The 57671-nt window shown below is 38.6% G+C and carries 60 protein-coding genes, 1 tRNA gene, 1 pseudogene and 1 riboswitch (2 of these 63 running past the window's edge); of the genes and pseudogenes, 8 read left to right on the top strand and 54 right to left on the bottom strand.

Annotated features, from left to right (window positions below; all coding sequences use genetic code 11):
- The 19 genes from QJV27_RS10185 to QJV27_RS10095 form a co-directional block, all read right to left on the bottom strand.
- Positions 1–1726 carry the 5' portion of an FUSC family protein gene (locus tag QJV27_RS10185; protein WP_281448816.1) on the bottom strand. Its footprint begins 434 nt before the window's first position, so 1726 of the gene's 2160 nt are visible here — the first part of the coding sequence; the start codon lies at positions 1724–1726; the stop codon falls past the left edge of the window.
- Positions 1727–1866: 140 nt separating this feature from the next.
- The gene (locus QJV27_RS10180; protein WP_281448815.1) at positions 1867–4008 is read right to left on the bottom strand and encodes an FUSC family protein; all 2142 of its coding nucleotides are present in this window, start codon (positions 4006–4008) and stop codon (positions 1867–1869) included.
- Between the two features lie 118 nt (positions 4009–4126).
- Positions 4127–6286, bottom strand: a complete 2160-nt coding sequence (locus tag QJV27_RS10175) for an FUSC family protein (protein ID WP_281448814.1) — start codon at positions 6284–6286, stop codon at positions 4127–4129.
- A gap of 21 nt (positions 6287–6307) precedes the next feature.
- Positions 6308–7888 (bottom strand): apolipoprotein N-acyltransferase, encoded by a 1581-nt coding sequence (lnt, locus tag QJV27_RS10170; protein WP_281448813.1) that lies wholly within the window; start codon positions 7886–7888, stop codon positions 6308–6310.
- Between the two features lie 58 nt (positions 7889–7946).
- Positions 7947–8792, bottom strand: a complete 846-nt coding sequence (locus QJV27_RS10165; protein WP_281448812.1) for a GNAT family N-acetyltransferase — start codon at positions 8790–8792, stop codon at positions 7947–7949.
- Positions 8793–8813: 21 nt separating this feature from the next.
- The gene (locus QJV27_RS10160; RefSeq protein ID WP_281448811.1) at positions 8814–9254 is read right to left on the bottom strand and encodes a Fur family transcriptional regulator; all 441 of its coding nucleotides are present in this window, start codon (positions 9252–9254) and stop codon (positions 8814–8816) included.
- A 211-nt stretch (positions 9255–9465) separates the two neighbouring features.
- The gene (locus QJV27_RS10155; protein WP_281448810.1) at positions 9466–9921 is read right to left on the bottom strand and encodes a GNAT family N-acetyltransferase; all 456 of its coding nucleotides are present in this window, start codon (positions 9919–9921) and stop codon (positions 9466–9468) included.
- A 30-nt stretch (positions 9922–9951) separates the two neighbouring features.
- On the bottom strand, positions 9952–10650 hold the full coding sequence (tsaB, locus tag QJV27_RS10150) for a tRNA (adenosine(37)-N6)-threonylcarbamoyltransferase complex dimerization subunit type 1 TsaB (RefSeq protein ID WP_281448809.1): 699 nt from the start codon (positions 10648–10650) through the stop codon (positions 9952–9954).
- Complete coding sequence (locus QJV27_RS10145; RefSeq protein WP_281448808.1) at positions 10650–11237, bottom strand: malonic semialdehyde reductase; 588 nt, start codon at positions 11235–11237, stop codon at positions 10650–10652. The genes tsaB and QJV27_RS10145 overlap by 1 nt, the downstream gene beginning before the upstream one ends.
- 17 nt (positions 11238–11254) lie before the next feature.
- Positions 11255–11821 (bottom strand): NifU family protein, encoded by a 567-nt coding sequence (locus QJV27_RS10140; RefSeq protein ID WP_281448807.1) that lies wholly within the window; start codon positions 11819–11821, stop codon positions 11255–11257.
- Between the two features lie 236 nt (positions 11822–12057).
- On the bottom strand, positions 12058–13287 hold the full coding sequence (locus QJV27_RS10135) for a tetratricopeptide repeat protein (protein ID WP_281448806.1): 1230 nt from the start codon (positions 13285–13287) through the stop codon (positions 12058–12060).
- 22 nt (positions 13288–13309) lie between these two features.
- Positions 13310–13744, bottom strand: a complete 435-nt coding sequence (locus QJV27_RS10130; protein WP_281448805.1) for an ExbD/TolR family protein — start codon at positions 13742–13744, stop codon at positions 13310–13312.
- A gap of 18 nt (positions 13745–13762) precedes the next feature.
- Positions 13763–14218: an ExbD/TolR family protein gene (locus QJV27_RS10125; protein WP_281448804.1), complete on the bottom strand. Its 456-nt coding sequence runs from the start codon at positions 14216–14218 to the stop codon at positions 13763–13765.
- Positions 14215–15153 (bottom strand): MotA/TolQ/ExbB proton channel family protein, encoded by a 939-nt coding sequence (locus QJV27_RS10120; protein ID WP_281448803.1) that lies wholly within the window; start codon positions 15151–15153, stop codon positions 14215–14217. Before QJV27_RS10120 ends, QJV27_RS10125 begins: the two co-directional genes overlap by 4 nt.
- A 106-nt stretch (positions 15154–15259) precedes the next feature.
- Positions 15260–15685 carry an energy transducer TonB gene (locus QJV27_RS10115; RefSeq protein WP_281448802.1) on the bottom strand — a complete coding sequence of 142 codons (426 nt, stop codon included), beginning with the start codon at positions 15683–15685 and terminating at the stop codon, positions 15260–15262.
- Positions 15686–15728: 43 nt separating this feature from the next.
- Complete coding sequence (locus QJV27_RS10110; RefSeq protein ID WP_281448801.1) at positions 15729–16445, bottom strand: energy transducer TonB; 717 nt, start codon at positions 16443–16445, stop codon at positions 15729–15731.
- Positions 16446–16482: 37 nt separating this feature from the next.
- A protein-coding gene (prfB, locus tag QJV27_RS10105; RefSeq protein WP_281448800.1) for a peptide chain release factor 2 occupies positions 16483–17614 on the bottom strand; the annotation gives its coding sequence in 2 pieces (ribosomal slippage) (positions 16483–17544 and positions 17546–17614; 1131 coding nt in all).
- A gap of 71 nt (positions 17615–17685) precedes the next feature.
- Positions 17686–20214: a penicillin-binding protein 1A gene (locus tag QJV27_RS10100; protein ID WP_281448799.1), complete on the bottom strand. Its 2529-nt coding sequence runs from the start codon at positions 20212–20214 to the stop codon at positions 17686–17688.
- 115 nt (positions 20215–20329) lie between these two features.
- Positions 20330–21244 carry an aldo/keto reductase gene (locus QJV27_RS10095; protein WP_281448798.1) on the bottom strand — a complete coding sequence of 305 codons (915 nt, stop codon included), beginning with the start codon at positions 21242–21244 and terminating at the stop codon, positions 20330–20332.
- 257 nt (positions 21245–21501) lie between these two features.
- On the opposite strand from QJV27_RS10095, the gene rdgB reads away from it, so the two are divergent.
- The gene (rdgB, locus tag QJV27_RS10090; RefSeq protein WP_281448797.1) at positions 21502–22110 is read left to right on the top strand and encodes an RdgB/HAM1 family non-canonical purine NTP pyrophosphatase; all 609 of its coding nucleotides are present in this window, start codon (positions 21502–21504) and stop codon (positions 22108–22110) included.
- 11 nt (positions 22111–22121) lie between these two features.
- Here rdgB and QJV27_RS10085 read toward each other — a convergent pair whose 3' ends face one another.
- A complete protein-coding gene (locus QJV27_RS10085; RefSeq protein WP_281448796.1) occupies positions 22122–24725 on the bottom strand; it encodes an MMPL family transporter in 2604 nt (867 codons plus the stop codon).
- A 305-nt stretch (positions 24726–25030) separates the two neighbouring features.
- Between QJV27_RS10085 and QJV27_RS11155 the strand changes: the two are divergent.
- Both QJV27_RS11155 and QJV27_RS10080 read left to right on the top strand, forming a co-directional pair.
- Positions 25031–25526: pseudogene (locus tag QJV27_RS11155) on the top strand (aminoglycoside 6-adenylyltransferase).
- Positions 25499–25843, top strand: coding sequence for an aminoglycoside 6-adenylyltransferase (locus QJV27_RS10080; RefSeq protein ID WP_281449010.1), 345 nt, complete (start codon positions 25499–25501; stop codon positions 25841–25843). Before QJV27_RS11155 ends, QJV27_RS10080 begins: the two are co-directional and overlap by 28 nt.
- A 207-nt stretch (positions 25844–26050) precedes the next feature.
- Here the strand turns inward: QJV27_RS10080 and ribH are convergent, their stop codons facing one another.
- From ribH to ribD, 4 genes are read right to left on the bottom strand one after another with little or no spacing between them, the layout of a single operon-like run.
- Positions 26051–26530 (bottom strand): 6,7-dimethyl-8-ribityllumazine synthase, encoded by a 480-nt coding sequence (gene ribH / locus QJV27_RS10075; RefSeq protein ID WP_281448795.1) that lies wholly within the window; start codon positions 26528–26530, stop codon positions 26051–26053.
- A 2-nt stretch (positions 26531–26532) separates the two neighbouring features.
- Positions 26533–27822 carry a GTP cyclohydrolase II gene (gene ribA, locus QJV27_RS10070; RefSeq protein ID WP_281448794.1) on the bottom strand — a complete coding sequence of 430 codons (1290 nt, stop codon included), beginning with the start codon at positions 27820–27822 and terminating at the stop codon, positions 26533–26535.
- Complete coding sequence (locus tag QJV27_RS10065) at positions 27804–28424, bottom strand: riboflavin synthase (protein WP_281448793.1); 621 nt, start codon at positions 28422–28424, stop codon at positions 27804–27806. The genes ribA and QJV27_RS10065 overlap by 19 nt, the downstream gene beginning before the upstream one ends.
- Positions 28406–29509 carry a bifunctional diaminohydroxyphosphoribosylaminopyrimidine deaminase/5-amino-6-(5-phosphoribosylamino)uracil reductase RibD gene (gene ribD, locus QJV27_RS10060; protein ID WP_281448792.1) on the bottom strand — a complete coding sequence of 368 codons (1104 nt, stop codon included), beginning with the start codon at positions 29507–29509 and terminating at the stop codon, positions 28406–28408. The genes QJV27_RS10065 and ribD overlap by 19 nt, the downstream gene beginning before the upstream one ends.
- 80 nt (positions 29510–29589) lie before the next feature.
- Positions 29590–29751, bottom strand: a riboswitch (FMN riboswitch).
- Positions 29752–29968: 217 nt separating this feature from the next.
- On the opposite strand from ribD, the gene QJV27_RS10055 reads away from it, so the two are divergent.
- Together QJV27_RS10055 and QJV27_RS10050 are read left to right on the top strand one after the other, a co-directional pair.
- A tRNA-Thr gene (locus tag QJV27_RS10055) sits at positions 29969–30043 on the top strand.
- 496 nt (positions 30044–30539) lie between these two features.
- Positions 30540–30896, top strand: coding sequence for a helix-turn-helix domain-containing protein (locus QJV27_RS10050; protein WP_281448791.1), 357 nt, complete (start codon positions 30540–30542; stop codon positions 30894–30896).
- Here QJV27_RS10050 and QJV27_RS10045 read toward each other — a convergent pair whose 3' ends face one another.
- From QJV27_RS10045 to QJV27_RS09980, 14 genes are all read right to left on the bottom strand, one after another.
- Positions 30897–31055: a hypothetical protein gene (locus tag QJV27_RS10045; protein ID WP_281448790.1), complete on the bottom strand. Its 159-nt coding sequence runs from the start codon at positions 31053–31055 to the stop codon at positions 30897–30899.
- Positions 31042–31455, bottom strand: a complete 414-nt coding sequence (locus QJV27_RS10040) for a hypothetical protein (protein ID WP_281448789.1) — start codon at positions 31453–31455, stop codon at positions 31042–31044. Before QJV27_RS10040 ends, QJV27_RS10045 begins: the two co-directional genes overlap by 14 nt.
- Positions 31436–31687 carry a hypothetical protein gene (locus QJV27_RS10035; protein ID WP_281448788.1) on the bottom strand — a complete coding sequence of 84 codons (252 nt, stop codon included), beginning with the start codon at positions 31685–31687 and terminating at the stop codon, positions 31436–31438. The genes QJV27_RS10040 and QJV27_RS10035 overlap by 20 nt, the downstream gene beginning before the upstream one ends.
- A 75-nt stretch (positions 31688–31762) precedes the next feature.
- Entirely contained in the window at positions 31763–35008 is a 3246-nt protein-coding gene (locus tag QJV27_RS10030; RefSeq protein WP_281448787.1) for a phage fiber-tail adaptor protein, read from the bottom strand.
- 50 nt (positions 35009–35058) lie between these two features.
- Entirely contained in the window at positions 35059–35520 is a 462-nt protein-coding gene (locus QJV27_RS10025; RefSeq protein ID WP_281448556.1) for a hypothetical protein, read from the bottom strand.
- Positions 35521–36006 carry a phage fiber-tail adaptor protein gene (locus QJV27_RS10020; protein ID WP_281448786.1) on the bottom strand — a complete coding sequence of 162 codons (486 nt, stop codon included), beginning with the start codon at positions 36004–36006 and terminating at the stop codon, positions 35521–35523.
- 4 nt (positions 36007–36010) lie between these two features.
- On the bottom strand, positions 36011–37375 hold the full coding sequence (locus QJV27_RS10015) for a hypothetical protein (RefSeq protein WP_281448785.1): 1365 nt from the start codon (positions 37373–37375) through the stop codon (positions 36011–36013).
- 11 nt (positions 37376–37386) lie between these two features.
- A complete protein-coding gene (locus QJV27_RS10010) occupies positions 37387–38064 on the bottom strand; it encodes a DUF2612 domain-containing protein (protein WP_281448784.1) in 678 nt (225 codons plus the stop codon).
- On the bottom strand, positions 38057–39316 hold the full coding sequence (locus tag QJV27_RS10005; RefSeq protein ID WP_281448783.1) for a baseplate J/gp47 family protein: 1260 nt from the start codon (positions 39314–39316) through the stop codon (positions 38057–38059). Before QJV27_RS10005 ends, QJV27_RS10010 begins: the two co-directional genes overlap by 8 nt.
- The gene (locus QJV27_RS10000; protein ID WP_281448782.1) at positions 39303–39650 is read right to left on the bottom strand and encodes a hypothetical protein; all 348 of its coding nucleotides are present in this window, start codon (positions 39648–39650) and stop codon (positions 39303–39305) included. Before QJV27_RS10000 ends, QJV27_RS10005 begins: the two co-directional genes overlap by 14 nt.
- A gap of 68 nt (positions 39651–39718) precedes the next feature.
- The gene (locus QJV27_RS09995) at positions 39719–40330 is read right to left on the bottom strand and encodes a Gp138 family membrane-puncturing spike protein (RefSeq protein WP_281448781.1); all 612 of its coding nucleotides are present in this window, start codon (positions 40328–40330) and stop codon (positions 39719–39721) included.
- The gene (locus QJV27_RS09990; protein ID WP_281448780.1) at positions 40327–41397 is read right to left on the bottom strand and encodes a baseplate hub protein; all 1071 of its coding nucleotides are present in this window, start codon (positions 41395–41397) and stop codon (positions 40327–40329) included. Before QJV27_RS09990 ends, QJV27_RS09995 begins: the two co-directional genes overlap by 4 nt.
- A gap of 2 nt (positions 41398–41399) precedes the next feature.
- On the bottom strand, positions 41400–41717 hold the full coding sequence (locus QJV27_RS09985; protein ID WP_281448779.1) for a phage baseplate plug family protein: 318 nt from the start codon (positions 41715–41717) through the stop codon (positions 41400–41402).
- A gap of 16 nt (positions 41718–41733) precedes the next feature.
- The gene (locus QJV27_RS09980) at positions 41734–42387 is read right to left on the bottom strand and encodes a phage baseplate protein (RefSeq protein ID WP_281448778.1); all 654 of its coding nucleotides are present in this window, start codon (positions 42385–42387) and stop codon (positions 41734–41736) included.
- 349 nt (positions 42388–42736) lie between these two features.
- Here QJV27_RS09980 and QJV27_RS09975 point away from each other — a divergent pair, with 349 nt between their 5' ends.
- Entirely contained in the window at positions 42737–43207 is a 471-nt protein-coding gene (locus QJV27_RS09975; RefSeq protein WP_281448777.1) for a hypothetical protein, read from the top strand.
- A 146-nt stretch (positions 43208–43353) separates the two neighbouring features.
- Here the strand turns inward: QJV27_RS09975 and QJV27_RS09970 are convergent, their stop codons facing one another.
- The gene (locus tag QJV27_RS09970; RefSeq protein ID WP_281448776.1) at positions 43354–43497 is read right to left on the bottom strand and encodes a hypothetical protein; all 144 of its coding nucleotides are present in this window, start codon (positions 43495–43497) and stop codon (positions 43354–43356) included.
- Between the two features lie 137 nt (positions 43498–43634).
- Between QJV27_RS09970 and QJV27_RS09965 the strand changes: the two genes are divergently transcribed.
- Positions 43635–44105, top strand: a complete 471-nt coding sequence (locus tag QJV27_RS09965; protein WP_281448775.1) for a hypothetical protein — start codon at positions 43635–43637, stop codon at positions 44103–44105.
- On the opposite strand, the gene QJV27_RS09960 is transcribed toward QJV27_RS09965, so the two are convergent.
- Positions 44102–44395 carry a hypothetical protein gene (locus tag QJV27_RS09960; RefSeq protein WP_281448774.1) on the bottom strand — a complete coding sequence of 98 codons (294 nt, stop codon included), beginning with the start codon at positions 44393–44395 and terminating at the stop codon, positions 44102–44104. The two genes, QJV27_RS09965 and QJV27_RS09960, sit on opposite strands and share 4 nt — an antisense overlap.
- Before the next feature lie 137 nt (positions 44396–44532).
- Here QJV27_RS09960 and QJV27_RS09955 point away from each other — a divergent pair, with 137 nt between their 5' ends.
- Positions 44533–45003 carry a hypothetical protein gene (locus tag QJV27_RS09955; protein ID WP_281448773.1) on the top strand — a complete coding sequence of 157 codons (471 nt, stop codon included), beginning with the start codon at positions 44533–44535 and terminating at the stop codon, positions 45001–45003.
- Here the strand turns inward: QJV27_RS09955 and QJV27_RS09950 are convergent.
- The 14 genes from QJV27_RS09950 to QJV27_RS09885 form a co-directional block, all read right to left on the bottom strand.
- Entirely contained in the window at positions 45000–46934 is a 1935-nt protein-coding gene (locus QJV27_RS09950; RefSeq protein ID WP_281448772.1) for a hypothetical protein, read from the bottom strand. The genes QJV27_RS09955 and QJV27_RS09950 overlap by 4 nt on opposite strands.
- A 147-nt stretch (positions 46935–47081) precedes the next feature.
- Positions 47082–47672, bottom strand: coding sequence for a hypothetical protein (locus QJV27_RS09945; RefSeq protein WP_281448771.1), 591 nt, complete (start codon positions 47670–47672; stop codon positions 47082–47084).
- An 87-nt stretch (positions 47673–47759) separates the two neighbouring features.
- Positions 47760–48278 (bottom strand): phage tail fiber protein, encoded by a 519-nt coding sequence (locus QJV27_RS09940; protein ID WP_281448770.1) that lies wholly within the window; start codon positions 48276–48278, stop codon positions 47760–47762.
- Position 48279: 1 nt separating this feature from the next.
- Positions 48280–49815, bottom strand: a complete 1536-nt coding sequence (locus QJV27_RS09935; protein WP_281448769.1) for a DUF3383 family protein — start codon at positions 49813–49815, stop codon at positions 48280–48282.
- 387 nt (positions 49816–50202) lie between these two features.
- Positions 50203–50535, bottom strand: a complete 333-nt coding sequence (locus tag QJV27_RS09930; protein WP_281448768.1) for a hypothetical protein — start codon at positions 50533–50535, stop codon at positions 50203–50205.
- A 134-nt stretch (positions 50536–50669) separates the two neighbouring features.
- On the bottom strand, positions 50670–51440 hold the full coding sequence (locus tag QJV27_RS09925) for a LysM peptidoglycan-binding domain-containing protein (RefSeq protein WP_281448767.1): 771 nt from the start codon (positions 51438–51440) through the stop codon (positions 50670–50672).
- Positions 51441–51603: 163 nt separating this feature from the next.
- Entirely contained in the window at positions 51604–52017 is a 414-nt protein-coding gene (locus tag QJV27_RS09920; protein ID WP_281448766.1) for a hypothetical protein, read from the bottom strand.
- A 77-nt stretch (positions 52018–52094) separates the two neighbouring features.
- Entirely contained in the window at positions 52095–52682 is a 588-nt protein-coding gene (locus tag QJV27_RS09915; protein WP_281448765.1) for a hypothetical protein, read from the bottom strand.
- 12 nt (positions 52683–52694) lie between these two features.
- Positions 52695–53141, bottom strand: coding sequence for a DUF4054 domain-containing protein (locus QJV27_RS09910; RefSeq protein WP_281448764.1), 447 nt, complete (start codon positions 53139–53141; stop codon positions 52695–52697).
- The gene (locus QJV27_RS09905; protein WP_281448763.1) at positions 53141–53497 is read right to left on the bottom strand and encodes a hypothetical protein; all 357 of its coding nucleotides are present in this window, start codon (positions 53495–53497) and stop codon (positions 53141–53143) included. The genes QJV27_RS09910 and QJV27_RS09905 overlap by 1 nt, the downstream gene beginning before the upstream one ends.
- A gap of 2 nt (positions 53498–53499) precedes the next feature.
- Positions 53500–54543 carry a major capsid family protein gene (locus tag QJV27_RS09900; RefSeq protein ID WP_281448762.1) on the bottom strand — a complete coding sequence of 348 codons (1044 nt, stop codon included), beginning with the start codon at positions 54541–54543 and terminating at the stop codon, positions 53500–53502.
- Between the two features lie 15 nt (positions 54544–54558).
- The gene (locus QJV27_RS09895) at positions 54559–55032 is read right to left on the bottom strand and encodes a structural cement protein Gp24 (RefSeq protein WP_281448761.1); all 474 of its coding nucleotides are present in this window, start codon (positions 55030–55032) and stop codon (positions 54559–54561) included.
- A 2-nt stretch (positions 55033–55034) separates the two neighbouring features.
- Positions 55035–56279, bottom strand: a complete 1245-nt coding sequence (locus tag QJV27_RS09890) for a DUF2213 domain-containing protein (protein WP_281448760.1) — start codon at positions 56277–56279, stop codon at positions 55035–55037.
- A 146-nt stretch (positions 56280–56425) separates the two neighbouring features.
- Positions 56426–57671, bottom strand: partial view of a DUF1073 domain-containing protein gene (locus QJV27_RS09885; RefSeq protein WP_281448759.1) — the 3' portion only. The gene runs 152 nt beyond the window's last position; only the last 1246 of its 1398 coding nucleotides appear in the window; its start codon lies beyond the right edge, outside the window — the gene reads right to left on this strand; it ends in the stop codon at positions 56426–56428.

The following is a 57671-nucleotide window of genomic DNA, read 5'->3' as shown; positions in this document are numbered from 1 at the left end:
TCCTTCCTAGTGGAAGGGTTGTGGAATTAGCCAAACGATGCAATCCGTTTAATAATTTTTGACGCATTTGTCTGCGTAATCGACGCGTATGGTACGGAAACACGATACTATATGTAAATAATGCGACCAATCCACTCATAAATAAAGCCATAGAATCATTTAAAAAAGTTACTTCATCAACTCGCCCTTGATTACTAAATCCTAATAAATAACAAAAGAAGAACATATACCCAGACGCAATTGGGGCATATTTTGGCACACACATTGCCAAGGCCCCAATAGATAAAGGAAAAAATAAAATAAAACACAACATTTCAATAGATGTAATCAACGGCATTACTAAAAAGTTGAAAAATGCACTCGTGATTATTGCAATGCATATCCCCTTAAACCATCCCCTACAGGCAAGGCTAATGTTATCAAACACGCAAAATCGCGAGCATCCCATACACAAAAATGATAAAAACACAGGGGCATTATGCCATCCTGTAATTTCCCAGACTAAGCACCCCATAGTAATAGCAACAAATGCCCGAATACTGTTACGTGCCGCCCGTTTAAAATCAAGTGAAGTTTCCATATGAAACTTAAAGCCATCACGCAAATTTTGATTTTCACTTTTGTCTAATTGTTGCAATGTTGCCTCAAGCTCTGCCAAAACTTCACGTAAAGTTTGATATAATATTCGATCATTCAATGCTCTTTGTGCATATTCAGATGAAATTTGTTTTACCGTGTTACGATCTGTATAAAAACTATCAGCAATGCGTTGACGACATTCCCAGCGCAACTCATTTAAAGCCTGCAAACAAGGGGTAATCTCTTTTCCTGCTTGCAAATGTTTTAAAATTTCATCTAAACAATGAATTGTTGTTGGCAGAATATAAGTAAAATTCAAAGTTTCTTTTTGATTTTTTTGAATATGAATTGAAAGCCCCATCGCTTTGACCATTAAAGAAGAAATCAAAGATAAGGTTGCCCTAGCATGGTCGCCCCTACGACCAATACTACGCATTTCCAACTCTCTAAATTCAATTGTGTTATTAAAGGCAATCACAGAGGATAATACCTGATCAGAACCAGATATAGCCCAGTTATTTCCATTTAATATTTTAACCAACGAGTCAATGGCCTTCTCAATAGCTATTTTTAACTCCTGATTTAATTTTTCATAGGCATTATTTTGTAGATTTAAATCGAACAATCGCGCTGTAAAATTTTCGGCCAATATACCCAAAATAAAATAGCTACCACGCGACATAACCATCATAAAAGTTTCATTTTGATCCCGTACAGTTGCAAACAAAACAATGGCACAACTGAACCCTGCCATAGACCAACCAAAAGAAACGAAATTTCGGCTGCAACTGGCAAACCAACAACATATTGATACCCAAATTGCAACTGATAATTCAAATAAAAGAGGTTGTTGAGGGAAACTAGCAACAATACATAAAACAGCAATCATACCAATAATATTGCCAAAAATAACCCAATATGCTTTGGATAAAATCTCGCCTCGTGATGAATTTTGTGCAACTACCCAAACTGCCATAATTGCCCAACGGGGACTGTCCATCTCCATCCATAAAGCAATCGTTAAGGCAATATAAGAAGCTATCAAATTCCGCAAAACGAAGATAATTGTTGCTTTAGGAGGAGCATAAATCCAACGTAGTGATGGCAGCGTCGTAAACCTAAATGATAGGAGCTTTATAAAATGCACTAAACAAACCTTATCAACAGCATTATTGGCATTTTTAAAAGTATTCTTTTCCCATTCTATACACAAAAAATCAAATTTTAACCTTCATTTCCCGAATGAAAATGATTTTCCTTATCATAAATGCAACACCCAAAGATTGGTTATTTTGCAAGTAAATGTCGATTTTTAATTCTTAAAAAAGAAGCATTTTTGTCTAAAGCATAAGCAATAATAATCAAAGATGAAATTGCTGCACTTATCTCAATACGAACAGCCAGATTCTTTTCATATAACTCGCGTTGACGGAATTTAGCTATGGCTCTATGCGCAATCATAACGGTTCGAGCATGAGGGGCATATTTTGCACGGCGACCATCAAAAACTGAAATTCTACGTAAAACGACACGTAAAACATCATTAATATCTTTGCTCATAATATCGAAATCGACCATTGAACGTAAGCGAATAATGTGTATTCCAATCAACATTACAGCCATGCTGCCGTGACGATACGTTTGAATTAAAGTTGTATTTCTATCTTCATTCAATTGACGCATTAAAACAACAAGTGATTCAGAAACAAAACTGATCCATTCCCGTGCAAGAGGTAAAGTTGCAGTTTCAGCTAAATGATGCATGCCTTGCAATAATTTTTCCCGCATCTGACGGCGTAATCTGCGGGCACGGTACGGGAAAAACAGTCGATACGATGCCAAAGCAAAGACCCCACTCATTAAAACGGCCAGCGAATTGTTAAAATATGATAGCTCATCCACCCTGCCATCATTTGAAAACCCCAGGATATAACAAAAGAAAAAAGCATAAGTTGATGCTATAGGAGCGTATTTTGGCACGCACATCGCAAGCCCCCCAACAGCCAAGGGAACAATAAGTATAACAAATAAAATTTCAAAATTGCTGATAGTGGGCAGGATTAAAAAATTGAAAAAACCACCGACTAAAATTGCTAGACATGCCCCTTTAAACCATCCCATACAAGCCAAAGTTGCATTTTCGAATATACAAAACCGCGCACAGCCCATACATAAAAATGCCAAGAATAATGGACCACGATCCCATCCCGTCACTTCCCAAGCAATACAGCCTACGCTAATAGCAACAAAAGCACGGATGGCATTACGCCACGCCCTTTTAAAATCGAAAGCATGTTTGGTATCGAATTTAAAATGATCATGCAGGGTAATATCTCGACTTTTTTCCAACTCTCGCAAAGCAACTTCCAATTCCGCCAGAATTTCTCGCAAGCTTTGATATAGAATCCGGTCATTTAGCAATTTAGTAGCAAATTCTTCATTTGAGAATTGTTTTTCCCCAAGTGTTTTATAAAAACTATCTGCAATGCGCTGACGGCACTCCCATCTTAATGAATTCAATGCCTTTAACGTATATTCTAACGGTTCACCAGATCGTAGTGCCAGCAATAATTCTGTTAAATAAATTTTGGTTAAAGGAATAATGTGATGAAAATTTAAATTCTGATTTTGAATTTGCTTCATCAAGATTGAAAACCCACTAGCTTTGACCAATAATCCAGATACAGAAGCCAATACTGCTCGGGCATGATCACCACGGTGCCCTGTTCCTTTTAACTCTCTTTCTCGAAATTCGATATTATTATTCAGATTAATAATAGAAGATAATAACCGATCAGACTGTGCAACCGCCCAATCATTACCATCCAACATCTTTGTTACTGATTTAATGCTCTCTTCAACAGCAGTCTGTAAATCATCATTTAATTTTTTATGGGCATGATGATGTAAATTTAAATCAAATATTCGTGCTGTAAAATTTTCGGCTAATATTCCCAGAATAAAATAACTACCTCGTGACATAGCCATCATAAAGGTTTCATTAGGATCATTCACAGATGAAAATAAAATAATGGCACAGCTATATCCAGCCATAACCATACCCAACGCACGAAAATTACGAGTGCAACTACTAACCCAACAACAAAAGGCCACCCAAAACGCTATTGATAATTCGAATAAGAAAGGTTGTTGTGGGAAAGCTGCGACAATACACAGAGAAACAATAACCCCTGTAATATTTCCAAAAATAATCCAATATGCTTTGGATAGAACCTCACCCCGTGAAGTATTCTGAGCAACAATCCAAACGGCCATCATGGCCCACCGTGGGCTATCCAATTCCATCCATAATGCAACTAATAAAGCAATATAAGAGGCAAGAATGGTACGAAAAGCAAAAATAATGGCTACTTTCTGCGGAGCATACAACCATCGTAGCGACTCTAACGTGGATCTACCAACAACCATTACTGTGCCTAAGCATATTTACATTTTTTTGTATTATAAAATAACAATCAAAAATACAAAAAGGAATGAGTCTATAAAATATATGAAATGAATCCACTCCATATCTAATCTATTTGACTCAATCTCGCTTATATAGACGATACGAAGGATTTAAGAAAGCAACATTTTTCTCTAGCGCATAGAAAATTAATATTAAGCACGCAATTGCAGCTGTAATTTCTAACCGTTTTGCAAGATTTTTCTCTTTTTTTTCTCTTTCTCTTAAGCGTCTTACCGCGCTTTTAGCAATCAAAGCAGTTCTACCATATCGTCCCCCACGAAAATGACTAATCCTGCGCATTACAACTCGTAATTCCATTTTTACATCTTTGGATAATACATCATGTTTAATCATTTCCCTCAATTCCATGATATTTAATCCAATAGACATAACAGCTAATGCACCATGATTATATTTTTGGATCAAAATACTTTCTGTCGAAGGGTCAAATTGTCGCATCAACGAGACAAACCAATCCATTGTTGATGCTAGCCATCTTCTTGGATTGGGAAGTGGCAGAACCTCTGGCAACACATGAATGCTACGTACCATTCTTACCCGAATTTGATGTCTTACCTTTTGAGGAGAATAAGGTGCTAAAAAACGAAACGCAAAAACAGCCAATCCAACACCACACAAGATAGATAAAGCACTATTTAAAAAAGTAATCTCATCCATTTTAGCTTGGTTGCCTAAAATAAGCATAAAGGGAAAGAAAATATTAAAACACATTCCTACCCCACGCGTTGGTAAATTGTAAATGGCAAGTCCGCCAATAAATAACGGAATGAAAAGAGCCAAATAGATCATTTCAATTGTATTCGCTACAGCCATTAAAGTTACATCTAATAACGCACTGATTAAAATACCAATTAAAACACCCTTCAAAAACCCAAGACTCATTTTATATCCATTTTCAAATAGACAAAGCCGTCCACAGGCAACGCATAATAATCCTATTGCATTAGGAAACTGATCCCATGCCGTTATTTCCCATAATAGACATCCGCCTAATACCGCAAGAAATACCCTTAACCCATTTCCAGCCGCCAGTTTAAAATTATATAAGGGGGGCAATGTAAACGTAAAATTATCTTTCTTTGGGGGATTTTGAGCAAACTGATACTGCTTTAAAATAACCTCTATTTCGCCCAACAATTCGCTAAGCGAACGATACAAAATACGCGCATCTAACGAGCTTTTAGGAATTACATCGTCGGAAAGGATAGTAGAAGTGTCCTGATAAATACAGTCTGCAATTAACTGTCTGCAGTCCCAACGTAATTGATTCAAAGCATTGAGATGGTGTTGAAAATCATAATCTTTGCTTAAAGAATGAACTAAATTCTCCAAATAAGTCTGACTCTTAAAACAAATGTTCTGAAATGCCTCTTCTTGAGGAAAATGACTCATATAGACCGTTAAATTAATTAAACGCGTCAATACGATGCTAATCGAAGATAAAGTTGCATGGACGTGATCGGTAACATGGTTGTCATATACTAGCTCGGCTTTTCTAAATTCAATACTATTTTGAAATGCAGCAACAGCAGAAAAAACTTGTTGCACTCGAAATGTGGCTTGATGATCGCCTTTTAAGACCTCAGTGACAACCGATAAACATCCAGAAATTGCTTTTAATAAATTGTCATGTAAAGCAAATCGGGCCTTATTATGCATATTAATTGCAAATAGACGTTCAACGAAACTTTGGCATAATACCCCAAGAATAATATAGCTTCCCCTGGCAACAGCGGTCATGAAGACATTATTAGGATCACTTATAGAAGATAATCCAATCAGCGCACAGGTATAGCCAGCTAGAACAAAACCATACGAACTAGAATTTCGAATCAAACTTGCAATCCAGCAGCATCCGCCCATCCATATTGCCATTGTTATGCCAAATAATATGGGCTCTTGGGGAAAAGCTGCAACAATTATCATTGCAATGATTACACCGACAAGGGTACCTACAACACGCCATTTAGATTTTGATATCGTTTCGCCAGGGGAAGTCTGTGATACAATCCAAACTGTCATCAACGCCCATTTGGGACTATCCAATTCCATCCACAAAGCGATTGTCAAAGCAAGGTAAGAGGCGATAATTGTCCGCAGTGAGAAAAAAATTGCCTCTTTCGAAGGAGCAAAACACCACGAATACGATTTCAAATTACTAAAAGGTAAAAAATTCGCTGTTTTTAACCATTCCAGCTTTAAACGATCTTTACCCACACATACACCTTCATCCCAAAATCAATTCAAAACATACTTAGAATCAATATTATGTCTCTTTTTCCGATGTAATATTCCTATAAGTATAAACAGACATGACAATCCAAAGGGAATCCATCGTCCCCCAACGGCAAACAACGTCACTGGTAAAGCACCAGGCAAAGCAACGGCTTTAGCCGCCCTGACATCCCATCCAATCCGTGCCATTTCTCTTCCGTAAGGATCAAAAACTGCAGAAATACCCGTATTCGCAACACGCACAATAGGTATCCCCTCTTCAACCGCGCGTAACCTGACCGCAGCTAGATGTTGACGGGGACCAGCAGAATCTCCATACCATGCATCGTTTGTTAAATTCAACAACCATTTTGGTTTATCATGAATGTCAATGACCTGACCCGAAAAAATAACTTCATAACAGATTAACGGACCAAATGCGCTGATCCCCGGTAAATGGAGTGTATCTACGCCTTTCCCTGGTGTTAATGTTGATCCTGGAACGATATGAAAAGGAATATACCATGGCTGGGATTCACCAAATGGCACTAATTTGGCTTTATTATAAGAAGCAATAATCGCCCCATTATCAGGATCTAGCACCACCGAACTATTATATAAATGTTGTTTTTCATCATAGGTTATTGCCCCTATTATTCCAAATGCTGCCCCTTTTCCACTTTGCATTATCATTGATCTGGCAATAACTTCTATTTCTACATTGCCAGGAAAAGCACTTTCTGGCCAAGCAAACAAAATCGGACGACTAGGAATGATCTGTTCTCTTTGTAAAACTAAGGCATCATGAACACCCTGGCGCGTTAAGGCAAGGTAATTATCAAAAATACAACGGGAATCTGTATTATTGATTTTATCATCTTCAGCGATATTTCCCTGAATTAAGGCAACAATTGGTGTATCCTTCTGAGCAGGAGGTGCAGGGGCCAACCTTAAATAACCTATAAATAACCAACACCCTATGCCACCTAATAAGAGGATCATTCCCTTCCGCCCATATAAAGGCAATAACACTAATAAAACTGTTAAGAACGTTAATCCATCGACACCAATAAATGCGGCCAGTTGAATAAAATAATCACCAACTCTTCCAGGAAATTCCCAACAACTGCCCAATGGATTCCAAGGGAACCCTGTCAAAACAGGATTCCACCATGTTGGCGGTAACAAAATAGCTCTGGACATGTCGCAAATTGTCCATATCCCTGCAAAAACAAATAATCTAAACCACTTCAGCGGGGATATCGAATAATATATTAAAGTTGCCAATCCAGTCCAAAAAGCCAATAAAACTGCGCATAACGGCGAAACAATAGGAACCAGCCACCAAAAATCCTGGGCTCTGATTAAAATTGCATTAACTAACCAAACTAAACCAACTGTATGTAAACCAAATCCAAACCAGTATCCTTGTGCAAAAGCTGCTTTCCAACTAGTTACCGCTTGAAGTCTTAATAAAAGTATAGGAAATGTAAAAAATAATATCGGTATAAAATAAGTTGGAGGAAAAGCCAAAGCTGACATCCCCCCAACAAAAACTAAAGATAATAACCCTTTAAAACCACGAAGGCTAACGATGTTATTCATTAAACGCTTTATATACATGCCCAGATCTTCATCAACAATAGATGAAGACTGTTCTATGTTATTCTAGGGCATCACGCAAGCGACGTTCATAATGACGATAATATTTATCGGCAAATAACTCCGTTTTTACAATAACAGCAACATCTGTTGTATTAAATTGCTCATCAATTACTGCACCATCACCAACATACCCACCCAAACGCAGGTAACCTTTGATCAATGGCGGTAAACGAATCAGAGCACGACGATGATCCAAATGATGAGGGTCTAAACGTTGCATCTCAACATAACGTTCAGGCAATGCTGGCACTCTTAGTGCGGGTGGAGCGAGATGAGTATGATATAAATAAGTCAACCCTTCAGCATGATCATCTAGATTTGTTCCAGGCAAACTGGCACATCCAAATAAAATATCAATGTGGTGAATAAATATATAAAAAGCAATTCCTTCCCACAGTAACTGCATTGCTGCACGTCCACGATAAGCAGGTGCAACACAAGAACGCCCAACCTCTAGTAATTTACCAGGATATTCTTGCAAGATCGATAGATCATATTCACCGTTACTGTAGAATTTACCAATGCTTTCTGCTTTATCTTGAGGCAGCAATCGATAAGTTCCAACAACACGCTCCATTACATCGGTTTTATTATGATCAATTACCAATAAATAATCTGCATATTCATCGAAATCGTCATAATCCCTTTTGGTACGGATTGCTTGCTCACTTGGTTTGGCACCCATTTCTTCATAAAATACACGATACCGTAATGCTCGGGCTGCATCTTTTTCAGCTGCTGATTCAGCAAGTCGCACCCCTAAATTACCTGAACGAAGTTCTACAAATTCGTCTCGTCTTAAATCAAGTGTTAACAATGAACTCGTAGATCGTTTTGCTACCACAACTTTTCCCCTTTAGTTAGCTTAGCTTTTATTAGACTTAGTGCGGCGAGCAAATAATTCCAAACGATGTTGCAACAGATCAAAACCAAGCTTTTTGGCCATAGCTTGAACCAATTTTACATGTTCTGGATCTTCAAATTCAATCACTTTACCAGTATCCACATCAATTAAATGATAATGTGTGCCTTGTTCTGTGACCTCGTAACGCGCTCGACCACCACCAAAATCATGCTTTTCTAAAATACCCTTTTCCTCTAACAGACGTACAGTGCGGTATACCGTTGCAACAGAAATATTATCATCCAAGCGTGATGCCCTTCGATATAATTCCTCAACATCAGGATGATCGTGTGATTGAGACAAAACGCGTGCAATTACACGTCTTTGTCCAGTCATTTTTAATCCCTTTTCAATACATAATCGTTCGATGTGGGATAATGTATCCGTTTTTTCGCGTGCCATAGAAACCATTAAAAAATTAGAAAAAAAACCTTTTTTAAATTTGCTCAGAAAATTTCTATAATGCAAATATTATTTTATGTTTTTTCACCTAATATAGATAAATTTAGAAAAGAACACCTTAATTGTTACGATATATTTTTATAACCTAAAGCGTAATATTTCGAAAGCATTATTATATAATTTTTATAAAATTAATTTTTCTTTATATATCTCATAATAAATTATTTTTTTTAGACATTAAAATTGCATTCATTCCATTTTTATAATAATTTAAACGTTTACCGCACTTTATAAACCCACAACTTTCGTAAAGTCGTATGGCCACGGCATTGTTCTCTGCCACTTCTAAGAAAATAGAACTTACGCGCTGCTCTACAATTTCTTGTAAAAAAGCATTAATAATACATCGTCCAATCTTTTGCCCTCTATAAGTAGGGTGCACAACAAATGTGATAATTTCTGCTTGATCAATGACGACCGAATATAATAAAAAACCTCTTATCCTATATTGTTCGTCAAAATCGATACAGATATGATACTGAGACATTTCCAACAAAGTTTTAAATGCTGATGCGCTCCAGCCCTCTGTTGGTGGGAAACCCGCCACGTGTAAATAAGACAGATATTCCTCTAACCCATTGGGCTGGCTAAAAAATTGGATAGTCATCGATTCTATCCCTCTCACTCTTTTTCTTATTTATTGTGGGGCAGCTCTCAGCCCTTTTTGTGGTAACTTAGCCTCGGGTGCATCGACATACAATGGATATAACTCATTTGTAACCTTTTGTTCTTTGTAATATTGCAGGGCTACCTGTGCGATCATAATCGCATTACTTTCTTTTAAATCAGATAAGATTTTAATGTGGCTAGGGACAAATTCTGATAATGATTGCGCCCCCTCACCAATTAAGTATGTTTCTGTCGCTGGGTATTCGATATCTGACAGATTATAAGCAGTAACTTTATTGGATATATTACTCTCAATAAAAATCCGTCCACGACGGGCATGCGTCACATGCCATACGGATTTATTTTTATAATTTTCTGATAAAAAAGGAAAAACAACTTCGCCTCGACGCAGTGCCACCACTGGACAAGCAAGACCAACCTGTATTCCCAATGCAAAAGCAATTGATGCACGCAACCCTGTAAAAGACCCAGGCCCGATAATTATTGCAATAAGATCAATTTCGTTAACACGCAAACTATCCTTATTTATAAACTGCTGAAAAAAAATCGGGAAACGTTCTGGCCCTCCCTTTAAAGTTGTTTTTTCTTCTGCAAAAACTGTATAATTCTCAAATTCTTTACGAACAACAGTAATAAAATTAGGTGCATCCAAGGAAGAAGAAGCCCCATTTATAACCAATATATTTTGATAATTGCGCTTATGCATTATAATGTTAAACAAGCCTCATCATAATCAAGTCTTGGTAATCGTTCAGAACATTCCTTTTGCTTTGTATACCCTAAACAGATCAGGAAATTAGAACGCCATCCTTGTTCCTCAAAAAAAATTGTATCGACCAATGCATTGTCAAAGCCAGACATGGGCAAGACATCCAATCCAAGGGCTCTGGCCGCTAAAATAAGATAACCTCCTTGTAAAGTCGAATTACGAAATGCCGTTTCTTCTGCAAAAGGAATATCCTCTGCATACCAAGAACGCAAATCAACATCAGGATAAAGTCTAGGCAAAGCTTCATAAAATAACGGATCATATGCCACAATTACAATAACAGGGGCACGAATTGCACGATCAATGTTACCCGAGGATAAAGCTGGTCTTAATTTTTCTTTACTAGCTACATGCGTTAAAAATGCAAAACGACCTGGTTGGCAATTTCCAGATGTCGGTGCTAACTTTATGAAATTATATAGTTTTAATAACAAACAAGTATCGACCTCTTGATCACTCCAATCGTTGGGTGTTCTTGCATCTTCGAAAATTTGTTTAAAAACATCCGCGGGTAAAGAATTCATCAAATTCAACTTCGTTATTAATCAACTTTTTCGACAGAGACCAAATCAGGTAAATGGCGCCGTAAAATCGTTTCAACGCCATGTTTCAATGTCAATGCTGAGGATGGACACCCCTGGCAAGCGCCCTGCATTTTCAAATACACACTGCCATCCTTATAGCCATGAAAAATAATATCACCACCGTCCCGTGCAACAGCGGGACGAACTTCATCATCTAAAATATCTTTAATCTTTTGTACGATTTCTTGATCTTCAGACGAAACTTTCATTTCTGTCTGATCAGAATGTAAAGCCTGTAATTTTATAAGCGGTTTATGGGTTAATATAAATTCCATGATCGTAGAAACGACCCCCCCCCTCAATGTTTCCCATTTTGTTGAGGCTTCTTTGGTAACCACTAAAAAATCTTGACCAAAAAAAATTCGCTCTATCCCATCAAGATCAAACAATGCTTGCGCTAGGGGGGATGCTTCCGCTGCGTCCTTATTTGGGAAATCCATTCCTTGATGATCTTTCAAAATGACTCTCCCCAAAATAAATTTTAAAGCATTCTGGTTTGGAGTTTCCTCAGTGTGGACAATCATAAAAAGTTCCTTAAAACAACGCAATCATTGTATAAATACCAAACAATTCAACCGATATTTATATAGAATTAATATTTCTTTTATGCCTTTCGTCATAAATAATCAAATACATACTGATCCTATAATGTGTAAATAGGTCTTTGTGACAATGAAAACAATATTAATTTTCTGAAGCTGTTTTAAATTTTTATAATTTATGTCCACCCCACACCCATCATAGACTTTCCAAATAACTCTTATTTTGCTTGTAACTTGATTAACCATAATTCAGCTAATTCCGCTGGTACATTCTTGCCTGTAATGGTTTTTAAAAGAGAAATCGCTTTTCCTTTATTGCCAGTATTGGCCTCAACCATAGCATATTCTAATAAGGCAATATTACGATCTACCATTGGTTTTGCCAAAGCTTCTTGCATAATTTTTAAACCATCTGTAATTTGCCCGCCTGCATATGCATCATAGCCTAGCTTAAACAAATCATCCCCTAAGGAATTTTTTCTGGCTTTTTCCATCAATTCAGAAGATTTAGCCTTTTTCTCACGAATAATTTTGCCTAAATAATCCTCAAAGCGTAAAGCACGATCAGCACTCTTGCCAGTAAACACGCCTTTGGCCCGTCCTTTAACCACAACTTCTGATGCGACATGGGGCAAGCCAGCTTGTACAGCGAGTTCAGCCATTGAAATATACTGATCTGCAGTAGTTAATAGTCCTGCTTGTAAGCGTATTTGCCAGATTTCCAACTCAACCTGAGGCGACAGCCCTTTTGTTGCTATCAACGCAGACATTACGTGCGACCAATACTCAGGTTTAGAATAATGAATAGCAAGTTGGATATAACTATGTCTTACTCCGTCTTGATCCCCTAGTTTTTGTTGGCAATTTATCATGATTTGCCATTGAGATTCAGCAGGTATGATTCCCTTTTTGACTTCCTGATCAATCTGCTTTTGTTGCGCTTGCATTGCCTCCTGATAATTCTTATTTAAATAATAGGACTGTATCAATAAGGTCGTCATATTAGGATTGTTTCCACCCGCCTTAAAATAATTCTCTATATAATGAATGGCTTGAGAATAATTCTTGGCACGATAGGCTAAACTCGCTTGCGCCATTGTCGCATTTAAACGTTCAGCTGGAGTCAAACGTTTAGACGCTAACAATCGATCATACCCTGCAATAGCATTGTCTGTTTGATTTTGTTTTTCCGCCAGAGCAATTTGCAACCGCACGATAATGTCGTGCTCATAGGCACTGGGATTAGGAATTGCCTGTGCCTCTTTAATCGCGGCTTCAGCCTGTGCATACTTACCCTGCGTCATTAATTGTTTAGCTTTTTTCAACGGCACAGCCATTGCATTGCTCACAACCTCCTTGGCTACACCGGTAAATGGTGCAGACAACACCACTCCTGAACCAAGAATACTGACCACCATCAAATGACGCATGAAAGAAGCATATTTCATTTTATATCCCTAAGCTCTTTTTTTATTGTTTCATAATGCCTATTTTTTTTACACCCAAACGTTGAGCGTCAGCCAAAATAATAGCAACGGCTTTGTAATCTGCCAAACGATTAGGTTTGATAAAAACAGTCGGCTGATCAGACATAGCAGCAATTTCACGAAAACGTCTCTGCCATGCATCTTCGTTAGGCAATGTCACGTTATCAATAGACACAGTATTATCAAAGTCTATCCCAATGGTTACACTGGGTGGTGGTTCTGTTGTAATTGGATCACCCCTTCCCAACGCCAATTGTACGGACTGTGTTTGCAATGGAATTGTAATAATTAACATCACCAACAAAACTAACATTACATCAATCAAAGGGGTCGTATTGATATTAACAATAACCTCTTCTTCCTCAGAGCTTCTTTGTAAAGAAAGCCTACGCATTTGCACGCTTCTTAATTTGCTCATCAAGAATATCCTTTTACGTTAATGGGGTTTTGGGGGTTGGGTAATAAAATCAACACGCGTAATACCTGCTTGTTGACACGCCTCAATGACTTTTCCAACAAACTCGTATTTCGCATTCATGTCCCCCCTAATTTGAATCTGAGACTGGGGTCGACGTGATGAAACTTCGGTTAGCTTGGATTGTAACATAGAAACATCTTGCAATGGTTGCTCGTTCCAAAAAATTTTGCCATCGCCCATAACAACCAAGGCAATATTTCCAGGTTTAACATCGGTTGCATGACTCATTCTTGTTGGTAGATCTACCTTAACCGCATGCGTTGCAACAGGGATCGTAATCAAAAAAATGATTAACAATACCAACATAATATCAACCAATGGGGTTGTATTTATTTCGGAAACCACCTCATTCTCTGCGCCTTCCATTCCCCCATAATCGCCCCCACCACGGGGGCCGCCCAGGTGAATGCTCATCCAATGTTACTTTCTTTATCTACTGATATTTGTGATGCTTTATTTTGTGGATTACCACCAATTAATACGCACTGAACATCGGCTGTAAAATTACGCGCTTGATCCATAATCACTTTGTTTCGACGTACCAAAAAGTTATAACCTAACACTGCTGGAACAGCTGTAGCCAAACCAATAGCAGTCATAATCAAAGCCTCACCAACAGGACCTGCAACTTTATCCAATGTGGCCTGCCCAGCAATACTGATTGCAGATAACGCATGGTGAATTCCCCAAACCGTTCCAAATAGACCAACAAACGGTGCGGTAGAGCCTACGGTTCCTAGTAACGCCAATCCACTTTGCAAACCACCTTGGATATTATCTAATGAGCGGTGCAAACTCATAGACACCCAACTGTATAAATCAATACTTTCTTGTAAAGAACCTTCATGATGCTTAACGGCTTCAATTCCATTCTCTGTAATATAACGATAAGGAGAATTGGTTCCTAAGCTATCAGCACTTTGCTTTAACGTTTTTTGCTGCCAAAAATCCTTGTTTTTCACTTCCTTATGGGCAGCAGAAATACGACCTTGTTGGACTATTTTCATGATAATCACATACCAACTGCCGATAGACATCAACGCCATAATAATCAAAGTAATACGTGATACGATATCACCACCAGTCCACAAAGCTTTTAAACCATAGGGATTTTCCTGAACAGAAACATCAACGGACACTGTTTCAGCAGGGGCAGAAGAGACTGGACTAGATGATGCAGGCTGAGTAGGAGCAGAACTGGTTGGTGCTGCGGGTTGTGCACCTGCTGCTGGTGTCGATACCGCAGGCGCAGGCACCTGTTGTTGTGCAATGGCTGAATAGCCACCCAAGGTTGTTAACCCTAAAACAAACACAGTTGGTGCAACATAGCGAAAAAAAATATTACTCATGCTTAACCATATTCCTTACAAATCAATAAAGCAAAATACCAAGTCATATTTAGGCTTTGTACCAATTTTAAGCGATACGAACCTATTTTTATCCATAGTTTCTTAATCAGTTCGCTAAACTAAAGCGAACTGCATAGCGATGATTATACTCAGTTACAGGGATCCCATTGCGCATAGCAGGGCGAAAACGCGCCTTGCTTACATAAGATAATGCCTCACTATCAAACGATTTTTCCCCACTAGATCGTTCAATTTTACAATCACTTGTCTCACCGCTGATTTTTATCGTACAAGTCAGTATAACCTTCCCTTCTTTACCAGCCGTCCTCATATCCCTAGGGTAAAAGATCCGTACGCCGTTAATAGGTTTACTTCCAGCTTTTTTCTCTGTTTGATTTCCATCTGATGTCCAAAAATGCCTTAAATTGTATTTGAACCAATTTTCGACAGCTTGACCCATCGTTCCCAGTGACGCAATCAAAAAGAAAATAACTGAAAAAAACATAGCTAGAAGATTATACAACTCTGTCAATCATTTCTCCTTTATTCCCAATGATTTATTCTTTAAAAAACATCTAATCACTCAATCTAAACGTTACTGTATAACGATGCCCATACTCTTTAACAGGCACTCCATTACGCGTAGCGGGACGATAACGTGCGCGACGCGCATAGTTTAAAGCTGCCTCTTTGAAAGAACTACCACCATTAACCGAAATAGCTGTACAATTACTTGTTGAACCATTTGTTTCAACATCACAAGATAAAATAACACGTCCCTCTTTACCAATGGCCTCCATATCAGGGGGATATTGAATTTGTGCACCATTAATCGGACGGCTACCTGCACTACGATCGGGTGGGCCACTTCCTGCTGTCGAAGCTCCTTGCCCCTTTGTACCAGCTTGAGCAGAAAGATTTGGTGATGGCTCTTGTGATGGTTCACTATTTGAAGGATGCGTTACTTTAGGCTTCTTAACTTTGGGTTGTTTAACTACTGGAGGGGGCTTGGGTTGCGGTGGTGCCTCAGTATTAATGGGTGGGGGTTCCATCTCAGGTGGAGGGGGCATAATCATTTCAGGTGCAGGCGGTTGCGAGGAAGCTGCAGATGATGATGAAGCCGATGATGCAACATCAACAATTTGCACCTGCATTGGCAATAATTCAGCCGTAGTATCTTTATCAGAACGCATCAAAATCACTAAGACCCATATTACTAAAATATGAAGTAAAATGACTCCAATAAAACCAACTATGTGCTCAACAGGATGACGCTCGTTCAAATTGACCATTAATCAACACTACCTACTTAACCTAAAATTGTTTTCATCAAGATGCTTGTGCACTAGCCTCTGATCTTGTAGCCCCAACACGCAATGCCAAAGCAGCAGCCATAAAATCGTCTAAATCCCCATCCAAAACCGCTTGAGGATTAGTCTTTTCAACCTCTGTACGTAAATCTTTTACTAATTGATAGGGCGCTAATACATACGACCTAATTTGATGCCCCCATCCAATATCGGTCTTACTTGCCTCTGTTTGGGCGGCTTGCTCTTCTCGTTTTTGCAATTCAGCTTCGTACAAACGTGCTTTTAACATTTCCATAGCGGTTGCACGATTACGATGTTGAGAACGATCATTTTGACAGGCCACAATAATACCTGTTGGCACATGAGTAATTCGGATAGCTGATTCCGTTTTATTAATATGCTGCCCCCCCGCACCAGAGGCACGATACGTATCTATTTTCAAATCAGATTCATTAATATCAATTTGAATTGAATCATCAATGACAGGATATACCCAAACGGATGCAAAGGACGTATGACGGCGTTTCGCCGAGTCAAAAGGCGAAATACGTACTAAACGATGAACACCAGCCTCGGTCTTTAACCAACCATAAGCATTAATACCGCTGATCTGTAAAGTTGCGGATTTAATCCCTGCCTGTTCACCCTCTGTACTTTCCATAAAAGATACTTTATATCCCCGTTGTTCAGCCCAACGTGTATACATACGCAGTAACATTTCTGCCCAATCTTGTGCTTCGGTTCCCCCTGCACCTGAATTTACTTCGATATAACAATCATTACGATCAGCTTCACCTGACAATAAACTTTCAATTTCTAACCGCTTAACTTCTTTTTCTAACACTTGCAGATTCGTTAGGGAATCTTGAATAATTGCTTGATCACCTTCTATTTCTGCAAGCTCTATCATTTCAAGATTATCTTTACATTCACGTTCTAACCGCTGAACCATTTCGATCTGATTCGTAAGGTATGTTCGCTCCTGCATGATTTTTTGTGCATTTTCGGTATCATCCCATAAATTTGGGTCTTCAATTTGATTATTTAATTCCGCAAGACGATCTAAAGCAACATCCCAGTCAAAGATGCCTCCTCAGCAGTTCTAAAGACTGCTCGATCGTTTGATAAAGTGCTTCGCTTTCCGCAGACATATACTCTTATCTTTCAAATGCAAATAATTCTTAACATTACTAACAAGATTTTTATTTAAAAACAAGCTAGATTAGTATAATCCCCCCATACCAATATCTCCACCCTCTGATGATGAAGGTTGGGAAGGCCTGCTATTGATCTTACCCCCAGTATAGGCACCGCCATTTAAACCATCTCCCATTGTTTCCTCTGAATCTGGAACATTCTCGGCCCCCGTATCCGCAGCAGTTAACGCACCTGTTGCAGCACCTCGTTTCAAATTAATACTTGCTCCAGGAACCTGATCTTCTTTAAATGCATCCGTAACCATACCACGACTTGTACTATAACTGGCCATGGTAACGCCTGGTGGTTTAATAAAATCACGTTTGGCGTATTCAGATAAAACTTGTTTCATATAAGCATTCCAAACTGGTCCCGCCAACACCCCACCAGCCATGCCACGACCTAACGTTTTAGGTTGATCGTATCCAAACCAAATAATTGTTACAACATCAGGGGAAAAGCCTGCAAACCATGCATCGTTGAAATTTTGACTGGTCCCTGTTTTCCCAGCAATAGGCATATCGATTCCCTTGCTGGCACTAAAACCAGTTCCTCGTCTCATAACGTCTTCCATCATGGTTATAATTTGATAAGCACTTTGCTCGGACGCAGCACGTTTTCGATTATCGGTGAAACTTGGCAATTGATTAGGATCGTTAGTGTTATTAGCCACTACCCCTTCAGGTCGCCAAATCACCTTACCATTACGATCTTGAATATAATCAATCAACGTCGGATGAACAACAACCCCGCCTGCAGCAATACTGGCGTATGCGCCAGCATGACGTAAAACCGTAGTTTCAACCGCCCCTAAAACCGCAGGTAAAACCTTTGGCATTGAATCAACTTCACCTAACGCAATCGAAAGATTGGCAACAGCCTCCATTCCGATTTGTGCTGCTAAACGAATAGTAACCAAATTGCGAGAATATCTTAAGCCATTATGTAGTACTGTCGGTCCCCAAAAATTCTTTTCATAATTGTTAGGATGCCAATCCCCAACAGAGAAAGGAGAATCCATAAATATCTGAGAGGGTGGAATATCCTTTTCCATTCCTGCCAGATAAACAATAGGTTTAAAAGAAGACCCTGGTTGACGCAATGCTTGGGTTGCACGATTGAACTGTGATTCTGCAAAAGACCACCCCCCAAACATGGATATGACACGTCCTGTTTTAACATCCATCGAAACCAAAGCCCCCTCTACCAAAGGAACTTGACGCAGTGCAACATTGTCCCCCTCAGATAATGGCTCGACCATAATAATGTCACCATCTTTTAAAGGACGGCGTTTTGACCAAGCTAAATCTTTGGAAGTTAGCGCTCCTTGATGTTGTTGAGGATTTTTTTTACTTCCTTCTAACCAGCCAACACTGCCATTGCGAGCATTTAAAACCATTGCCAAACGCCAATTGGGCAAAATTCCAGCTGGAGCTTTTTGTTTCCCTAGAATTTCCACCCATTGCTGGGTTGCCTCCCCCCCTAAATGGGCGACAGCCCCACGCCAACCGTGATTACGATCGTACTTCATTAAAGCCTGACGCATTAAATTGGTTGCTAAAGTCTGATTTTTTAAATCTAAAGAAGTGTGGACTTCCAATCCACCCTGCATTGTTTTCTCTAGACCATATCGATCTATTAAATCTCTACGAACGGCTTCGCCAAACCATTCCGTACCAGGAAGAGGGCCACGACGATTAACCGAATTTCTTGGTAACAGAGGTTCGGCTTGAAATCGTGCTTTTTCTTCTTTTGTAATTGCTCCAGTATCCTCCATACGGCTTAATACGAAGTCTCTGCGTTGCTTGGCTGTAGCTGGGTCACGAAATAAATCATAATTATAAGGTGATTTTGGTAATCCACCTAAATACGCAGCCTCTGCCGTTGTTAATTGATCTAAATTTTTATGAAAATAAATTTGTGCAGCTGCAGCAACACCATAAGCACCAGCCCCAAGATAAATTTCATTTAAATATATTTCTAAAATCTGATCTTTGGTCAAAGACTGCTCAATGCGCATAGCCAAAATGGCTTCTTTAATCTTGCGCTCCAACTTACGATCATTGTTTAACAGCATATTACGTGCTACTTGCTGGGTAATTGTTGAAGCTCCAACCAAGCGTTTACCTTTTACCCGGAAAATATCCTGAATAACTGCACGCGTAATTGCCAAAGGGTCGACCCCACCGTGCGTATAGAAATTCTTATCTTCGGTTGCAATAAAAGCATCTTTTACCCGTTTAGGAATAGCGCCAATCGGAACAAATAAACGCCGTTCAGCAGCCAATTCAGCCACAATATGATCATCATTGGAGTAAATACGACTCATAACTGGAGGCGAATAATTACGAAGACCAACAACCGTTGGTAATCCTCGGATTGCACTTTCGTACTTAACCCAAGCAAATACCCCACCACCAACTAAAATAAACAAGAACAGTCCAGCAATTGTTCCAATCAATAACCGCCAAATCCGATATCGTGGACGACGTAAATGATTTTGTACGGGACGTTTATGATTAGAATCATGCATATCAGGACGCTCAGGAGACATATAAAAAAAGCTCTATTAATTAATATAAGGTATATAAGAAAATCATTATAATTTTCTTATATACCTATCTTCTTAAGAAATTAAAATAATTCAAATAGGGCCATAATATGAATTTTTATTCCTCTTTCAAATATAATTTCACAGATCCCTTACGAATATCCCACTGTTTACGCCCTTCTTCATTCAATTGCCCCCATTCTTCGTCTGATAATTTTATATTAACTGCAGCTGTGTTTTCTTCTAAATGTCTTACACTTCCTGTCCCTGGTATGGGAATCATATTTCCTGAACATTTTAATAACCATGCCAAAGCAATCTGACGAGCAGTGGCATCGTGGCATTGCATTATCTGAGCTAAAACAGGTCCTTCTTCAAAAGTTCCTTGGTCTAGAGGGGCGTAAGGAATAAAAGCAATATTTTGTTCCTTACAATACTGAACAACTGCTTCTGATTCTCGATTGATCAAATTATATTTATTTTGTACGGAAACAACATTGAAAAACGCTTGTGCGCGTTTAATCATTTTTATACCCACCGCAGACAACCCAACATGGCGGATCAATCCCTCCTGTTGCATTTTAGCTATTGCTTCGAACTGCACCTCAGGGGGTGTATCTTCTGCTACACGATGCAATTGCCAGAATTTAATATAATCTAATTTCAATCTACGCATACTCATTAATACACATTGACGTAAATAATCTGGGCTACCAATGGGACGCCAGATATCAGGACCATGACGAGTATGTCCTGCCTTAGTGCCAATTAATAAATTAGAATCATAAGGATATAATGCCTCACGTATTAAATCTTCACTAATATAAGGGCCATAACTATCTGCAGTATCAATAAAATTGATCCCTAACTCTACCACACGCTTCAACGTTGCAATCACTTGGGCACGATCTTTGGGCTCTCCCCAAACACCCTCTCCAACGATACGCATAGCTCCGAAACCCATGCGATTAATTTCAATATCCCCCCCCAGTTTGAATGTTCCTGCAGATTTTGCGTTAAGTGTTTGAACCATTTTCAGTGCCTTTTATAGTGGAATTCTTAACAATATGATGAACTCTATCTATAAATGATAATTATGATCTGTGCTAAAAGATAGCATAGGCAATCATACTCTTTGCCGACAAGAAGCTTTGCCTTTATCAGCAATCATCACTATAGTGTAAACAAATTATTCTATTAGTGTTGATGAAATTTTAATGAAAAGCAACCATTTAAAATAATATCACCTTCATAAAGAAGAATCCAAATCAAACCAATCTAAGGCGTATTATGTCTATCTCCCCTAACATTAAAATCCCCTGTGGCTCGAAAATTGTCATTGCAACCCATAATTCTGGAAAAGCCAAAGAAATAGAAGAATTACTCAAACCTTTTCAGATTCAAATCTACTCTGCCAAAGATCTCAACCTAACTGAACCAGAAGAAACTGGCAGTACTTTTCATGAAAATGCTAAAATCAAAGCGTTATCAGCCGCCAAGGCAGCTAATATGACTGCTTTGGCTGACGATTCAGGATTTTGTATCGATGCATTAAATGGAGATCCAGGGTTATATTCTGCACGTTGGGCAGGCCCCAGCAAAGATTACCCAATGGCTATGCGTTTAATTCACGACAAATTATCCAACCACCAAAACTGGGCAGCTTATTTTATTTCTGTATTATGCATCGCCTTACCTAACGGTAAAACTCAAGAATTCGAAGGTCGCATTGATGGAGATTTCATCTGGCCTCCCCGTGGCGATCATGGTCACGGCTATGATCCTGTTTTCCAACCCGTTAGTTATGATAAAACCTTTGCAGAGATGACCGATGCAGAAAAAAACAGAATCAGCCATCGTGCGTTAGCTTTTCAAAAATTTATTAAAACTTGTTTTTAATCCTCTTGTATTTAATGCTCATCTATGTCTCTTTTGGGTAACAAAGCTGGCACAAAAACCAACGTTGCTACAAGTGTACAAGCTAGGGAAATTAGCAATAATATTCCCATACTGGCAGTCCCAGGATGAGCAGATGCTGCTAGTGATCCAAATGCAGTGCCTGTTGTTAATGCCGAAAATAAAACAGCCCTAGCGGTAGGGGAAGAGAGTGGGTTTTTTATTCCCTCACGCCAATTCATAACAAAATAAATGTTAAAGGATACCCCTACCCCCAAAAATAAAGGTAACGTGATAATATTAGCAAAATTCAAAGGCTGATTAACCAAAACAATCACAATAATTGTCATCAATCCCGATAAAATCAACGGGGCTAAAACCAAAAGCATATCAACGAAATGACGCAAAGCAATAAATAAAATAATTGCTAAAGTGACGACCGCCATTAATGCTGCTATTGAAAATGCATGCACAACAGTTTTAGCACTTTCAATAATATCAACTGAAGTTCCTGCAGCCTGTGGCGCTACGGACTGAACTTGTTTCACAAATGCAGCAATCTGCTTGTTTGTTAAATTACTTCCCTTAGGATACACTTCAACACGATATTTACCTGATTTTGTTTTATAATCACCGACCAATGATTGGGGGATATCTTTCATTGTCGTTGTATTAACCGTAAGCATAGTCTCTATACGATGCAGCAACAACGGTAGGAAAGCAACCATATCATCATTGATCTTCATCAAATCTGCATTGGACATTGTTTTCATTTTTAACAATGCTTTTTGAATCTTATATAGGGCACTATTTGTTGGTATATCTTGTTTTACCGACTCAAGCCCTTGTAACAAAGTGGTCAATGATTTACGCAAATTTTCTGGTGTTGGTTTAGAACCCAAGTTATCAATTTTTAGAGTTGGTAATAAAATGGTTGCTGCATTTTGTAGCATTGGTAATTTAGTATCTTGATCTTCAGGAACAAAAGACCCTAACCATACAACATTACGCACTAAAGAAAGTTTAGCTAATTTTTCACTTATTGTCCGTGCTTCTTGTGCAGAATCCACGATAACGTCAGCCGTGTAAGGTGTTGCATTAGGATCCCCCATCATCAAATGTAACGCTCTCATCCCCTCAGAATTCGCATCCTTTGTATGAAAAGGATCAGCATCGAATGCCACTTTTTGATCAGCCAGTAAGAAGATGCCAAAGGCAGCTATCAACGCACAAACTGATAATATTCCAAAACGATATTTTCGAACTTGAGCATCGATCTTGTACATTTTTGGAAAACCAGCCAATTTTTTTACAATTTTGGGTTTTAATATCATGAGTAAAGCTGGCAACAGCGTCAATGTACAAATGAACGCAATAATCATGCCCACCCCAGCAATTAAGCCTAATTGCTTAACACCAATAAAATTGGTCGGTGTAAAGGCTAAAAAACCCGCCGCTGCTGCAACAGCAGCTGTGAAAATCTGATGTCCTGCTTCTTTTCCGGTTAAAACCAAGGCTTTATAAATTGATTCATTTTGATTAGTATCAATCTGTTCTTGCCCTCGGAAACGTACAGAGAATTGTATACCAAAATCTACTGCAATACTAACAAACAAAATAGCAAAAGATACAGAAATTAAATTTAAAGTACCCACCGCAAGCGCAGCAAATCCTGTTGTAATGACCAAACCAATAAACAATACCCATAAAATAGGAAAAATTAACCGCCACGTTCGAACAGCTAAAAACAACCAGCCCCCAACCAAAACAAACGAAGCAAATAATCCTGTAACCATACCATGTAAGACGGTAGAAAATTCTTCATCATTTAATTGTGCATCCCCAGTAATATAAACCTTTACAACGCCACTTTTGACATAAGGTAAATCCGCAATCGCTTGGCGCATTACAGATACAGCCTGACCAGAAGGTTGAAAAGAATTTAAATTTTGTTTTGGTTTTGCAATAACAATCTGATATTGTCCTGCCATATCAGATAAACGTCCTGATAAACTTTTTTCCCAAGAGAAAGGTTCCGATTTACCTTGAACAGCCAAGGTTAAATTGTTCGCAAACCCATTTAATGCATCATTGTACTGGCTTAAATCGACTTGTTTTTCTTTAATGCCTAAAACCACCATATCCAATGCACCAAATAGTCCCCTCATTGAAGGGTCTGCAGCCAAACTACTTAAGAAAGGTTGGGCTTGGATCATACGATTTAATGTTTCATCTAATATAGGTGGATCCAAAAACATCAAACCATTTTTAACCAAATACGGAGTATTCTCAGGATAGCTTACGAAAGAGAAATTTTTAGTATCCTTGCTTAAAATTCGAACCAACGCTTCTGCACTGACCTCTCCCTCTTCAGGAATATTTCCTTTGATCAAGGCAACGAGCAAATTCTCACGTTGAGGAAAATTCTGACCCATCCAATCAGAACGCTGTTTCCATGCCATGCTGGTTGAAAACATTTTAGTCGTATCTGTAGTAATATCTAATCTTTTAACAGTTATAAAAACTGAAGCGATTGCCAATAGAATATAAAAAATAATGACAAACCAGGCATGGCGAGAACATAAGGCAACCATACGTCCAATAAATACGGACACCATTTTGGTAATTAATCCCTTCTACGGCTTGATTAATAAGAAGAACAACAGATACAGACCTTAATAACATAATAAGGACACTGCTCTTCTAAATAGAAATAAACAATCAAGAACACAACCCTTATGTTTTATAAAAATAGAAATAATTATATGGCTTATCCAAAATATATTGACCATCACATATTAACTGTAAAAATTACTATTTTAATTCACAATGATATATAGTTTTTAGAAGAATATTTCGTCTTTATGCCTTTATTACAATAAACATATTATTACAGAATGCGAGTTTTTTATTAGAATATATTATGAACCACAATATAATTAAACAATCTGAACTTTTGAATTCTATTCGAAAGTGGGACTTATCAAACAACAATGTTCGTGCCCTTATACAAACAGGCTCACTTGTTCGACAAGGTAGTACGGCAGATGAATTTTCTGATCTTGACCTTGAAGTTTTAGTTAGGGACTCATCCTTATTGATTAAAAACAATACATGGATATTTGAAATCGGCCGCCCGATTACAATTTTACATTTAGACAAAAATAGCAACCAAGATTGGCCAATCCGACTTGTAATTTTCGAGAAAAGAGTGAAAGTTGACTTCACTATTATCGAAACGCAACGTATAGGAAAGATGATAGATACAGCTACTACTGACAAAACAATTATCAAAACCAAATTTCTCTGCTCCTTACCGATCCTTACCCTCAAGGGAGCATTTTCAAGAACGTGTAGAAGAGTTTTGGTTCGAAGCATTTCACATCCCTAGATATCTAATGCGAAAAGAGTTTTTTTAGTCAAGCAACGTGACTGGACCATGAAAGAGTTACTACTAGAAATGACAGAGTGGCACGCATTGACAAAAAATAATGGATCCATCGATACTTGGCACATGGGTAAAAACATCCATTCATGGACAGACAGCACAACATTGAAACAGATTCACAAAGCATTTGGACATTTTGACGAACAAGACGCATACCAAGCATATAACGTAACAACACAGCTTTACAGTCGACTTGCTAAAGACGTAGCAAAAATGAATAAATGGACCTATCCAACTCAGGTTGAAGAACTTATTTTGATGCTCGACCCGGTAAAACAAAACGTCTGAAAGAAATTACTTTCAAAGCACGTTATCAATTAGAACTAAGAACCATTTTATTAGTATAAAATACTGTGCGCTATTGTAACCATAACGATTGGAATTAAAGCAGATTACACCATCTTATACTACTAAAAAACAGAACCTTAAAAACAAAAAAAGCGGCCAAACCGCATTTGGTCTGGCCGCTTTTTATCAATCACCTTGAATCATCAATTAAATTTTCTGTAACAAAGCAATACTTTCAATACAAGCCGCAACTGCTTCACGACCTTTATTTTCTCCATTTTCTTCAGAACGTACCTCCGCTTGTTCAGAGGTATAAGTTGTCAGCACACCAAAGCTGATCGGAGTTTCTGTGGACAAAGAAGCCTGCATAATCCCCACCGTTGCCCCAAGACTAATAAATTCAAAATGTGCGGTATCCCCTTTAATGACGCAACCAAGACAGACAACCCCGTCATATTTACCACTTTTAGCTAACTTTTGAGCCAATAATGGTAATTCAAATGCCCCAGGGGCATAAAATAAATCTTTGTTTGCGTCAAAGGGAATAGAATGTTCTGCTAACCACTCCTGTGCGCCACGGCATAAACCACCTGTGACTTTTTCATTAAAACGGCTAACTACAATCGCAATACGCGGAATTTTCGAAAAAACCAAATCTATCAACGCATTTGGAGCTTGTTTAATCATTATTATATTCCTTTAAAAGTATCGTCGATACGTTGAGAAGACAATGCATGTCCCATACGATCACGCTTTGTTTTTAGATATGTGTAATTATGACGATTAGGTTCAATTTCAATTGAAACACGATTAACCACTTTAAAACCCTGCTTTTCCAGCATTTCAACTTTGTTCATATTGTTGGTCAACAAATCCAATTGCTCAATTCCCAATTTTTTAAGCATTGCCCCTGCAACTGACCAATCTCGCATATCAGCTGAAAATCCTAAGCGATGATTGGCCTCAATTGTATCCAACCCCTGATCTTGCAAAACATAAGCAGAGATTTTATTAAATAAACCGATACCCCGTCCTTCGTGACCCCGTAAATATAATAAAACACCATAATCAGATTGACCAATCATCTGCATAGCTTTATGAAGCTGGGGACCACAATCACAGCGCATAGATCCCAATACATCCCCAGTTAAACATTCTGAATGTAAACGTACCAAAGGAATCTTATCCGAGCTCTTTGAAAAATCCCCTTTCATAACGGCTAAATGCTCAATCCCCTTTAAATCAATAAAGGCCTGCACCGTAAAATCTTCACCACCATAAACATTGGGTAGGTGGGCTACTTCACCAGCTCTTACCCAATCAATTGATGAATCAATACGGGTATTATCATATTGTTTGCGCCATTCTATGATTGCAGAAATCGTAACAATAGGAATTTGGTGGCGTTTTGCAAAAGCTTGTAATTGAGGCATTCTGGCCATTGTGCCATCTTCATTCAAGACTTCACAAATCGCCGTAATAGGCTTTAAACCAGCCATTTTCACCAAATCAATTGATCCTTCGGTATGACCATCACGCGCTAGTACCCCATTTGGATCTGAAACCAAAGGAAACATATGACCAGGACAAATAATATCGTTAGGGCTTGCTTCGTCTTCTACCACTACTTCAAAGGTTCTGGCACGGTCCTCTGCAGAAACCCCCGTGGTAATTCCCTCTTTGGCTTCAATGGAAATGGTGAAAGCCGTTTCATGTGGTGAAGTATTATGTTGTGCCATTTGGTACAAATTTAATTGCTGGGCCTTCTTGGCCTCTATTGGCATGCATAAAATACCACGTGCATGGGTAATCATAAAGTTAATGATATCTGGTGTCACGAATTCACCTGCAGCGACCAAGTCACCTTCGTTTTCGCGCCCTTCATCGTCCACCATTAAAACCATTTTGCCAGCACGTAATGCATCAATTGCTGTTTTTAGTTCAGGACTCAGCGTCTCAATCATTTCTGGACTATACATAAATTCTCCACATACTTTGCAATAATATCGACCTCAACGTTTACCTTGTCTCCCAAGGTCAAATGCCCTAGGGTGGTATGTTCCCAAGTATGTGGAATAATCATAATATGAATGATAAATTCATCTGCATTTGCACCATTTTGACCAAGTTCACCGATACCATTTAATGTTAAACTAACCCCATCAATTGCAATAGATCCCTTCTCTACCACGTATTTTCGCAATTGCTGTGGAAAAGCAAAAAAGACCTGATGTGCGTCACCACTTTTTTGAACGTTTACAAAACGTCCAGTTGCATCGACATGCCCTTGTACAATATGACCTGATAAACGTGTTGAAGGTGTTACCGCCCGTTCTAAATTAACCCGTTTCGTATTTGTTAATTGCCCCAGATTGGTACGGTCCAAAGTCTCTGAACTTACAAAAAAAGACGCATTTCCTTCATGGTTGCTATGCGTAACTGTAAGGCATACCCCGTTAACCGCAACACTTTCCCCAAGGGTTAAATCTTTAATTCCGGTTTGAACAACAATTACAATTGCATCTTTTTCACGATTTATCGACTGAATTGTACCCAAGGACTCTATGATACCAGAGAACATAAACCCTCCTTTGTAAGTTGTTGATTTGCGCCTAATAACAATTGACGGGTCGGATACAGATTATGTTTTGATATAACGCTAACCTCGTCATTCTCCTTTTGAGCATTTTGGCGAATGGTCAACCATTCATCCCAAATCTGCTTTTGCCTGATTTCTTGCAATAATTGTGGACCCGCTTCTACCATCGCCCATAATACGCGATGCTGTTGCCAAAGTAATGTGGATAAGGAATCCAAGTCATTACAAATAATGATCGAAAACCCATTTGATTCCGCCTGCTTTCTATAATTTGAAGGCAACAGCTTCTCCACATCGTGACTCTTTTGGCTGCACACTACCAATAACCGTTTAATTTTAGGATGATCTGACACGTGACGCACTGTAAAAGAGGGATTATCAATTGTAATCGTATTCATCCCCGTAACAACGGCTTCTGTCGCACGCCTTAACTGGTGAGCCATCCGCAAAGACCTTACAGAAGTGAAAGTTTTTTGGCCTTTTGGCGGATACATTGACCCCGTAGATGTCAGTGCCTGTTTTACAGTAATCCATGTCTTATGCTGAACGACTGCTTTTGCAAAGGGTGCTAATAGATCTTGGCATTGTTGATGCCAATACTGAGCAACGTCAGAAGCAATATTTTGCAGCAATATCACGTCTTTGCCTGCTTCGCGCAAGCGAACATATCCAGCTCCACAAACATCGGGATTTGGATCCTTTACCCCGATCCAAACTCTTTTTGCTGGCGAACGAATAATCGCCTCAGAACAAGGGGGCGTACGCCCAACATGATTGCATGGTTCCAAGGTTACAATCACATCACAGATTTGATCCCAAACCCCAAGTTCCTGACATTGCTTTAATGCCAAAGCCTCAGCATGTAAATCGCCAGCCTGATGATGGGCTGCAACAGTCAAAATATGACCATTTTTATCTAAAATTGCACATCCTACAGGAGGGTTAGGAGCCGTTCGACCCACGTATAGCAAAGCTTCGTTCACAGCATGACGAAAGCCATTTATAATTTTTTCGGTAAATTCAACCTCGACTTTATTGGTCAGTGTTGAAACAATGCGTGCTTGCATTTTTTAACAGTCCTTAGCTCTGGACGCACGCGGGCACATATGCCAAAGTATTTGTACAAAATTGTAGTACAAACCCGACATATCGTTCTTTCCCATCCGGACTATAACCGTCGGCTTCGGAATTACACCGAAATCTGCTGACCTTATATCTTCAACTATAAAGATACAAGCGCTCACGGGCTTAGAAATATTTCTATCTCATCACCGTCGGTGAGGATTTTCACCTCGCCCCAAGAACGTCATATTTAATTCTAATAGAATCGTTGATACAATTCTTACTTATAAGTTAATTTTTTTTAATCCATTGATCAAGGTATATCGTTATTTTTTTTGATTTTCTGATTACATCCAATCTAATTATCATTTTTTTCAACAAAATGAATTTTTCTACTTGTAATTTTGTTTATAATGTTGCATAGAGAAACCCGTTCAGTATTATTACTTAACCTTAAATAACCAGCCGGATTAGCACAGTGGTAGTGCAGCGGTTTTGTAAACCGAAGGTCGGGAGTTCAAATCTCTCATCCGGCACCATAGAATTCTTTACTTTTACAAAGTAAATATGTTCAATATCAAAAACACAGTTAATAATCAAATCGATAATAACCTAGCAATTTAACACTATTAATAAGCTGGTTATGATCAAATAAACATTTCAAAATAAACGTCAATAATAATTATTACAAATAACAAAAAGATTTTGTATTAAAGTTTTTTACGCATATATAGTTGCGTCTAACTTAAAGTTGTCATATCTATATTTTTTATGATTATATATGACAACACAATTAAATACACGTTGCTCTACTTCATATAATCTATCTAAAAAAATCGAGTAGACAAACAATTTAATCGAAAAACGTTTTTCACTTACACCAAGTATATTATAGAAATTCTACCACTTATTTTATTTATGATTTTTTTTCCTTATTCGATAATTTTTTCTATACCACTATTATAAATATTTGTTTAGACATTTTAAATATGTTACGATATAGTAACTTTTCTGAAATTTTAGGGAACAAAATTTATGTCAAAACTTACTCCTTTTGGTCGCGAAATTCGCAAACTTAGATTAGATAAAGATATCACACTTAGCGAAATGGCTAATAAAATTGGCAAATCCCCTTCTTTTGTTTCTGAAGTAGAAGTAGGGCGTAAACCTATCCCTAAAGGATATGTTGAAAAAATTATTGAAACTTATTCATTAGCACATGAAGAAAAAAATATCTTATTAAATGCTCAAGCATTAACAATGAAGCATATTCCAACAGATCATTTAAATTTGGAGCAAAAAGAAATTGTTGCTGCATTTGCAAGAGTCATTCACCAATTTTCAGAACAAGAATTAACCAAGGTACAAAAAATTTTAGCAGGCCATAAATAGCTACCTCCCCCGCCACGTTTTAATTAATATACAAATTGCGCGGATAATAAATGATAACGGAATTGATATCGCCATGACAGGAATAACCCAAGGGTCATGGCTCTTGATCCACTCAGCGTTGTTTTCCCACCACCAGCGCAGGATTTCAAAGAGGTTCATGGTGTTGCTCTATCCCCCTTGTAATTCTAAAAAGAGCATAGAGATTAATGGCTGAAAATATCCCCCAGCCTATCAAACTAAAATGCCATTGGCCATAAACGGCAATATTCAAGGTGCCCCAAATCAATAATGACGAAGCAAGAAAGGCCGCAATCCCTCTGCCGATCAGGCTTTCATAGCGCAACGCCGTAAACTGAAACAGGCCAAACGCAATAAACAGCACTTCCCATAAATTAAACGGCAATACTTGCAAAAAACCATCCACAAAAGATTGCTGGATAATAAACCCATCAGGGACGCAAAACCCATATATCCCAACCGCCATTAACAAGACTGAGCTCCACCATTCAGCAAACCAATGATCATGGCCCCGTAAACTTCTAGCCAGTTTTTTGAACATGATTGTCCTCCTCTTTTTTAGTAACGGTGGGGGTTTTAAAAGAGGCCAGAACATGAACCACCTTCCACACCTTGTGCCGTTTGCTGGTTGGATTGGGTTCTTTCCAAAACCGTATCACCAACGTACACAGCGTTACAATCGCCGTAATCACAGCCACAATATTTCCTGCAATATCTCCTGGGATCACCCCCAATAAATATTGTAAAACTTGCGTTAATAAATCCGTATCCATGCGTTTTTTCCTATAAAAAGGCACAAAAAAAGACGCTTATGCGCCGTGTTTTGTGCCTGTTGTTTTATGAATATATTAGCTTAAAACGATATTAGTGTTTTTCAAAACATCAGCTATTTGAATGACATTGACAGTATGGATATACCCACCATCAGTGGCCTTAACATTGGTTGATTGCAACTCAATAATATCGCCAGGGTTTAAAGTTATCGTGGCTTTACTGTAATTAATTCCACTAGAAGTATATTTTCCATTCACATTAACCATATTCACAGACAATATCTTTCTGTTCGTGACCAGACCTGCAACCTGCATACGGATATAACCATTAAATGCACTAAAGGATTCCGCCCTGCTGGTTATAGGCGTGGTTGCCACAACATTGATAAAAGCCATATTCGTAGGATTGGTTTTATCTTTAAATTTTAAGGCATCTGCAACATTGTTAAATAAAGTTTCACTGAAGCTGGTGCAAATAATTTCGTTATTAATGACCGTTGCATCTTGACTAGTAACCTGCTGCCACTGATCGCCAACCTTTAAAACCAGATTTTTATTGGTTTGATCATAAGCCAACGCACCCGCAGGAAGCGTTGTTGGAAGCTTGGTATAATCAGATAAAGACATGCTGTTGGCTTGTATATTGCCCAAACCATCAGTTTTCACTTGTCCCTGATCGCTTGTAATAGATTTTACATTTAAATCTGTATTTCCATCATTAGTGACAAAGTTAATCCATTTTTTACCAGTCCACCAAACTGGCATTTGTTTATCACTATCCCATGCTTGAGTATTTTTGAATAATTGTGGATTGGTTGTATCTATATCTTTATAGTCACCAAACGCTGCCATAGTTCTAGATGCAAAGTCAAATGCTGTAACAATTTTTTCATCAATACTCGATAAATTCAATACTTGTAAATTTTTGGTATCTCCGTAAGACATAGCTATACCGATATTAGTAGAGCTTATCTGAATTAGGTTGGAAATATTCGGATTTTCAACACTTATAGAAAACCCAGAACTATCATGTATTAGAGTAGAGTTACTGTCAGAATACGTATTTCTTAAACTAATATTTACCGAACCGGGTCTTGTTAATACTCTACTAAAACCGCCGTCTTTATTAATTAAGTGTATATCATGACGACTTCCAAAGTCCTCATCATAAAAAAGACCTTGAAATGCCGTCATTCTATTACCACCATTCGTGCTCTTAATGGTATGGCTATTACTATCAGTATCAACTGACCACGTTGATTCTATTCCAGCATCAGTATCTTTGGTATTGATATTTATTGGGAATGATAATAGATCACTAAGTTTTTTATCAGTTCCATTAATAGAGGCAATGTTATTTATCGACTTAACGTTTAAGTCAACGGTTCCGTCATTAGTATAACTTACACCTTGGGGACCTGTGTCTCCTTTTGGGCCTTGTTCGCCTTGGGGACCAGTATTTCCTGTATCCCCTTTGGGGCCTTGAGGACCCGTAGGTCCAGTGTCTCCTTTTTCGCCCTTTTCTCCTTGTGGCCCTTGATCGCCTTGAAGGCCGGTAGGTCCCTGAGGACCTTGTTCGCCAGTATCCCCTTTTTCCCCTTGGGGTCCTGTTTGGCCGATATCGCCCTTATCGCCTTTTGGTCCTTGGGGACCTGTGACGGTTCCAAGTGGTCCTGCCCAGTTATTTTGGTTGGTTAGGATGTAGGTGCTGGCGTCGTTTTCTTGGGTATTGAGGTATAGATACATATCGCCTGGGCGTGGTGCGCCGCGTGGATCTTGCAGGCCTGTTTTGTTGGATGGGGCTTCATTGCCGCTGTACCAACGTGAACCTGCATCGCCTTTTTCCCCTTTGGGCAAGGTGATGTCGAGCAGTGCTGCATTTTGTGTGCCACGATTAATGACGCTGGCCTGATCGCCATTGGCAACGTTGCCAATTTGAATGGTTGCTGCCTTGCCATCTTGACCAGTCAGTCCCTGATCGCCTTGCTGACCTTTGATATTCCCAATGGTAATCCATTCCCACGTATCGTTATTGAAGATGGTGCGCTTGATGGTCCAGGTCTGGGTGTTGATCCATAAAACATTGGGATTAGACGGGCCACTGCCTAGATCGGGGTCGGTTTGGCTGGTAATAATGCGTGTGCCATCTTTACCATCTTTACCGTTTGTTCCTGCAATACCATTATCACCCTTTTCGCCTTGAGGGCCAGTTTCACCTGTATCGCCTTTGTCCCCTTTAGGGCCCGTATCACCTTGTAGTCCTTTGAGGTTTCCGGCTTTTTGCCAATTGGACCCGTTATATACAAATAGATCGCACGTTTTGGTATTTAAAAAGCTGTCCAATTCTTTGTAATTGACAGAGGGTGTGGGGTCTTCTTGACCAAAAAACCATAAGGATCCACGGGTTCCCTGATCGCCCTTTAAATTGCTCAGTTTGACCCATTGTTTATCACTAAAGCTAAACAAATCATTGTTGGTGTGATTAAAATATAAATCACCATTTTTATATATTGTGTTATAAACAGGATCGGTTGAGCCTGTGTAAATGATACTGCCAGCCTCGCCTTTTAAATTGCCCGACTTATTCCAAAGATACCCATTATTACCATTGGGAACACTTTCAAATAAATCACCACTGACATCATTAAGCCAAATAATATTTTCCCTAGCATCTGCAAAAACAGGATCACGATTGGACAACAAGATCTGTGTCCCTGCCTTGCCCTCTATCCCTTGAATACCCTGTTCGCCTTGAATACCTTGCGGGCCAATATCGCCTTGCTCACCTTGGGGGCCAACGGCACCACGAGGCAAAACAAAATCTAAAATCGCGTCATGTTGGGTGCCAACATTGGTAATTGTTGGGTCTGCATCAGGATCGCTGGGAATAACTTTGCCAACAGTGATGGTGGCAGCCAATCCTTGTTCACCTTGGGGACCTGTGTTACCAATAACATAATCGCCACAATTCCCATCGCTAATAATCCCAGCAGGGGCAATGGGTAAGGTCACGTCAAACTCGCGCGTTTCGTTTAAACGCGTAGTTACAAGAAACCGAATACCGATTTTGGTGTTCATCACACCACCACTGATACGAGCCTTAAAGGTTTGACCTGATATCACAACTTGATCAATCCCAACGTGCTCGTCCGAAGGCCAAGCACTTACAGCTGTGATCATATCTGTGCTGGCCAAACGATTGGCCAACGAAAACTGATAATATACCGCCTCTGAAGGGGATTTACATTGTAGGGCAATCTCTTTGTTGCCCAAGCACCCTGACGGGATAATTACAATCTGACTTCCAATGCCACATGTCATCTTATCTTTGTTCCTTTATCTATAAAAAAACCGCCCTAATGGACGGTGTATTAATCTTCATTCTTTGAGGTCGATCCTCGCATTAACATGCCCCCACATAACCATGGCCCTCCATCCCCCGGATCAGAAGTGGGCAAAATCTTAAATGCTTCCCTCAACGATTTCTCAAACGCTGTAGGCGGCATAGTGCCCAACCTCGACGCATCTCCAGAGGCTATCCGAATAAATCCATCATCTAACCACAAGGAACACCCATCAGCAGGATCAGTGCGCGGCATAGCTTGGGTCGCGTTTTGTATAATGGACAGTGCCACTTCTGAATTTAATTCATCAAACGTTGCACTATATATTTTGGTTTGATCATTATGTTTTCGAATAACTAAAATCTGATCTGTGGGTAGGATCGTATCCGTATTTTCGATAACCTCAATATCGTGTGACGTCGTTTGTGTTTCCTCGTCACAGATTTGTAAACTCTCTAAAACACCACATTCACATGGTCTTGTTTTCATTTAAATCACCATAAAAAAACCGCTATCATTTAACAGATAACGGTCGTTAATCTTAAGCCCATTTAACGGCGGCCTTGTGTTGGGGGGCTTTTGTTGTTGGGTAAAGGATGCGTATTTATAATCAATGCGTTTTGTCGCTGATGTTCCTATAACTGGCATAATCATTTCTTGGGTAAATACCCCACCAGTATTGGTACGTGCGGTAAACGTCATATAATAACTAGAACTCGCCCTCCCACCATCAATAAAAGCTGTCAAATAAGATCCATAAGGATACACCCCACCAATCACAAGACCTGCCCCATAAACACTAATGCTGCCATGAATAATCTGTTCATTGGTCTCTAACAAACGAGAAAAATCAACACTGTAATCCATATACTCGTTCACGGGTTTTGCCGTAAACGTCGCAATCCCTTTGTTGGCCCGTCTAGAACTTTTGTAAATACGATAGGGATTTAATTTAAATTGAGAAAGAAATTGCATAATACTAAAATTTCAATTCCAAAAAGGTTTGTAATCCCATCGGAGCATAATTAGGATTTGAACCATCTGCATTTTTATAAGACGTTGGAATTAAACGGAAATTTAGATAATTTTTTGTATTTTGGAAATAGTCAATCGCATTTGAATGATTAAAATGATAACCTTTATCCTCTAATCCAGTTTTATCACTTGCCTTCCCTTTAACAGTTAGAGATGTAACATCGCTCCCTAAAATGATCATTTTTCCAGTTCCTTCAATAAAACAATGGTCAAATAATACTGAGTTCGTTCTCCCTCCCCATCCTCCATACAAGTACAGTATATTTTGTGTATTTCTGAAGTTACACCCTTTAAATTCATAAGAAACGAAGGGTGAAAAACACCCTCCCCTTTGCCCTATGCTAACATTTGGACCTGGCATTACAACAAATTCTATTCCCGAGAAAGAAACAAATGAACCTGTATCCCCATTAACATAACCACAAATAATAGAGTGAATTTGCATATCTTCACCGACCGGAATATAAACAATTGGTCGTTTAATCTCGTTGGTAAGCCACACATTAACTGCTGCTTGTCTTTGGTCATTCAATTGGTAAACTTCATTATAAATATCGTCCTGACCATACGGAAAGAAATAAATATGTCGTCCCCCTACAGATAGTCCACCCGCCAAATGAGCATAAAGCTCTGTACGATTGTCATGCATTAACGAAAAAACATCATCGTAATATAAATAAATATGACCTGACCCACCATCAGGAATTAACGATATTGCTGTACCAATATCTTTTACAGGTTTTTCACGTGTTCCTGGATTTTTATTGTCGCCCGTCGAGGGTTTTACATAAATAAATGTATTGGCCCCAACAAGTTTTGTAACAATTCTAAAATTCCTATCGAGATAAGAAATATTATCAGCATCATCAGAAAGAATAGTCTTAATGGCCCATCCATTTCCAGGTCTTGAATAACTGATCCAATAATCGTCACTACTTGCACCGCTATCAGGATTAGATGGGTTACTGTCGACCATATTAATATAGGAGACATAATCAAAACGCGTTGATCGTAATTCTATCCCCTTTGGGTATCCGCCTATTCTATCGCGTAATTCCTGATTAAAGACTGGTAATCCCCCCGCTTGTGTCCATTGGATGCTTTGGGTGATTTTGTGTAAGATGCCGTTATGATCTTGCCCCCACGGGGGGGTGCCACCTTGCAGTACGGATTTCATGGTTGTGTCTGGAAATCCTGACTGAATGTCAGCCCTGCCATTGGCATGATCGGCTCCTGTATCGGGCACGTCAAAGCGTTTCCCGTTTTCTGCCCATTTCGACAAAAAGGGATTGGGTCTGTTTAAAGACATAAAAACCTCTGTTATTTTATAGAAAATTCTGTTTTTAATTCCACACCTGCAGGTTTAAACAAAAGACCTGCATTTAAAATCAGTGCAACTTCATCAGTATTAGGGATCCAGTTAAAGATAATCGTCATGCTCATATCTTGATTATCACGAACATAAAGCTCGTGGCCCTTTGCCCTATCACCAAAAACCAGCATTAATATTTTATTGAGATCCGATGCTGTATAATTGCTGATATTGGCATGGGCTTTGGCAAGGATCAGTTTTCGAAAATTACCATCATCAAAGGTGATTTCCCCCTCCAACTCCTGCAAATCACGAAACATCCCCAATGCCGTACGTCGGTCTCCATATTCCGTTAAAGAAGCGTTAAAGCCCGTATCATCATAATAAGGTCTGGCCAGTAACAGCGTTTCCTCGTTATATCCCCAAAAGAACCCCGTAAACGTCTTGACCGTTCGGTTCACCCCAACAATAATACCCCAAATATCCAAACCATAGCCTTGGGCCGTGTCGATATTCCAAATATTATTATAAAACTCGGTGAAAAATGCACAGACTTTGATATTTTCGCTGAAACTCTCAATTAAGCTTAAAAGCTTAGGTGAATTGGCGTATTGGGCAATCACCGTAACCATAGGATCAAGACAAGGTGGCGGATCATTGGGATTAAATATTAGATCATCAGCCATTAAACGTCACCGTAATATCGTCTTGGGTTAAAACGGGCATTTCGTTAATATTCATTTGCACCGATGCCCCATCCCCACCATTGCGCCCAATTTGGACAGAGATAATTCTGGTCCATGTGCCGATATTTTGAATGGCTGGATAAAAATCCGAAGCCAAAACCTGGCTGCCAATTCTTGGACGTTTGGATCTATCCGCCCCCGTAAAGGCTGCGTATACGGCCTGTTTAATCTGATTAACTGCGTCGTTGGGCATAAACTGGGGTCTGGCCATAACGACATTGAATTTCAAAGAAATATTATGGGCATATTGATAGGTCATGCTATAGGTCGGGGGCGTCGAATACAGACCACTATCGTCCTCTATCACAACCGTTGTATCGCCATTCATGGCACAGCCAGGTGGCTTTTTACTCCAGATGGCTTTGGCGATTGCTTGTTGGTTTTCTATACTATTAAGTGCCGCAACGCAGACGTAAATCGAATGCGGTTGCAATAAAACATTGCCTTTGACGATGGCCTCGCCCGTGCTGTTTTCAGTAACATATGCGTCTTGGCAAATCGGATCATGATGATCATCAACCAAGTTAAGCAATGCCGCCATCACACTGTCCACACTATTGACCGAGTTCTGGGCCACGGATTGTCGTCTGCGTTGTTCAAATTGCTGTTGGCTTTCAACATTACGCCCAATAATGCCAGGGTTGGGATTATCGACACTGTCCCAGCCTGCTATCATTTGATACATCTGTAAATCATGTTCAGGGCAGACAATGGGACCTGACGTTTGACAAACAAATGTCACATCAACCGTGCCATTATCGCCAATAACATACGTCTCCTTGGCCGCATAAATATTGCCAGAACGATCTTGAACCAAGGTTCCAATCCCAATCTGAACCCCAACCTTGCCAGAACACACCCCAACAACCGTCGTGTTTTGAGCCCCTATGCGTTCAATAAAATAAATCCGTCCAATCCCGTCTTGCATGCGACCCATCGCATAACTAGGGTCAACCTGATTAACATAATAGGCCAGCAAGCGATTACGGTCAGAAATAATGGCTGCCATCGACGTTGCCAGCTGGCCTTGAGGGGTGGATAATAAAAAATCACCCTGAGCATTATAAAAGTTGAGTTTGTTATTAAAAGCGGTTTGAAAATCTTCAATCACCCCATTTAAAATATCATGCTCTTCTGGTAATAAAGGGCCCGTATCCCCCCATTGTAAAGTCGGAACATTAGTATTCGACACGCAACACCTCCCCATCTTGGCTTTTTAAATAAATATCCCCATGCAGCACACGATCCTCATCAACATATAAATCAATATCAGCATGCCTAATCCCATCCACACCATTGGCACGATCCAACAAAATATTGCGAACCAATCCTAAATTCGTATTAATCCCCAAAACTTTGGCAAAATGTGGCGTGCCTTGCGAGCGATCATACCAACCCTCGCCCAAAAATAACTTGATCTCATTGGCAACCGTCTGCGCACGCGAATATCCATACGTCCCCGTAACCCCAATATTCCCATCACGATCAACCAATAAATCCCAGTCCTCCGTCAATAATAAATCCATTCCATCACCCCATAAAAAAACCACCCAAAGGGGTGGCTCGTGTTTTGTTTGTTTTTTTTAAAAATGATTTAGTTGGGGACTTCTGTCGGTTTGCCCTCTTTAATCACCATATGTTTATGATTGTTGAATGATATGCCATGAATCACAGCATCTTGACCAACTGTTACTTTTTGATCAATGTCCATATTGCCAGTAATTTTCACATTACCATCAATAGATACATCTCCCTTAATATTTATGTTACTAGCTTGCACTTCAACAAGATCTTTAGTGATCTTAATATACGTTTTGGGTTCCTCGTATAAAAGGGAGGCTATATAAATACCATCGGATATAGAATGTTTACGTGAACTTGCAGGAAGAGATTTTTTCTTGGACTGGATTACATGGGAAATATCACGAGCAGCAAAAACAACCAACCCTTTATCCCCAACCTGAGGGTCAATGATCATCCCATAATCCCCAGCTTGTAAGCGAATATAGGGTAAGCCACTAATTGGAGCATGATCCACAGCCCTTCCTTCGTTATCTACCATTGTTACTAATGGAATAACATCAACTGTATTATGATGCACAGCCAACACTTCAACTGGCATTGCAGTGGATATACGACTTAGGGCATTATCAATAATACTGACCAATGTATTTAATTGGCTGTTACCTTTATTTGGATTCATCATACTCCATTACTCTCTTTATTTTTCTTATATTCTTTTGCCAAGCCAATCGTTGTAAACCACGATCCATTAGGTACAAAACAGGATAATTCATGTTGCATGGAAATCATGTATCGCCATATACCACATGCAGGTTCGTATACTGAATTCACTTCAACCTCCTCTCCAAATGACAATGTATTGGAAAAAATTGATCGCACTGTGATACCATTGTCTGCATAAGCAGGATACCCAACCATTCCCGTATTTGAAGCTAAATATCTCGACGAAAACATTTTTTTGATTTGTTTTTGACTTGCAGTAACTGCTTTTTGTTCCGCCTCGTTAATAGATTGATCCATTGGCCAAATATATACAGTACCATCTTGTATATTAAATCGAAAATTACCATCGGCAGCACATTGCCGAATTTGTTGGACAAAATCACCATGCAAATTAATATTATTAAATGCTGCCTTTACACCGTAATTTTTGAATTTTAAAAATAAATGTTTATCCAGACCCTTGGCTAATTTACGATTATACGTATCAATAATTTTTTGAAATATATGATCAACAGAAACTTTACCTGAAAAGGAAATAGAGTCAGCAGGAATTAAGTTTAACCCCCCCAAGACCATTGCCCTTACATGAAAAATAATATCAGGGGACGAACCATAATCGGTATAAGCAACGGTAATCCCCCCTTCGAATACCTTCCCATACGTCCAGTTATCAGTAGTACCATCACCGTAAATGCTGGCGTAAATAATCAAATACCCACCAAAAGTAGACGTCTTGTTCCCGTACTGCCCCATCGTTGTCAACGTGTTCATCAATGATTCGGCCATATTATAAATGGTACATTCGCACTCTGGTAGGCTGTTACCACTATCATAACGAATAGAAGCCGTTGCTTTTAAACCCTCAACTTCTAAAACAGTTTTACCATCATCGAATACTTTTTGATTACCATATTGATCAACACCATTAATAAAGACAAATTTTAAATATCTTTTACGAAAACTGTTAATCACTCTGCTTCGATTTTCGATAAAATTCTGGGATAAATCGCTGGTTACTTGATCCATGATTATAATCCTATCTTATCGTCGGCATCTTCTTCTAAAAAATATAGCAAAAAACGATTGTTAAATCCTGTATATGAAGGGTTATCAAACCCTTCTTGATCGACAAACATAAAATCACCAGGAAATCGAACATAAGCAGAACGAATAATGCGTACCCGATCAAGACATAACAACCCAGTTAACACAGGATTAATTCCCTGATACACATCCAAAAAGACGCCTGCCTTGCCCCGATCCAATAAACGAAAACGATAAGAATACTCTCTAAAACTCAAAGAAAATTGTTGGGCTTCAACTGCATTAATAGATATCAATTGCATAATTCACTACTTTATCCTATGGGGTTTTCATTGCTGCTTGCTGTTGATTTCCTGTTACAGCCTTGACTTCTAAAACCCCTTGATTTTGACTGTCATTACTATATTCCGATGCCTGAAGTATGGTACTAGGTTTGGGCGCAATAAGTAACTCTTGAAAACTGACTTGATACTGGACTAACTGTGTTCCCTGACTGGCACTGCGATTAACAGAATGGCCAATAATTTTTATATGATTGATGGTCAATTCAGATGTATGTAATACATATAACTGATTAGACGCTTCAGCTGCTTCCAATGCTTTTTCGAAAAGCTTTCTTTGTTTTTCAGTGCCCGTAGAAACATAGGTTACCTGTCCCTGACGGGGTTGCTCGACTAAATTAACAGCCATAACTTTGCCTAATTCAATAGGGGCAGTCGTAACGTTGTAATTTTTACTATAATTAAAGGCGGTAACACCTGCCTCTGCGGTTTTATCACCGCTCATAAAACTTATTGACTTGTCGAAAACAGAAATTTCTTGTTTATTCAAAGAATTTTCGTAAAACGCATTACCATTTGCATCAAAAATCCCAAATTTTGATTTTGAATTAACCAATTGGTTGATCAATTTCCACCCAGCACTCTGCGCATAAGAGGATAAAATTGATCCCACACCTATTCTTGTTGCCATAATTTGCCCTAACAAAAAAGGCATCTTTAAATAAAGATGCCTTTCTATTTAATTTTAATAATTGTAATAATAATTACTTATAATTCTATGATATTTATCCGATTTATTCTTAATATATACTTAAAATTATTTAAATCGGATAATAGATACAGTTCTACGATTATAGGTATTAATATAGCATATTTTTTCAAAAATATCAACATGATCATCGCAGCGTCGAAGCAGAAATACGGTGCCTAATTATGAATAATATTCATTAAATTTTATATATTATTTTATTTATTAAAATCATGACCAATTTATGATATCAATACAAAACCGTAATTTATCACACTCAAGGACAATATGAATGAAAAAGATCTTGCTTATCCTTGCCGTCATTACCATCTCCACACAAGCCAGGGCAGAAACATTCCAAAAACAAATTCCACAAGAAAGAGTTCAGGCCGCAATCGATCTGATCGCTAATGCCACATGCAAAAAAAACCTAAGAGAAGGGCCACGTGCGGTTTATGAATGTTACAAAAACACCGACAAGAACAGCCCCCAATTTGAGGTTTGTATGCTGGCCGATATGTCAACATCAAACAGTGCTAGAATCTACCAGGAAAGGCACGATGCCTTGGGAGACCCAAACCCCTATGAGGGAATACCTTTTGTCGATAATAAAACCTTTGTCCGCCGCATGGCCGTTTATCTTTTTTTACCACGTTTCCATAGAATGGAAAGACAAGGAATTGATGTCGGAGATTATTTCGGATCAAGTATCGATAAAGTCACAGATGGTATCAATGCAAAATGCAAAGCGATGGAACCTTAGATCCATCCCCCTCCTATTTGTCTGGCATCACGAGTAGGGGTGACAGCATTTTCCTGATGGCTTAGATGTTTGAATTTTTGAAAAACCAGTTGTGCCACCTGCATTGGATCACTGTTAGAGGGGGTGACATTAATGGTGGTATGATATTACTGATTATTAATGGTTTGCAGTAATTTTTCAAATTGATAGGCATGGTTCATGTCCGTTATCCTTCCCGATTGCGCCGTGTTTGTATGATCCTGTTTGGATGGCGTATTGAAATGATCGTTTGCATTGGTATTCATGTTCATAAATAGGCTGTGATTTATTATACGATTTCTATATTTTTATCCTTAGCATCATTATAAATGTCTTGTGTTATTTAATTCGTTACCAATTTATGATATCAATACAAAACCGTAATTTATCACACTCAAGGACAATATGAATGAAAAAGATCTTGCTTATCCTTGCCGTCATTACCATCTCCACACAAGCCAGGGCAGAAACATTCCAAAAACAAATCCCACAAGAAAGAGTTCAGGCCGCAATCGACCTGATCGCTAATGCAGATTGTAAATACGGGTTAAAGGCAGGCGTCCGTGCTGTTTATGAGTGTTATAAACACACTGATAAAAACAGCCCCCAATTTGAGGTTTGTATGCTGGCTGATATGTCAGTTTCAAATAGTGCTGGGTATTACCAAGATCGTCACGATGCCTTGGGAGACCCAAACCCCTATGAAGGAATACCTTTCGTTGATAATAAAACTTATCTTCGCCGAATTGCACATTACCTCGCCTTACCCCGTTTTAATAAGATGAAAGAGCAAGGAATTGATATAATAAAATATTTTAAACCGAATATCGATAAAGTCACAGATGGTACAAATGCAAAATGCAAAGCTAAAGAACCCTAGATCCATCCCCCTCCTATTTGTCTGGCATCACGGGTGGGGGTGGCAACGTTTTCCTGATGGCTTAGATGCTTAAATTTTTGAAAAACCAGTTGTGCCACCTGCATTGGATCACTGTTAGAGGGAGTGACATTAATGGTGGTATGATATTGCTGGTTATTAATGGTTTGCAGTAATTTTTCAAATTGATAGGCATGGTTCATATCTGTTATCCTTCCCGATTGCGCCGTGTTTATATGATCCTGTTTAGATGGTGTATTGAAATGATCGTTTGCATTGGTATTCATGTTCATAAATAGGCTGTGATTTATTATACGATTTCTATATTTTTATCCTTAGCATCATTATAAATGTCCTGTGTTATTTAATTCATTCCCAATTTATGATATCAATACAAAACCGTAATTTATCACACTCAAGGACAATATGAATGAAAAAGATCTTGCTTATCCTTGCCGTCATTACTATCCCCATGCAGGCCAAGGCAGAAACATTCCAAAAACAAATCCCACAAGAAAGAGTTCAGGCCGCAATCGACCTGATCGCTAATGCAGCCTGTGGACGAGGGCCAAAAGAAGATGTTCGTGCAGTTTACGAGTGTTACAAAAATACGGATAAGAACAGCCCTCAATTTGAGGTTTGTATGCTGGCCGATATGACCGTTTCAAATAATGCGAGAATGATTAAAAAAGAACAAGATGCTTTGGGAGATCGAAATCCATACGAAGGAATACCTTTTGTTGATAACCAAACTTACCTCCGACGAATGGCACGCAACCTTACGCTGCCACGTTTTAGTAAAATGGAAAAACAAGGAATAAATCTTATACAATATTTTCAATCAAGCACAAATAAAGTGATAAAAGGTATTAACACGAAGTGCAAGACCATTAATCATTAAATCAACCCTGTTCCCATTTGTCTGGCATCACGAGTAGGGATGACAGCATTTTCCTGATGGCTTAGATGCTTAAATTTTTGAAAAACCAGTTGTGCCACCTGCATTGGATCACTGTTAGAGGGGGTGACATTAATGGTGGTATGGTATTGCTGATTATTAATGGTTTGCAGTAATTTTTCAAATTGATAGGCATGGTTCATGTCCGTTATCCTTCCCGATTGCGCCGTGTTTGTATGATCATGTTTGGATGGTGTATTGAAATGATCGTCTGTTTTCATGTTCATAGCACCCCGTTGATGCTTCATCAATTGAGGTAAGCGGGATCCAGAAAGGGAACTATGCAGAGGGAGATCTTTACGATTATGTTGATTTTCAGGTAGTAAATCACCCGCGCCCATATTTTGTTTAATATACATGATCACCCCCACTGCAGCGGCGCCTGCTGCTGCTGCCTCGGCGGCACCAGTACCCACAAGTACCGCCGCAGCCCCCAATGCGGCCACGCCCAACAAAAATTTACCCACCGCATCCACATAATTTTGATGATTGGCTGGTGGTTGATCTGATGAATGTTGTTCACGCATTTGATCAGGACTGTCAGTTACTGGTTTGTTGGGCCGAGGGGGTATTAAGCCCTGTTGATGTTTGGCATCATTATTTTCTGGCACCATATTTCCCTGTAGCGCTGGCGTTTTATATCCCAATGGATCTATTTTATGATCGCGGTCGTCCTTGTCCTTGTCACCGCCGCCGTTGTCGTCCATTTTCAATGCACGCAAAGCATTGATCAGTTTATAAATAAAATCCAAATATTTATAGGCTTCTAACCCCAAGGCACCGTATGCCTCTAGGTTGGATAATCCCTCGTGATGATTATTCATCACCTCTGTCACTTTTTGTAATACAAAGCTAAGCCAAGGTTGTGCCGTTGCCACAGCACCATAATCTACCATTGTTTTCGTGGTTTGTTTTTTATTTACATTATAATCTAATTTTTCAATTGCAGGTAAATTATCAGCCTCTTGTTGACTATGGAAAAGTTCCTCTTGCTTTTTTTTCTGCAACTGGCTTGTCCCAGAGGGATCTTTTTGGCTGTCTTCAACAATCATTCGATAAATGGCAAAAGTATTTTCACCGATTACTGCCTCTAGATGTTTTAACAATTCCCTTGTATTTACTGGATTTTTTTTGTCAGATGCTGCTTTTTCATAGGCCTGAATTAACAGCGACAGCCGTTCCATGATGTCGTGCCCTGACTTTAACAATTCAGGTTGATATTTGGCAAAAAACCGGAAATCCTCGTAATCTTTGTCCTCTTTTAGGGTTTTTCGCCCTTTTTTGGTTGCTGCTAGGTTAGAAATATTATTGAATTTTGCAGCAATCGCTATGGATTTATCATCGTCAAGATTATATCGACGCAATAAATTTACAAAGTGCAACAGCGTCTTTGGATCTTCTTTCATGTACTCGGCCGTCCATTTGATTTTTGTTGCACTGTGGGCGGTATCAAACATATCCTTTACGGTATATGTGGCCTCGATCAATCCTTTGACTGCGGAACCAAAATCTTTAAAGGCTGCCTTTTGTTCTTCGGTAAATTGTTCCCATTTCGTCATTACCTGCATAAATTTTTCTGAATATTTTATTCCATTATCGAGTAATGTTTTTAATTCGGGAAATTGCTGGGATAAATTATTGGCTGTAACCAAGGGTGATCCATTAATCATCTTTGTATCAATGACCAATGGCGGCTGATAATTTACCTTATCTGGTAATATTTTGGATACGTCGTTTACGGTTTTTCTGAAATCGTCGACAGTTTTCTCCAAATTCACTGATGTTCCTTGGATCCAGCCCAAAAAATGTAAAATATCCTCAAATTTTATTCCTGGTGATTTAAAGTTACTGATTATATTTGGACCTTTAGGCATGGTTTATATTTCGCTTTATTTCTTCACTAATGACAAGTTCGTTATGATTTTTAATCCATATCATTTCCACAAAATCATAAAGATCTTTAACACCATAAATGGTTTTCAATTCATTAAGGGTTGCCAGACCTGATAAAACCACCAATCCTATGGTTTGGGGGACGTTTGGGGTGTATCTGATTTCTGATTCTCTATAGTTTGATTGATTGTACTGATAAGTTGGGCTAGGTGTGGCCTGCTGCCTTTGATAAAAAAATCAGTGTGTAATTTGAATGCCTCCCGTTTCAATGCAAAGATCGTTGATGGCTCTTCGATATATTGTGAAAAATTATTTGATACGGGTTCGGTTAATTCGGTTTGCCCTGGGCTTAGATAAATAGAACAACAATTTAATAATGGTTCCATAATCTGTTTTAAAGCATCGAAAGGCAACTGAAATACTAATGAAGAAAAATAAATCGATAAATATTCTGTGGCTTGACTTATTGTGGCCTTGCCCTCACCCTTTTCTTCGATAACTTGTTCGACTGTTTTATTTTCGCTGAGATCTTGAATATAGGTATAAACAACTGGCAATAACAACAATAAATCCTTTCGATCGACATTTCTTAAAACTGCGTTTATTGTTTTTTCTGCCCATTCTTCAGTATCGAATGCTGACATTTCAGTGATTTTAAATAATTTTCCCTGATCCCTGCCAGGTTCAGTAATTTTGATATCTGTTGTTCTACGTGCCATCTATTTTCTCCAATTTAAAAAAGGCACTGGTGTGCAGTGCCTTTTGATCAATCATTTATACTTTATTAAGGAAGGGTAACGTATTCCCTACATTTCCAACGTTTCATCGACGGATTCAAACCTGAATTTACAAGGGACAGGTTGCAAGATTTTTGCGTGTGTTGGAATAGATTGCCAATCAATCCAGTATCCGTTGTTTAAGGCAAAGGTTTTGCCTTGGGATGGAACAATCATAGTGCCGTTAAACTTCATCGTTTCGCGCTGCACTTGCATAATCTTTGCCAGTGACTGTAACGTTGCCAATGAATCAGAGGCAGCAATAAAGGTAATGGTTAATTCTACCGTTTGTGCGGTTGCCAAATACCCCCCGTATAAATTACCCTCCATTGAGGTTTGGGTTTCCACCATATTTTGTTGAGAGAAACTAAAAGGGTTATCTGATGTCATTCCTTCAAGACTAAGTGGAACGCCAACCAGTGGGGAAACAAACCCTGTTGCTGTCGAGCCTAAACCTACGGCGTCGGCTGCTGTATTATTTACCCAAGGATTAGATGCGATTAAGGTCAATTTCGTGTTAATCGCTGTAATTGTTTTATTTGCTGACATGTTATTGAATCTCGATGCTGTTCATATTAATTTGCTGGACGGATTGACCATCGGTATACCAAAAACTAATCGGTGGTGAGCCACGTTGAACCCTGACTTGGGGGGTAACGCGCGCCATATCAACCTTAAGATAATACCCCGTTGACGTAATATTATTAATCTGCGATTGGTTTAATCCAGCCTGTTTTAAAGCCTGGACTTGTTGGTCTGAAAGCCCAATACCCGTACGAATGGCACCAAAGTTCATAAACTGGTCAATGGCGGGTTTAATAGCGGTGGTTAAAATCCCCTTGCCATCAGTATTGTATGGAATTTGCCCCTTGGCCAATAAGGTCAAAACAAAATAATACTGAAACAGGCGACGCATCCAAACTTGGCAATACCAGCTGTCCAACCATAGATATTGTCCTGAAATACGACCTTCATACATAAAGGTAAAATTAGAGGTTGCAGATGCCCAAATACCGTAGAAATTATAGCCATTGGCTTTTAATGCCAGTGCTTGGTCTTCATCGGTAACATTGGCGGTCAACAAAGAACTGCGCCTGAATGCCGCGGTAAAGCGACCGTCCGTTTTGGTTAAATCCCAAGCTGCAGGATATCCTGCAATAAATGCACAAAGCTCAAGATTATTATAAACACTTACAACGCCCTCATATCCAACAGCAGCTACTTTTTCGGCAAATGATAAACCTTTGTTAGGGAAATACGCGTTATTGTTACTGTCTGACAAAATAACACATACGTCGTCTCTCATGGAATGTGCCCATTTAGCAAATTCCATTTTTTGTTCGTCGTTTACTTCCCACGCCAAAAATACAGAACAAAAAGACAAGTTTTGTTTGCGTAAAGTATTTAATAACCCAACTACACTTGGATTAGAGACGGCAACAGACTGCACAGCCCCCTGATCTCGTGACAGGCGCAAGTTGTTTGCTAACTCCCCACTGGCAAAACCCACCGATGATTTTACGCCAGTAGTTGGAGACGTCACAATCAATGAATTTGTGCCAGATGAAAAGGAAACTGTAACTTTAGTTTCTTGATCTGATATTGCTTTATTTAACGTTTTTGCCAATAAATTTCTTAAAAGTGTTGTTAAATAATCTGCAGCGTCGCTAAAACTATTGACATGAGATAAATCAATTGCCTCTTTACCAACTGTTATATCATGACCATCGATATTAATCTTCAGATCTCCACCAAACTTGCGTAGATCTTCCAATTTTATATACGACAAAGACCCACCAAGTAAGCTTGCGTTACTGTCTGTTGTATAAAAAGGTGCCATATATAATTGTGCAGCCACACGGTCTGAATCGGTAAATCCAGCAAAATAGACATTGGCTAAATTATATTCAGTTGAATCGTAACCAAATAATTTCCCAATCTGATCTGATGATGTAAACGTCGTAATTTGATTAGCCGCAATAACGCCTTTTTGGGTTAATAACAAACCAAACAAATTATTCCCATTATTCCCAACGTCCAATACACCGGGATTAATCTTAACTATATTATTTAAAGGGATACTCATTGTTTTCCTTAATTTATTAATTAATTATGTAAAATACAAAAGGGCGCTAAAAGCGCCCTTTTTCACGAAGCAAATAATTTGTCAATTCTGCCCGTTTTTGTAACAAACGATCGAATATAATATATAAAAACCACCCTATTGAATGGCTCAAAAATTAAACAGTGCAACATACTTTCATTTGTTGTGAGCTACACGGATATAATAATAATTTGATACACTATTCTTAAGCTCACCTGAGTTACGTATATCTATCAATAAAGATAGTACAAGTAATCAATATCAAAGTGCTAATCTATAATTTTGATAACTAAAATACAATCAAAGAGTATAACATCATTGATCCAACTATTTTATGGAATTTCAGCAGTATTCACTAATAACAATTATTCATACAGATTTTGTAAGAGCTGTACGAACATCTAAATAATATACCAATGCTGCAAGCACCATTGCAAATGATGGCATCAATGCGAACAGACAAACATAAATAGTGGATATACGTGCTTTTTCAGGGGTATCAACAACGCCCACCTCTGAAAATAACCAGTAAATTACTGCCCAACCAACAAGCCAAACAATAAAAAACATTAAATATGCTGGTATTTTCTTTACTTTAATTGCTGTATTTTGCAACTGTTTTGCTGTCACGGAAACGGTTGAGATGACAACACCAATGGCAATGATGAAAGTTAATCCCCCAACAATTCCCGCCTTAAACATTATTACTAATCCCATAATTGCCTACTTTTTATAAAAAGTTGTTTGTGTAATTGAGATTATAAAACATAATGTTCTTTTTGAATCCATTCTTATTTTATACAAATTTATTGATCGATTTTTAAAAGAATGTCTTATTACCCTCCATAAGTTATATATTTAAATTTTTGGAATATATATTGTAACTTCTTAGCATAATATAGATCCCCCTTAACATTGTATCTTTTTGCAATACTAGCAAAAGTAATTGAATGCCATCCACAAATATACCTTTGTATAGAAGCTTTTCGATATATTAACCATGTGCCAGATTGTAAATATCTTGTCCGAACACCTCTATTTAATGACTGCAAAATACCAATAGTTGTAAGTTTATCTTTTGCAATTTGAGTTAAGGTATCACCCCTTTTAACCTGAACAACATACAATTGCTGATCAACATCTAAACGCGTTCTGTATTTAAATTTGGCATGTCTCAATAATAAATATGCAATACCTGCCTTAATATTTAATTGCGGATTTTTTTGAATCTCTGCTTTATTTTTGTAGGTTAGATCTTGTGCAAAAGCAGGAGGGATTATTAACTCAGCACCATCACTTACGATTTTATTTTTACCATTTTTTTGTTTAATCTTACGAATATTGATTACAGCTTTTAATCCATTATCTCCATTATTCCCAATTTGCATCGGTTTAAAATGCCATTGAGAACTATGTTGACCTGTCTCGACCCATATCATTGCTTTGATTAATCGCCAATCCAAATCGTGATATTCTGGTGTCGAGCGCAAATGCTGGTTAAATTGATTAACGATATTGCGAATATCATCATCATATTCATCCCAAGCAATCGAAGTCCGGTCAATGGTAGTTTGCCAAGATAAAGGAACTGTTGCATAATAGGACATATCACTCCTTTTTATGAACAATAATAGGCTAAAATTCACATTTATATAGAATGTTATAACCCAAAAATTTTGAAAATTACGAACCAACAGTTTAACGGTGAAGAAATATATTTTATTAATTAATTTAATTCATTAATAAAATATAAGCTTAACAACGATAAAATTATTCAACGTAATCTTCGATAATTGCATCATCATCTTGAGGTTTATCGAGTTGTGCAACGACTACAACCTTACACCAATCTGACCCTTCCCAAGATTCTAAACGTTGAACCACTAGCCATCTTCTACCATAAAATTCTAAAAGATCACCGCCAGCTCCCCTTACACGATCAATGCCAAAAACCTGACCATTCACATAGACAACTTTACGCTCGCCCTGTTGGTTTAAAAAGTGACTATGTTTTAATACGTCCCCAAGCAACGACTGTATTTGCAACTCTACCTGAACTGGATCCTCGTACAGTGGTTCTTGTTGCGTACCGTTTAACGCATATCCTTTGGAACGATAAATAGACCCTATTATATTAGGATTTACTGTTGCTATCATTCCGCGGACAAGATCATGAATTTTCATGATGTTTCCTAACTCATTATCAACTCGTAAAATAGATATTTAAATAAATCGTATAACCAATAAAATCCTATGAAATATCAAAGCCCTTCCCACCAAAACTCTTTGTTTTTAGAAATAAAAACAGAACCATTCTGTAAAGGTGGCCAATTTTTATGGGTCTTTACAAAATTACTCCAAAGCGTTTTGGTTACTTTGGTAAAACCAATCCCGCCGTAATCACGAAAAGAACCTTTACCAGGCATATCATTAATACCACGTAATAATGTTGTGCTGTGACCAGCATGAATAACCACACCATTAGGCATCCGACAACCAATCACAACACAATCTTGTTCCTCGTCATTCTCTTCTTCTGTCACGGGCTGTTCATACTGAGTTTCGCTTTTTCGATAAGATTCATTACCTATCAAACGGTCAACGGGTTGGAACTCGTCAGCCATATCTTTGCCTTCTTCATCCTCTTCACTACCATAATGAAGTGCTTTAATATCTAAAGTATTATGCAATATGTCTATTGCATTTTCTGCAGAGAAATCCTCTTCGTTTCCATCATCTATATCAATAGCAAGCTGCTTAATCTTAGATTTACCCGTTTTACTTTTCAGTATCTTTGAATTTGCTAATTCGGTTTTATGAGTTCTTTTTTTTGCCTTAACATTAACCATTTTGTTGTCCTTCTAAGGGAATATGCGATATCTTGGATCGGGAATAGGTCGAATATAAAATGTGCTGCGGTATTTTTTGCTTAATGCCCAAAACTCGTATCCATAACGGCTTTGCGCCAACCATGGATCAATTTTACCAGAGGTGCTGCCCGATGTATCGACAGACAAAGAAATACTGCCTTCGGATACAGATTTAATTGGCCCCATAATTTGATCGTTACTCTCAGTTTTTTTCTGTAAAAAAACCAAGTGAGATACCAATAAATACAATAAAATACGTCGTTCCTTAACACAGGAAACTGCACTATTTTTACCTGGATTGAAATACATTGCTGCACGTTCAGCAATTTTACGCACATTTTCCGGCCGGAAATAGCTTTCTAACTCAGGAAAGCAAGAAGCCCAATCCGACCAATCAAAAACCAGTTCCCGATCTGAATGTTCAGATCGTTGTTCCATTATAATTTTCCTGGTTGTACCTGTTCTAATGTTTTTGGAAGTTGAGAGGGGTCGAGACGTTCTAATCCACTTTTTACATCAGATTTTTCGTCTGCCTCATCTAACAAACGTTTCTTTTTATCAGACGCAAAGATTAATCCCTTTTTTACAGGTTCAAAATCCTGATGTTCTTTAATCCATGCCTCCCAAAAATCCCTTGGAACTTTGGTTAACCCAACACTATTGAGTGGGGCCATAAAAAAAGGCGCTTCAACGCGCCCACTTTGCATAATTCCATTAAGTTTTATTCGCTGCTTACCCATGTCCAAATAGATCCCATGGGGTAACTTGCACGCTACTAATACGTCATCACTCATGCCTATACCCCAATCATTTGTGCAACCAGCACAGGACGGGTTAAAACAGCCCCCCACGAACCTTGGGTTAATTTTTCTTTCATGGAAGAACTTTCACGAACAACACCATGACTGCGTAATTTCTCAGAAAATGCGCAGGTGAATGTATCCAAACCTTGATAATTTTCAACAAAAAGTTGTACCAGTTCCCCACCTTCTGTTGAAAGTTGAGGCGCACTCATCTGCACTAAATTAGGGAAGTTCTTCTTGAGTAAATCAATAACCCCAATACCATATTCGTTGGTTTTCAGTAAATGAGCCTGTACTTCGTTAGAAACTACTAATTTTAAAGGGCTGTCCATATCAACAGCATTGTCTAAATGAATAACCCCTTTAGTTTGAGATTGTAACTGACGATATAATTTTTGGATATCGTTATAAATCTCCATCGCCGTTGCATTTTCCCACGTCGTCCCCCCTGCTGTTTTTGTGGTGGGGGTAATAGCAGGTAATAGCCCTGGATCGTTCAACGCCCCGTAATTTTGCAGGTTTGCCACCCCAAAGAAATAGCTCTGATTTTGCCAATGATTTAACAATAGGGCTGCTGCCATCCGTTTACGTGAGGGAAGATCAATATTGGCCAAACCCGCACGCCCAACTTCACGATCCCCCCATTCAGCGAATGCTTGCACTAGAAATTGTTGACGTTGAGGAAAGTCCGTATTCATACGGCTATAACCCGCTTGATTAAAATCCCCATATGCAGCAATATCTCCAGCAGGCTCTACAACGGTAAACATCATGGTATCGTGTAGCCAATCCCCTTTTTTTGCTTCACCATAGATTTGTGCAGCTTTTAAGGGGGCAATTAAAACCTCAATAATCTGTGGATCAATATAGGTGGTAAATTGTGCAGGGATCGCATTATTTGCCGCAGTTATCGGTGAAAATGCACCATCGCCAACGCGTGCATTTGTTGTATAATCGACGACATTTGGCAAATGAATACCAAATTCGTTTTCTAGTACTGTTCGATCACGAACCCATGATTTTGTTTGAATTGTCATTTTAAATAAAACCTTTTAAATCCACGCAGAAATGGCAACAATCTCACCACTCTTTGCACTTGCTACATATTTATATGCTGTTTGTACAGACTTACTACCACCAAGACTGACCGCTCCAGTTGAAGTGGAGACGTTTACAACATCTCCGCGCTTTACTTCGCTTACTTCTTTAGGAAGCATAATTAAAAATTCACCTTTTTCAAAAACACTGACCATAAAACCACTAGGGATCTTCATAGAGTGTTCCTCTAAATATTGCCCTGGTATCCCAGTTAGTTCACGTGCCACAAAACCGTCAGGAGAACCAGTACCTTTGTTACTAACAGTATTTGTTTCTTCATCAACCCATACAAAAGAACCTGCTAAAATGCCTTCTTCTCCTGCTTGGTAGTACCCATTATTCAATAAGGACACTCTGACATTGGTAGAGGCAAAATCACCATGCCATCCTTTGGCAGGAACTAAATTTACTTTACTTTGAAAAGACATTCTTAAATACTCCGCAAGCGTGTTGCACCAAAGCGTTGCAGATCGCTTTGATGTGTTTTTTTACTGTCGTTAACCCTTAATGAAGATCGTTGTGAAATGGCTAAATCAACTGCATATTTTAAGCCACTATAATTCATTGATGATGGGGGGGACTTACCAGTTGTCTCAATTAAAACACTCCGTAAAATGGCTTCACCATTATCTTCAGTAATTGCCCATTCACCAACCAATGGTTTGACCAACATTCTGGCTTCATGCGCTTGCTTGGCTTTAGCCATAATTCGTTTTTCTATTGAACGTTCAATAAAAGCTGCGTCAAAAGCCTTCACTCCTTTTAAGGACTGTTCTTCATTTCCGCAATCTTCTACGTCAACATCTTCTTTATCTGGGCTGTAAATTGTGTTAACAGGATCCTCATCCCCAACATAATCCCCGTCAAAATCTTCATCCATTACCCGATTAATGGTTTCGTCAATTTGTGTATCTTTTATGCAATCACAATCCGCAGCACCAAGATTACGTGATAAAAGAGCTTGTAAAATTTTTGCTATATATTTGCGACGTGTTCCACTAATCGTGGCAATTGCATCTTCTACATCATTGTGGTTCATCCCACTTTGACCTAAATGATCTGCAAGGGCTGCACTAAGTTGCATCCCCATTTTATTGAGTTTTGGCATTCTGTTTTTAAACCTTTCGTCTGAAACTCTTACATCAGGACCTGCCCGTCCCTCTGCCACCAAGGCGACATGATCAACATAAATTTCTGTCATGACCCCATCATAATGTTCCCCATCAAATATTCCTTTATCCATCACTGGTATAAATGCATAAGAGGCTGATAATTCCGCCTGCGTATTATCCTTGATCGCGCGAATATAATCCCCATCCCAAATCGTAATGGAAGATTGAATATAGGGATAAGAGAATACAGGATCGGAACCAGTCGTTCCGATAACTTTGGAATTATCCAAATGCGTTGCATCAGCAGCCTTGTGCTGGTACAAAATCGGACGTTCTTTAAAAGAACCTACGGCTTTTTTTAATGCCTCTGGGGAACGTAAAAATCGATATTTTTTATTTGGGTTTAATCCATATTGTTTATGGTTATTAATCTCAAATCCATAATACTCACAAACATTTGCCTTAGTTAAATTGGTATTACGTACTCGCAAATGTCCGTTCCAGTCTTCGAAACGCATCGATGATGCATCAAAAACCAAAGCTCTGTTTAACAATCTAGACATTAATATTTCCAAAAAATAAGCAACCCTTGAAAAATCAAGGGTTGCTTATGACGCTATTAAAAAGTTTTTCTAAAATAAAAGTAACTAAAAAAATAATAAAATACTGTTGAAATAAAATATATTACTATATGTTTACTAAAATTATTCTACATTAAATTGATATTCGAAAACAAAGACGTTTTCGCACTATTTTGTAAAATTTCTTGAACTTGTTGAGAAGTTAAAACATTACGCTCTACATAGTCGGTAAGTGTCTTGGCAATGTTAACTTCTACTTGAGATTGTTCTACTTCATCGATTTGCCATAGTGAATTAAAATCAAATGTAATATTCTCATCAATATCACCAAATAGATGAAGTTGTACAATCCTTAAAATCATTTCCAACGGTGCACGCAAGACAGATTCTTGTAACGCTGCAATTTTGTCGTAAAAACACCTTACTTCACCATCAGACGAGGCATTTAACCCAGATGGAGTAATGCCTAATAACTTAACCAAGGGAATGCCAGAAATTGATGCCATATGTTCTTGGGATTGTGCCTGCAATTTATCCAAACCTGATAAAGGAGTTGCAATATTAGCAAGATCTTCTGTCTCTTTATCAACAATTTGCAGGCCGCGATTATCTCGATAAGCTGCCATTAATTCTGCACGTTTACTTAATTCCTCACATCCTGGACTCAATAATTGGGATAAATCTGTTTTTAAAACCATCGTTGAAAAAGATTTAATCAAATCTGATACAGACTGACGCGTACGTAACCAATTATCGACATAAGGCTTGCACATAAATGCAAAAGGTACTCCCCCAAAGTTGTAAGCTGGTTTTAAAATATCAGGCACAGGCTGTGAAACAATAGAAATTAGTCTAGAAGCATGCACCTGTTGTCCTAAAACCCACCACAAAGAAGGTGTGTAAAAATCATCTGCAAAAGGATCAATCGCATTATACGCAACAGGGGTAACCCACGTTGGATCAATTAACTTAATGCCTTTTAAATCACCCTTGTTGATTTTTTTTGAACTTAAAAAGAGAGGGGCAGATTTTTCATCTTCACTGTTTTGGGCTGTTTTTAAATCAATATATAAATAAGAAAGACCAAAATATCCTTCTTTACATAATGCCTGACGTATAATGCCTTGGATATCAAGACGTTTGAATTCAGTTTGGATTTTGTCCAAGCGATCAGAATAAGCAATTTTTTTACTAATTTGACGAAAGGTAATCCATTCTCTTGTTGCTTCTTCTGCGCGCGTTTCGACAATCATACGATATTCGCCACGCAGTGATAATTGAGCCAAATAAGGATATCCTGGAAAGCCAATTCCTTCTTCGAACAAAGTAGTAACTGGATTATTCGTTACATTAAAATTACGAAACTGATCCATA

It is taken from the genome of Commensalibacter oyaizuii (genome assembly GCF_029953265.1).
Taxonomy (GTDB): Bacteria; Pseudomonadota; Alphaproteobacteria; order Acetobacterales; family Acetobacteraceae; genus Commensalibacter; species Commensalibacter oyaizuii.
This window is presented reverse-complemented; position numbering and strand designations above follow the sequence as displayed.

Bases quoted from the DNA above. Each gene is read 5' to 3' on its own strand.
- QJV27_RS09980 (WP_281448778.1), bottom strand. From the start codon at position 42,387: ATGGCAACAAGAATAGGTGTGGGATCAATTTTATCCTCTTATGCGCAG.
- QJV27_RS09940 (WP_281448770.1), bottom strand. From the start codon at position 48,278: ATGTCAGCAAATAAAACAATTACAGCGATTAACACGAAATTGACCTTA.
- QJV27_RS09995 (WP_281448781.1), bottom strand. From the start codon at position 40,330: ATGATGAATCCAAATAAAGGTAACAGCCAATTAAATACATTGGTCAGT.
- QJV27_RS09900 (WP_281448762.1), bottom strand. From the start codon at position 54,543: ATGACAATTCAAACAAAATCATGGGTTCGTGATCGAACAGTACTAGAA.
- ribH (WP_281448795.1), bottom strand. From the start codon at position 26,530: ATGATTAAACAAGCTCCAAATGCGTTGATAGATTTGGTTTTTTCGAAA.
- QJV27_RS10025 (WP_281448556.1), bottom strand. From the start codon at position 35,520: ATGAAAACAAGACCATGTGAATGTGGTGTTTTAGAGAGTTTACAAATC.
- QJV27_RS09910 (WP_281448764.1), bottom strand. From the start codon at position 53,141: ATGGAACAACGATCTGAACATTCAGATCGGGAACTGGTTTTTGATTGG.
- QJV27_RS10050 (WP_281448791.1), top strand. From the start codon at position 30,540: ATGTCAAAACTTACTCCTTTTGGTCGCGAAATTCGCAAACTTAGATTA.
- QJV27_RS09960 (WP_281448774.1), bottom strand. From the start codon at position 44,395: ATGAACATGAATACCAATGCAAACGATCATTTCAATACACCATCTAAA.
- QJV27_RS09985 (WP_281448779.1), bottom strand. From the start codon at position 41,717: ATGCAATTGATATCTATTAATGCAGTTGAAGCCCAACAATTTTCTTTG.
- QJV27_RS10015 (WP_281448785.1), bottom strand. From the start codon at position 37,375: ATGTCTTTAAACAGACCCAATCCCTTTTTGTCGAAATGGGCAGAAAAC.
- QJV27_RS09915 (WP_281448765.1), bottom strand. From the start codon at position 52,682: ATGGTTAATGTTAAGGCAAAAAAAAGAACTCATAAAACCGAATTAGCA.
- QJV27_RS10130 (WP_281448805.1), bottom strand. From the start codon at position 13,744: ATGAGCAAATTAAGAAGCGTGCAAATGCGTAGGCTTTCTTTACAAAGA.
- QJV27_RS09925 (WP_281448767.1), bottom strand. From the start codon at position 51,440: ATGTCCTATTATGCAACAGTTCCTTTATCTTGGCAAACTACCATTGAC.
- QJV27_RS10095 (WP_281448798.1), bottom strand. From the start codon at position 21,244: ATGGTTCAAACACTTAACGCAAAATCTGCAGGAACATTCAAACTGGGG.
- QJV27_RS09975 (WP_281448777.1), top strand. From the start codon at position 42,737: ATGAAAAAGATCTTGCTTATCCTTGCCGTCATTACCATCTCCACACAA.
- tsaB (WP_281448809.1), bottom strand. From the start codon at position 10,650: ATGCATAAGCGCAATTATCAAAATATATTGGTTATAAATGGGGCTTCT.
- QJV27_RS10110 (WP_281448801.1), bottom strand. From the start codon at position 16,445: ATGGTCAATTTGAACGAGCGTCATCCTGTTGAGCACATAGTTGGTTTT.
- QJV27_RS10000 (WP_281448782.1), bottom strand. From the start codon at position 39,650: ATGGATTTATTATTGACGGAGGACTGGGATTTATTGGTTGATCGTGAT.
- QJV27_RS10140 (WP_281448807.1), bottom strand. From the start codon at position 11,821: ATGATTGTCCACACTGAGGAAACTCCAAACCAGAATGCTTTAAAATTT.
- lnt (WP_281448813.1), bottom strand. From the start codon at position 7,888: ATGAATAACATCGTTAGCCTTCGTGGTTTTAAAGGGTTATTATCTTTA.
- QJV27_RS10100 (WP_281448799.1), bottom strand. From the start codon at position 20,214: ATGTCTCCTGAGCGTCCTGATATGCATGATTCTAATCATAAACGTCCC.
- QJV27_RS09970 (WP_281448776.1), bottom strand. From the start codon at position 43,497: ATGAACATGAATACCAATGCAAACGATCATTTCAATACGCCATCCAAA.
- QJV27_RS09905 (WP_281448763.1), bottom strand. From the start codon at position 53,497: ATGAGTGATGACGTATTAGTAGCGTGCAAGTTACCCCATGGGATCTAT.
- QJV27_RS10125 (WP_281448804.1), bottom strand. From the start codon at position 14,218: ATGAGCATTCACCTGGGCGGCCCCCGTGGTGGGGGCGATTATGGGGGA.
- QJV27_RS09945 (WP_281448771.1), bottom strand. From the start codon at position 47,672: ATGGCACGTAGAACAACAGATATCAAAATTACTGAACCTGGCAGGGAT.
- QJV27_RS10160 (WP_281448811.1), bottom strand. From the start codon at position 9,254: ATGGCACGCGAAAAAACGGATACATTATCCCACATCGAACGATTATGT.
- QJV27_RS09990 (WP_281448780.1), bottom strand. From the start codon at position 41,397: ATGGATCAAGTAACCAGCGATTTATCCCAGAATTTTATCGAAAATCGA.
- rdgB (WP_281448797.1), top strand. From the start codon at position 21,502: ATGTCTATCTCCCCTAACATTAAAATCCCCTGTGGCTCGAAAATTGTC.
- QJV27_RS10040 (WP_281448789.1), bottom strand. From the start codon at position 31,455: ATGTTCAAAAAACTGGCTAGAAGTTTACGGGGCCATGATCATTGGTTT.
- QJV27_RS10030 (WP_281448787.1), bottom strand. From the start codon at position 35,008: ATGACATGTGGCATTGGAAGTCAGATTGTAATTATCCCGTCAGGGTGC.
- ribA (WP_281448794.1), bottom strand. From the start codon at position 27,822: ATGTATAGTCCAGAAATGATTGAGACGCTGAGTCCTGAACTAAAAACA.
- QJV27_RS10120 (WP_281448803.1), bottom strand. From the start codon at position 15,153: ATGAGTAATATTTTTTTTCGCTATGTTGCACCAACTGTGTTTGTTTTA.
- QJV27_RS10065 (WP_281448793.1), bottom strand. From the start codon at position 28,424: ATGTTCTCTGGTATCATAGAGTCCTTGGGTACAATTCAGTCGATAAAT.
- ribD (WP_281448792.1), bottom strand. From the start codon at position 29,509: ATGCAAGCACGCATTGTTTCAACACTGACCAATAAAGTCGAGGTTGAA.
- QJV27_RS10020 (WP_281448786.1), bottom strand. From the start codon at position 36,006: ATGCAATTTCTTTCTCAATTTAAATTAAATCCCTATCGTATTTACAAA.
- QJV27_RS09935 (WP_281448769.1), bottom strand. From the start codon at position 49,815: ATGAGTATCCCTTTAAATAATATAGTTAAGATTAATCCCGGTGTATTG.
- QJV27_RS09965 (WP_281448775.1), top strand. From the start codon at position 43,635: ATGAAAAAGATCTTGCTTATCCTTGCCGTCATTACCATCTCCACACAA.
- QJV27_RS09890 (WP_281448760.1), bottom strand. From the start codon at position 56,279: ATGTCTAGATTGTTAAACAGAGCTTTGGTTTTTGATGCATCATCGATG.
- QJV27_RS10180 (WP_281448815.1), bottom strand. From the start codon at position 4,008: ATGGTTGTTGGTAGATCCACGTTAGAGTCGCTACGATGGTTGTATGCT.
- QJV27_RS09895 (WP_281448761.1), bottom strand. From the start codon at position 55,032: ATGTCTTTTCAAAGTAAAGTAAATTTAGTTCCTGCCAAAGGATGGCAT.
- QJV27_RS09955 (WP_281448773.1), top strand. From the start codon at position 44,533: ATGAAAAAGATCTTGCTTATCCTTGCCGTCATTACTATCCCCATGCAG.
- QJV27_RS10145 (WP_281448808.1), bottom strand. From the start codon at position 11,237: ATGAATTCTTTACCCGCGGATGTTTTTAAACAAATTTTCGAAGATGCA.
- QJV27_RS10035 (WP_281448788.1), bottom strand. From the start codon at position 31,687: ATGGATACGGATTTATTAACGCAAGTTTTACAATATTTATTGGGGGTG.
- QJV27_RS10045 (WP_281448790.1), bottom strand. From the start codon at position 31,055: ATGAACCTCTTTGAAATCCTGCGCTGGTGGTGGGAAAACAACGCTGAG.
- QJV27_RS10155 (WP_281448810.1), bottom strand. From the start codon at position 9,921: ATGACTATCCAATTTTTTAGCCAGCCCAATGGGTTAGAGGAATATCTG.
- QJV27_RS09930 (WP_281448768.1), bottom strand. From the start codon at position 50,535: ATGTTTAAGGCGGGAATTGTTGGGGGATTAACTTTCATCATTGCCATT.
- QJV27_RS09920 (WP_281448766.1), bottom strand. From the start codon at position 52,017: ATGAAAATTCATGATCTTGTCCGCGGAATGATAGCAACAGTAAATCCT.
- QJV27_RS09950 (WP_281448772.1), bottom strand. From the start codon at position 46,934: ATGCCTAAAGGTCCAAATATAATCAGTAACTTTAAATCACCAGGAATA.
- QJV27_RS10135 (WP_281448806.1), bottom strand. From the start codon at position 13,287: ATGAAATATGCTTCTTTCATGCGTCATTTGATGGTGGTCAGTATTCTT.
- QJV27_RS10085 (WP_281448796.1), bottom strand. From the start codon at position 24,725: ATGGTGTCCGTATTTATTGGACGTATGGTTGCCTTATGTTCTCGCCAT.
- QJV27_RS10010 (WP_281448784.1), bottom strand. From the start codon at position 38,064: ATGGCTGATGATCTAATATTTAATCCCAATGATCCGCCACCTTGTCTT.